Origin of the sequence: Vreelandella olivaria, from assembly GCF_023507745.1 — a bacterium.
GTDB lineage: Bacteria > Pseudomonadota > Gammaproteobacteria > Pseudomonadales > Halomonadaceae > Vreelandella > Vreelandella olivaria_A.
In genome coordinates this window covers 1-57,202 of the sequence record NZ_JALPZO010000123.1, presented here as the reverse complement: position 1 = coordinate 57,202, position 57,202 = coordinate 1, and the positions used below count along the sequence as shown (strand labels likewise).

Annotated in this window: 54 protein-coding genes (1 of these 54 cut by a window edge); 18 read left to right on the top strand and 36 right to left on the bottom strand. The window is 53.8% G+C overall.

Annotated features, from left to right (window positions below; all coding sequences use genetic code 11):
- From HP566_RS13355 to dctP, 4 genes are all read right to left on the bottom strand, one after another.
- Positions 1-669, bottom strand: the start of a protein-coding gene (locus tag HP566_RS13355; protein WP_249977761.1) for a malonyl-CoA decarboxylase. Its footprint begins 687 nt before the window's first position; 669 of the gene's 1,356 nt are visible here — the first part of the coding sequence; its start codon is at positions 667-669; the stop codon falls past the left edge of the window.
- 13 nt (positions 670-682) lie between these two features.
- Entirely contained in the window at positions 683-2,017 is a 1,335-nt protein-coding gene (locus HP566_RS13350) for a TRAP transporter large permease (protein WP_249977760.1), read from the bottom strand.
- Positions 2,018-2,019: 2 nt separating this feature from the next.
- Positions 2,020-2,538, bottom strand: a complete 519-nt coding sequence (locus HP566_RS13345; protein WP_249977759.1) for a TRAP transporter small permease subunit — start codon at positions 2,536-2,538, stop codon at positions 2,020-2,022.
- 83 nt (positions 2,539-2,621) lie between these two features.
- A complete protein-coding gene (gene dctP, locus HP566_RS13340; RefSeq protein ID WP_249977758.1) occupies positions 2,622-3,617 on the bottom strand; it encodes a TRAP transporter substrate-binding protein DctP in 996 nt (331 codons plus the stop codon).
- A 156-nt stretch (positions 3,618-3,773) separates the two neighbouring features.
- Between dctP and HP566_RS13335 the strand changes: the two genes are divergently transcribed.
- From HP566_RS13335 to HP566_RS13325, 3 genes are all read left to right on the top strand, one after another.
- The gene (locus tag HP566_RS13335; protein ID WP_249977757.1) at positions 3,774-4,457 is read left to right on the top strand and encodes a GntR family transcriptional regulator; all 684 of its coding nucleotides are present in this window, start codon (positions 3,774-3,776) and stop codon (positions 4,455-4,457) included.
- 115 nt (positions 4,458-4,572) lie between these two features.
- A complete protein-coding gene (locus HP566_RS13330) occupies positions 4,573-5,577 on the top strand; it encodes a GlxA family transcriptional regulator (protein WP_249977756.1) in 1,005 nt (334 codons plus the stop codon).
- Positions 5,568-6,737, top strand: coding sequence for an MFS transporter (locus tag HP566_RS13325; protein WP_249977755.1), 1,170 nt, complete (start codon positions 5,568-5,570; stop codon positions 6,735-6,737). The genes HP566_RS13330 and HP566_RS13325 overlap by 10 nt, the downstream gene beginning before the upstream one ends.
- A gap of 8 nt (positions 6,738-6,745) precedes the next feature.
- Here the strand turns inward: HP566_RS13325 and HP566_RS13320 are convergent, their stop codons facing one another.
- The 6 genes from HP566_RS13320 to rimO all read right to left on the bottom strand — a co-directional run bounded on the left by HP566_RS13320 (position 6,746) and on the right by rimO (position 13,540).
- Positions 6,746-7,192 carry an HAD family acid phosphatase gene (locus HP566_RS13320; RefSeq protein WP_249977754.1) on the bottom strand — a complete coding sequence of 149 codons (447 nt, stop codon included), beginning with the start codon at positions 7,190-7,192 and terminating at the stop codon, positions 6,746-6,748.
- Positions 7,189-8,265 carry an MBL fold metallo-hydrolase gene (locus tag HP566_RS13315; protein ID WP_249977753.1) on the bottom strand — a complete coding sequence of 359 codons (1,077 nt, stop codon included), beginning with the start codon at positions 8,263-8,265 and terminating at the stop codon, positions 7,189-7,191. The genes HP566_RS13320 and HP566_RS13315 overlap by 4 nt, the downstream gene beginning before the upstream one ends.
- Entirely contained in the window at positions 8,262-9,308 is a 1,047-nt protein-coding gene (locus tag HP566_RS13310; RefSeq protein ID WP_425348200.1) for an ABC transporter ATP-binding protein, read from the bottom strand. Before HP566_RS13310 ends, HP566_RS13315 begins: the two co-directional genes overlap by 4 nt.
- 32 nt (positions 9,309-9,340) lie before the next feature.
- Entirely contained in the window at positions 9,341-11,041 is a 1,701-nt protein-coding gene (locus HP566_RS13305; protein WP_249977751.1) for an ABC transporter permease, read from the bottom strand.
- Positions 11,042-11,043: 2 nt separating this feature from the next.
- The gene (locus HP566_RS13300; RefSeq protein ID WP_249977750.1) at positions 11,044-12,024 is read right to left on the bottom strand and encodes an ABC transporter substrate-binding protein; all 981 of its coding nucleotides are present in this window, start codon (positions 12,022-12,024) and stop codon (positions 11,044-11,046) included.
- Between the two features lie 160 nt (positions 12,025-12,184).
- Positions 12,185-13,540: a 30S ribosomal protein S12 methylthiotransferase RimO gene (gene rimO / locus HP566_RS13295; RefSeq protein ID WP_249977749.1), complete on the bottom strand. Its 1,356-nt coding sequence runs from the start codon at positions 13,538-13,540 to the stop codon at positions 12,185-12,187.
- 344 nt (positions 13,541-13,884) lie between these two features.
- Here rimO and mtnK point away from each other — a divergent pair, with 344 nt between their 5' ends.
- A complete protein-coding gene (gene mtnK / locus HP566_RS13290) occupies positions 13,885-15,147 on the top strand; it encodes an S-methyl-5-thioribose kinase (protein ID WP_249977748.1) in 1,263 nt (420 codons plus the stop codon).
- Between the two features lie 51 nt (positions 15,148-15,198).
- On the opposite strand, the gene HP566_RS13285 is transcribed toward mtnK, so the two are convergent.
- From HP566_RS13285 to HP566_RS13275, 3 genes are read right to left on the bottom strand one after another with little or no spacing between them, the layout of a single operon-like run.
- Positions 15,199-15,747 carry a 1,2-dihydroxy-3-keto-5-methylthiopentene dioxygenase gene (locus HP566_RS13285; RefSeq protein WP_249977747.1) on the bottom strand — a complete coding sequence of 183 codons (549 nt, stop codon included), beginning with the start codon at positions 15,745-15,747 and terminating at the stop codon, positions 15,199-15,201.
- 36 nt (positions 15,748-15,783) lie between these two features.
- On the bottom strand, positions 15,784-16,470 hold the full coding sequence (gene mtnC, locus HP566_RS13280) for an acireductone synthase (protein ID WP_249977746.1): 687 nt from the start codon (positions 16,468-16,470) through the stop codon (positions 15,784-15,786).
- Positions 16,467-17,057, bottom strand: a complete 591-nt coding sequence (locus tag HP566_RS13275; RefSeq protein ID WP_249977745.1) for a methylthioribulose 1-phosphate dehydratase — start codon at positions 17,055-17,057, stop codon at positions 16,467-16,469. The genes mtnC and HP566_RS13275 overlap by 4 nt, the downstream gene beginning before the upstream one ends.
- Before the next feature lie 122 nt (positions 17,058-17,179).
- Here HP566_RS13275 and mtnA point away from each other — a divergent pair, with 122 nt between their 5' ends.
- Positions 17,180-18,217, top strand: coding sequence for an S-methyl-5-thioribose-1-phosphate isomerase (mtnA, locus tag HP566_RS13270; protein ID WP_249977744.1), 1,038 nt, complete (start codon positions 17,180-17,182; stop codon positions 18,215-18,217).
- A gap of 112 nt (positions 18,218-18,329) precedes the next feature.
- Here the strand turns inward: mtnA and HP566_RS13265 are convergent, their stop codons facing one another.
- The gene (locus HP566_RS13265) at positions 18,330-19,283 is read right to left on the bottom strand and encodes a LysR family transcriptional regulator (RefSeq protein ID WP_249977743.1); all 954 of its coding nucleotides are present in this window, start codon (positions 19,281-19,283) and stop codon (positions 18,330-18,332) included.
- 107 nt (positions 19,284-19,390) lie between these two features.
- Between HP566_RS13265 and HP566_RS13260 the strand changes: the two genes are divergently transcribed.
- From HP566_RS13260 to HP566_RS13235, 6 genes are all read left to right on the top strand, one after another.
- A complete protein-coding gene (locus HP566_RS13260; RefSeq protein ID WP_249977742.1) occupies positions 19,391-20,500 on the top strand; it encodes an ABC transporter ATP-binding protein in 1,110 nt (369 codons plus the stop codon).
- A gap of 38 nt (positions 20,501-20,538) precedes the next feature.
- Positions 20,539-21,237, top strand: a complete 699-nt coding sequence (locus HP566_RS13255; protein WP_249977741.1) for an HAD-IA family hydrolase — start codon at positions 20,539-20,541, stop codon at positions 21,235-21,237.
- A gap of 1 nt (position 21,238) precedes the next feature.
- On the top strand, positions 21,239-22,546 hold the full coding sequence (locus HP566_RS13250) for an NAD(P)/FAD-dependent oxidoreductase (protein ID WP_249977740.1): 1,308 nt from the start codon (positions 21,239-21,241) through the stop codon (positions 22,544-22,546).
- 40 nt (positions 22,547-22,586) lie between these two features.
- A complete protein-coding gene (locus HP566_RS13245) occupies positions 22,587-23,642 on the top strand; it encodes an ABC transporter substrate-binding protein (protein ID WP_249977739.1) in 1,056 nt (351 codons plus the stop codon).
- Positions 23,643-23,714: 72 nt separating this feature from the next.
- Complete coding sequence (locus HP566_RS13240; RefSeq protein WP_249977738.1) at positions 23,715-24,617, top strand: ABC transporter permease; 903 nt, start codon at positions 23,715-23,717, stop codon at positions 24,615-24,617.
- Positions 24,617-25,408 (top strand): ABC transporter permease, encoded by a 792-nt coding sequence (locus HP566_RS13235; protein WP_249977737.1) that lies wholly within the window; start codon positions 24,617-24,619, stop codon positions 25,406-25,408. The genes HP566_RS13240 and HP566_RS13235 overlap by 1 nt, the downstream gene beginning before the upstream one ends.
- Before the next feature lie 172 nt (positions 25,409-25,580).
- Here the strand turns inward: HP566_RS13235 and HP566_RS13230 are convergent, their stop codons facing one another.
- From HP566_RS13230 to argH, 14 genes are all read right to left on the bottom strand, one after another.
- Positions 25,581-26,450 (bottom strand): carbohydrate ABC transporter permease, encoded by an 870-nt coding sequence (locus HP566_RS13230; RefSeq protein WP_249977736.1) that lies wholly within the window; start codon positions 26,448-26,450, stop codon positions 25,581-25,583.
- Positions 26,447-27,331, bottom strand: coding sequence for a carbohydrate ABC transporter permease (locus HP566_RS13225; protein WP_249977735.1), 885 nt, complete (start codon positions 27,329-27,331; stop codon positions 26,447-26,449). Before HP566_RS13225 ends, HP566_RS13230 begins: the two co-directional genes overlap by 4 nt.
- 63 nt (positions 27,332-27,394) lie before the next feature.
- Positions 27,395-28,678, bottom strand: coding sequence for an ABC transporter substrate-binding protein (locus HP566_RS13220; protein ID WP_249977734.1), 1,284 nt, complete (start codon positions 28,676-28,678; stop codon positions 27,395-27,397).
- A gap of 10 nt (positions 28,679-28,688) precedes the next feature.
- Complete coding sequence (locus HP566_RS13215) at positions 28,689-29,852, bottom strand: ABC transporter ATP-binding protein (protein ID WP_249977733.1); 1,164 nt, start codon at positions 29,850-29,852, stop codon at positions 28,689-28,691.
- Positions 29,853-29,952: 100 nt separating this feature from the next.
- Entirely contained in the window at positions 29,953-30,033 is an 81-nt protein-coding gene (locus HP566_RS21890; protein ID WP_425348199.1) for a hypothetical protein, read from the bottom strand.
- Positions 30,034-30,395: 362 nt separating this feature from the next.
- Positions 30,396-31,286, bottom strand: coding sequence for a polysaccharide deacetylase family protein (locus tag HP566_RS13210; protein WP_249977732.1), 891 nt, complete (start codon positions 31,284-31,286; stop codon positions 30,396-30,398).
- Entirely contained in the window at positions 31,276-32,133 is an 858-nt protein-coding gene (locus HP566_RS13205) for a polysaccharide deacetylase family protein (protein WP_249977731.1), read from the bottom strand. Before HP566_RS13205 ends, HP566_RS13210 begins: the two co-directional genes overlap by 11 nt.
- 68 nt (positions 32,134-32,201) lie before the next feature.
- Positions 32,202-33,131: a 2-hydroxyacid dehydrogenase gene (locus tag HP566_RS13200; protein ID WP_249977730.1), complete on the bottom strand. Its 930-nt coding sequence runs from the start codon at positions 33,129-33,131 to the stop codon at positions 32,202-32,204.
- Positions 33,128-33,913: a class II aldolase/adducin family protein gene (locus tag HP566_RS13195; RefSeq protein WP_249977729.1), complete on the bottom strand. Its 786-nt coding sequence runs from the start codon at positions 33,911-33,913 to the stop codon at positions 33,128-33,130. Before HP566_RS13195 ends, HP566_RS13200 begins: the two co-directional genes overlap by 4 nt.
- Positions 33,910-35,322, bottom strand: a complete 1,413-nt coding sequence (locus HP566_RS13190; protein WP_249977728.1) for an MmgE/PrpD family protein — start codon at positions 35,320-35,322, stop codon at positions 33,910-33,912. The genes HP566_RS13195 and HP566_RS13190 overlap by 4 nt, the downstream gene beginning before the upstream one ends.
- A gap of 152 nt (positions 35,323-35,474) precedes the next feature.
- Positions 35,475-36,260: an ABC transporter substrate-binding protein gene (locus tag HP566_RS13185; RefSeq protein ID WP_249977727.1), complete on the bottom strand. Its 786-nt coding sequence runs from the start codon at positions 36,258-36,260 to the stop codon at positions 35,475-35,477.
- Positions 36,261-36,358: 98 nt separating this feature from the next.
- Positions 36,359-37,123, bottom strand: a complete 765-nt coding sequence (locus HP566_RS13180; protein WP_284041459.1) for an amino acid ABC transporter ATP-binding protein — start codon at positions 37,121-37,123, stop codon at positions 36,359-36,361.
- A gap of 16 nt (positions 37,124-37,139) precedes the next feature.
- Complete coding sequence (locus HP566_RS13175; protein ID WP_249977726.1) at positions 37,140-38,018, bottom strand: amino acid ABC transporter permease; 879 nt, start codon at positions 38,016-38,018, stop codon at positions 37,140-37,142.
- A gap of 41 nt (positions 38,019-38,059) precedes the next feature.
- Positions 38,060-39,490, bottom strand: coding sequence for an argininosuccinate lyase (gene argH / locus HP566_RS13170; RefSeq protein ID WP_249977725.1), 1,431 nt, complete (start codon positions 39,488-39,490; stop codon positions 38,060-38,062).
- 182 nt (positions 39,491-39,672) lie between these two features.
- On the opposite strand from argH, the gene HP566_RS13165 reads away from it, so the two are divergent.
- Positions 39,673-40,668 carry a LysR family transcriptional regulator gene (locus tag HP566_RS13165; protein ID WP_249977724.1) on the top strand — a complete coding sequence of 332 codons (996 nt, stop codon included), beginning with the start codon at positions 39,673-39,675 and terminating at the stop codon, positions 40,666-40,668.
- Between the two features lie 11 nt (positions 40,669-40,679).
- Here HP566_RS13165 and HP566_RS13160 read toward each other — a convergent pair whose 3' ends face one another.
- Genes HP566_RS13160 through HP566_RS13130 form a run of 7 tightly spaced genes read right to left on the bottom strand, consistent with a single transcriptional unit; the run spans position 40,680 to position 47,311 of the window.
- Positions 40,680-41,492: an ABC transporter permease gene (locus HP566_RS13160; protein ID WP_249977723.1), complete on the bottom strand. Its 813-nt coding sequence runs from the start codon at positions 41,490-41,492 to the stop codon at positions 40,680-40,682.
- Positions 41,493-41,502: 10 nt separating this feature from the next.
- A complete protein-coding gene (locus HP566_RS13155; RefSeq protein ID WP_249977722.1) occupies positions 41,503-42,345 on the bottom strand; it encodes an ABC transporter permease in 843 nt (280 codons plus the stop codon).
- A gap of 12 nt (positions 42,346-42,357) precedes the next feature.
- A complete protein-coding gene (locus tag HP566_RS13150; RefSeq protein WP_249977721.1) occupies positions 42,358-43,467 on the bottom strand; it encodes an ABC transporter substrate-binding protein in 1,110 nt (369 codons plus the stop codon).
- A gap of 36 nt (positions 43,468-43,503) precedes the next feature.
- Complete coding sequence (locus HP566_RS13145; protein ID WP_249977720.1) at positions 43,504-44,643, bottom strand: ABC transporter ATP-binding protein; 1,140 nt, start codon at positions 44,641-44,643, stop codon at positions 43,504-43,506.
- Positions 44,644-44,682: 39 nt separating this feature from the next.
- Positions 44,683-45,459 carry a hypothetical protein gene (locus HP566_RS13140; protein WP_249977719.1) on the bottom strand — a complete coding sequence of 259 codons (777 nt, stop codon included), beginning with the start codon at positions 45,457-45,459 and terminating at the stop codon, positions 44,683-44,685.
- The gene (locus HP566_RS13135) at positions 45,456-46,484 is read right to left on the bottom strand and encodes an isopenicillin N synthase family dioxygenase (RefSeq protein WP_249977718.1); all 1,029 of its coding nucleotides are present in this window, start codon (positions 46,482-46,484) and stop codon (positions 45,456-45,458) included. Before HP566_RS13135 ends, HP566_RS13140 begins: the two co-directional genes overlap by 4 nt.
- The gene (locus tag HP566_RS13130) at positions 46,484-47,311 is read right to left on the bottom strand and encodes a phytanoyl-CoA dioxygenase family protein (protein WP_249977717.1); all 828 of its coding nucleotides are present in this window, start codon (positions 47,309-47,311) and stop codon (positions 46,484-46,486) included. The genes HP566_RS13135 and HP566_RS13130 overlap by 1 nt, the downstream gene beginning before the upstream one ends.
- 102 nt (positions 47,312-47,413) lie before the next feature.
- On the opposite strand from HP566_RS13130, the gene HP566_RS13125 reads away from it, so the two are divergent.
- Positions 47,414-48,319 carry a LysR substrate-binding domain-containing protein gene (locus HP566_RS13125; RefSeq protein WP_249977716.1) on the top strand — a complete coding sequence of 302 codons (906 nt, stop codon included), beginning with the start codon at positions 47,414-47,416 and terminating at the stop codon, positions 48,317-48,319.
- Between the two features lie 53 nt (positions 48,320-48,372).
- Here HP566_RS13125 and HP566_RS13120 read toward each other — a convergent pair whose 3' ends face one another.
- On the bottom strand, positions 48,373-49,827 hold the full coding sequence (locus tag HP566_RS13120) for a sigma-54 interaction domain-containing protein (protein ID WP_249977715.1): 1,455 nt from the start codon (positions 49,825-49,827) through the stop codon (positions 48,373-48,375).
- A 173-nt stretch (positions 49,828-50,000) separates the two neighbouring features.
- Between HP566_RS13120 and speB the strand changes: the two genes are divergently transcribed.
- The 5 genes from speB (at position 50,001) to HP566_RS13095 (ending at position 56,980) form a co-directional block, all read left to right on the top strand.
- On the top strand, positions 50,001-50,951 hold the full coding sequence (speB, locus tag HP566_RS13115) for an agmatinase (RefSeq protein WP_249977714.1): 951 nt from the start codon (positions 50,001-50,003) through the stop codon (positions 50,949-50,951).
- Between the two features lie 144 nt (positions 50,952-51,095).
- Complete coding sequence (locus HP566_RS13110) at positions 51,096-52,478, top strand: YjiH family protein (protein WP_249977713.1); 1,383 nt, start codon at positions 51,096-51,098, stop codon at positions 52,476-52,478.
- 10 nt (positions 52,479-52,488) lie between these two features.
- Positions 52,489-54,147: a 5-guanidino-2-oxopentanoate decarboxylase gene (locus tag HP566_RS13105; protein WP_249977712.1), complete on the top strand. Its 1,659-nt coding sequence runs from the start codon at positions 52,489-52,491 to the stop codon at positions 54,145-54,147.
- A complete protein-coding gene (locus HP566_RS13100; protein WP_249977711.1) occupies positions 54,137-55,447 on the top strand; it encodes a purine-cytosine permease family protein in 1,311 nt (436 codons plus the stop codon). Before HP566_RS13105 ends, HP566_RS13100 begins: the two co-directional genes overlap by 11 nt.
- Before the next feature lie 60 nt (positions 55,448-55,507).
- On the top strand, positions 55,508-56,980 hold the full coding sequence (locus HP566_RS13095; RefSeq protein WP_249977899.1) for an aldehyde dehydrogenase family protein: 1,473 nt from the start codon (positions 55,508-55,510) through the stop codon (positions 56,978-56,980).
- The last annotated feature ends 222 nt before the right edge of the window (positions 56,981-57,202 follow it).

Sequence of the window (57,202 nt, the reverse complement as noted above, 5' to 3'; positions counted from 1 at the left end):
CTCATCGCCAATGGCGGGATGAAAGAAGGCAAAACAGCGGCGATCCCTGGCATCCAGCCGACGACGTAGATCGTTCCAGTCCTGGATTTCATGAACCGCTTCATAGCGGATAATCTTTTCCAGAATGGAGGCGGGTGTATTCCAGTCAATACGCTTTAGCATCAAAAAGCCACGGTTAAACCATGAACTGAACAGGTGCGCAAAATCATCGTCGATAGGTGCTAAACCTGGCTCGTCCCGCAGTAACGTGAGCAGATCTTCGCGCATTTTTACCAGGTCATAGGTACCGCCGCTGGCCAGGTTTAAGCGCCGAAACAACTCCTGACGCCGCGGTTCACAGGCTTCAAACAGCGCTTGCAGAGTGTGGTTATTACGACTGGTTTGATAGGCTTGGTAGGTATCATCAATATGGTTGGGGTCAGCGGCAAAGTCTTCAGATAAGCGAGTAAAAAAACTGCGCTTTTCGGCGTCAGAAAGGCGTTGGTAGATTGCCAGTGCCCGACTGGCAAGCGCAATGCTGGAGGCTTCTCCATCACTGGCCAGCAGCGTCTGGCAGGCTTTTACCAACTGGCCATGGTCAGGTGTTTGCGTTTCCGGGTGCTTGCGCCTTAACAAGGCATCACGCTGGGTGATGTTGTTAAACAACTCCTGGAGAAAAGTCATGTTCATAAATAAGCCTCCTTTAGCCCATGATCAGGTTGGGTAGCCACAGCGCGATACCTGGGAAAAAGCACAGCAACAGAATGCCCAGCACCATGCAAAGGGCATAAGGCAGGCTGCCCATTAAAATATCCCTTAATGAGATATCCGGTGCGATACCTTTAATAATGAAGAGGTTGAGTCCAACAGGTGGGGTGATAAGGCCAATTTCAAGATTAATGGTTAGGATAACGGCGAACCAGTAGGGGTCAAAATCCGCAGCCAGAATAATGGGCAGCAAGATCGGAGCGGTCATGACGATGACAGCCACAGGCGGTAGAAAGAAACCTGCAACTAACAGAAAGAGATTGATGACACCCATCAGTACCCAGCGATTGACTTCCAGGTTGGCAATCGCGGCGGCTACTGTTTGGGTAATAAACATGGAGGAGAGGGCATACGCGAATACTTCAGCAGTGGCGATCACCAGCATGATCATCACGCTCTCTCGCAACGAGTCGCGCATAATCAGTTTCAGCGGGCCCAGTTTCCACATGCGATAAATCACAACCGCCAGCGCCAGACAAAGGAAGGCCCCCACACCGGCTGCTTCGGAGGGTGTTGCCACGCCGCCATAAAGGGCAAACAGAATGCCAGCGACCACCCCTAAAAAGGGCAATACCCGCACCAGCGCTTTGACGTTGGCGTCCACGTTTTGTTTGATGGTTTGTTTCATCTTCTCAGTGGAAGCGGCCAGGGGATTGTCATACCCACCAGCGAGTTTGCAGGCAATCATGGTCCATATCATAAACAGCCCGGCCAGCATAAACCCCGGAACGACGCCGGCAATAAACAGACGGCCAATAGAGGTTTCCGTAGAGATGCCGTAGATAATCATGGTGACCGATGGAGGAATCAGAATCCCCAGGGTGCCACCAGCAGCAATACAGCCGGCAGCAACGCCATCGGGATAGCCACGTCTGCGCATCTCGGGAATACCCATTTTACCGATAGCGGCACAGGTTGCTGGCGAGGAGCCAGAAAGCGCGGCGAATATGGAGCAGGCCCCGATATTGGATACCGCCAAGCCGCCCGGCAGCCGACCCATCCATAAATCCAGCGAACGGTACAGGTCTCGGCCCGTAGGGGAAGAGGCGACGGCAGCGCCCATAAGAATAAACATGGGGATTGCCACAAAACCGAATTCAGCAATGCGGTCAAAAAACGTTTCGCCAAAATAGATCAGTTCCGGCAGGCCGCGATCATAAAGCAGGGCCAGCAGAGAGATACCCCCCAGGGCAAAGGCGATAGGTGTACCAATGGCCATCAATACGATGAGGCCAATAGCTACGATAATACCGAGTGTGATCGGATCCATGATTAGCCCTCCCGCCGCAAAATTTCAGCAACGTACTGTAGGGATAAAAGCGTTGTTCCAACGGCCACCGGCATGAGAGCAGGCCATAGGGGAGGGTTCCAAACGGAGCCGGTCGTCCAGTTACCGTGTATGGCTTCCAGCACATATACCCAGGAGGCATAGGCCAGTGCGGCACAAAAACACAGCCCAAACAGCGAGGCCACAAGCCGCATGGCTTTTTGAGCGAAGCCTCCCAGCGAGTCCGGTAAAATGGTGATAGCAACGTGCCCGCCGGTCATGAGCACATAGGGGCTGCCCATCAGCATGGCGCCAGTGACAGAAAAAATGGTGAATTCGGTTTGCCAACTGGTACTCATGCCCATGGCATAGCGGATAAATACCATTTGGCAGATGACCAGAACCCCGGCCATAAACATGGCGCAGGCAAGGTAGGCCGATAGTCGGGAGAGCCTATCCATCAATAGGATATAGCCGCCGATTACCCCACCGCGTGCAGCAGGGTGAGTGGTTGGAGTTGTCATGATTCCCTCGTCAAGCTAAGCAAGCAGCGGACAAATGTGGCCACTCAGGAAGCAGAGGGGCCAAAGCGGTCATGGGGGAATACTTACTCGACGGCTAGCGCCGCATCGATGATGGCTTGGCCGTTAGGAACCTTATCGGCGAAGTTTTGGTAAGACGTCTCCCGGGCGATATCAAGCCAGGCGTTATACTCTTCTTCGCTCATGCGCACTACTTCGACGCCATTCTCACGGTAGATCGTCGCCATTTCTTCGTCGATGGCAGCGGCTTCCTCAGCAAAGAACGCTTCGGCGGCCTTGCCAGCTTCCAGAAGGGCGGCTTGTTGCTCTTCATTCAGCCGTTGCCACACCTGCTCCGAAATCAGGATGGGTTCGTACATAAACCACAAGGCAAAATCGCCCGGTTCAGTTAGGCACTCAACCTGTTCATAGAGTCGGAAAGAGATAAACGACATCGAGGAGGTATTTGCTGCATCCAGTACGCCAGTTTGCATGGCAGTATAAATCTCTGAGGAGGGCATGGACGCAATGGATGCCCCTGCGGCTTCGAGCATTTCTTCAAAGGCGGGGCCGGCCGCGCGGATATTTTGGCCTGCCACCGTATCCGGAGAGGTGATGCACTGTTCACTGGAGGCGAAACCGCCTGACAACCACGCGTCTGCCAGTACCCGTGCACCTCCTTCCAGGATGACCTCCTTAATCATCGTCATATAGTCGGAATCATTGAGGCGCTGGGCGTGCTCCTGGTTGCGCACCAGCCCAGGCATCAAGGTGGCGGAAAATTCCGGGTGGCGGCCGCTGGCGTAATCAAGAGGGAGCGAGGTGATATCCAGCCTGCCGCGGGATAACGCGCCCCACTGTTCACGCGCCCTGAATAACGATTGGCCGGGGTAAACTTCAATGGTCAGGCCAACATCGGCCTCCGCAACAGTACGGGCCATTAGCTGAACCATCTCGTCACGTATATCCCCCTGGCCGCCGGGGAACTGGTGCGAGGCACGTAGAACGGTATTGGCACTGGCATGAGAGGCAGCAATAGTAAGGCCCAGCGCAGTAATGGCAGGGAACAAATAGCGTTGCATGGGGCGTCTCCATCATTTGTTGTTGTGTGTTTGGATTTGCTTTTTGTATTCATCATGGCTGATGATATATATTTCAATAGTCTTTATATATGCTAGTGTCAAATTTATGTCATCATCAAAAGCCACCGGATGAGGCATAAATTTAGGAGATAAAGTATGGCTGACACCAAGCGTTCTAACGCGCAGCTGCTCAGGGACTCTCTGGAAGACGATATTATTAACGGTCGCCGTGCCCCGGGTGAACGGTTGGATCCTGAGGCGCTTGGGCGAGAATTCAATGTCTCCCGCACACCGGTACGGGAAGCCTTTCAACAATTGGTCGCCAGTGGGCTTGTTACTGTGTCGCCCAAAAAAGGTACTTTCGTTGCCAAAGTGGGTGTTGATCAACTGATTGAGATGTTCGAAGTAATGGCCGAATTGGAAGGGATGTGTGGCCGTTTGGCTGCACGCCGTATAAGCGAAGCGGAGTTGTCGGCGTTACGGGCAGCCCATGAGCGCTGCGAGGCCGCAGCTTTGGCAGGCGATACCGACGAGTATTACTACGAAAATGAGGTGTTCCACGACTGTATTTATACGGCTAGCCACAATACGTTTCTGGCCAGTGAAGCTCGTCAACTCAAGCAGCGGCTTAAACCCTACCGGCGCTTGCAGCTACAGGTTCGTCAGCGCATGCATAATTCGCTAAACGAGCATCAAGCCATTGTGGATGCGATCGAACAGGGTGCCCCTGCTCTGGCGCAACAGGCGCTTTGGGAGCATGTCATCATCCAGGGCGAGCGTTTTAGCGACTTCGTGGCTAGTGTTCGGAGGATGGATGCACCCTTGGAGAGAACGGGCTGATTCCGATCTGATATACCGCTCATTTAGACATATGTCTGTATCGGTGGGGTAATGGTCCTTGCCGACGCAGGGCGTAGCGCTGACACTCTCTCTATTCCATTAATGGAGAGAGATTGTGACTCGCCATGTTGCCCTGCTTGCCTATCCCGACTGCCAACTGCTGGATGTCAGCGGCCCTTGGCAGGTCTTTGCTAGTGCCAATGCGTTAAGCCCCCAACCCCTCTATCAATTAACGCTGGTCGCCGATGCCGTAGGCCCGGTGGCCACCAACGGCGGTTTAGCGGTACACGCTACTCATCACTACCACCAGCTCAATCGTTTACGGCCACTGGATACGCTGCTGGTGGCGGGCGGCAGTGGCGTGATGCAGCAGCGTGAAATAGCCACAGTGAAAGAAGTATTGTGTGAGGTTGCTCCTCAGGTTAGGCGCCTGGGATCTATCTGCTCTGGGGCGTTCTTATTAGCCGCTGCCGGTTTACTGGATGGGTGTCGTGTGACGACCCACTGGCGCCATGCCCAGACATTGGCTGATGAGTACCCGGCGCTCAGCGTCGAGCCCGACGCGCTATATATCGAAAGCAATGGCCGCTACACCAGCGCAGGCGTAACGGCGGGTATTGATCTGGCGCTGTCATTGGTAGAGGCAGACCACGGTGCTGGGCTGGCAGGGCGAGTAGCTCGTGAACTGGTGGTGTTTTTACAACGCCCAGGCGGTCAGTCGCAGTTTAGCGAGATACTGCGACGCCAGCAGACGGCTGGCCCGCTGCGTCGCTTACTGGATCAACTCCATGCTGATCCCAGCGCAGATCATGGGCTTGAGAGCATGGCTGACCTGATGGCTGTCTCAACTCGCCACCTTACCCGGCAGTTTAAGCGCCACTTAAACACAACACCAGGTGCTTACCTGACCCAGCTACGCCTTGAACAAGCACGCCTGGCGTTACTCAATGCGCGGGAGCCGGTATCTCTTGAGCGTCTGGCACAACGCTGGAGGCTGGGTGGGGCGGAACAATTGCGTCGTCAGTTTCAGCGCTACTACGGGGTGTCACCCTCGGTTTATCGTCAACGTTTTGCCTCCTCTCATGCTGATTCCACCATGGAGCATGTCTCATGCCTGTAACGGTCACCCTGTTATCGCTCTGTCAAGCGCTGTTGGTCACCGGTAACGTCTTGCTGATTGCGGTCTCGCCGCTGATTGGGGCCGCTTTGGCGCCCAGTGGTTCCTGGTCGACCGCGCCGGTCGCCACCCAGTGGCTAGGGCTGATGTGCGCCACTATTCCAGCCTCGTTAATTATGGCCAGGCTGGGCCGTAAGCGCGGCTTTATACTGGGTAATGTCGTGGGGCTGGCGGGCGCTTTGGTTGCTATGCAAGCACTGATGAGCCAACATTTTGGCTTGTTCTTATTGGCGACCTGGTTGATTGGTATCGGCATTGGCTTTGGCCAGCTATATCGCTTTGCCGCAGTGGAGGCGGCTCCCGCGCAACTGCGTGACCGGGCAATTGGTTTGGTGATGGGCGGCGGCGTGCTGGCTGCGTTTGCCGGGCCGTGGTTGGCCAGGGTGAGCCGTGAACTGGGCGAGGTGCCGTTTTTGGGTAGCTTTGCCGGTTTAGCTGCCCTCTACGCAGTGGCATTAGTGGTGCTGATGCTGACGCGATTACCACCGGCATCACGTACTCATGGCGAAGGCGTCGCTTTGCCGTTGGCTAAGATACTCCGCCAGCCAGGGTTTATTGTGGCGGTGAGCGCTGCGATGGTCGGTTACGGCGTCATGAACTTGGCCATGACCGCCACACCGCTCGCCATGGCGGGGGCAGGGCACCACTTTAACCACGTTTCAATGACCATTCAGTGGCATGTGGTAGCGATGTTTTTACCCTCCTTCTTTACTGGCCATTTGGCCGCCCGCTACGGTGCCAGGCAGGTCATCGTGGCGGGCTGCCTGCTACTGGTGGCGAGTGCTTTGGTTGCACAGCTGGGTATCGGTTTAGCGGGATTTAACGTCGCGCTTATTTTGCTGGGACTGGGCTGGAACTTCACCTTTTTACCCGCCACTGGGCTGCTTACCGAGAGCTACCGTCCGGTGGATAAAGCGCGCGCCCAGGCCGCCAACGAGTTTTTAGTGTTTGGTACTGCTGCCACCACCGCGTTGCTTGCCGGGCCTTTGGTCAGCAGCCTGGGGTGGGCAACCCTGAACCTACTGCTCATCCCGGTTGCGCTGGTGCCCTTGGCGGTGCTGGTGTGGCAGCAGCGCGCTAGGGTTGGTACGAAAAGTCGATGAGCAAAGGCTTAAAAATCCCCCGGCGCGCACTGCAAGCAGGTGAGGCCGAGCGCGCGCCACTGGGCAACAACAGCATTGCGATCATCCAGCACCAGCCAGGGAGTGAAGCCATCGTTGCGCATACGCGCTAAAAGCGCTGCTTTCACCACCTCGTCCTCCACATGATCATCGCCAGCAGGGCGCAGGTACATGGCATCAAAGGGGATCGTATGGCGCTCTAACCAACGCCGGGTATGTTCACGGTGGCTATCGGGGCGTCCGCTGCAAATCACGATCTGCTGGCCTTGGGCCTTCAGGATATTAACCAGCTTGGCCACCGCTTCAATGACGGGGGCTTCGGCCATGTGGGCAAAGAAGGGATCCCACTGTTTTTGGCTGCCTAATACCCAGTCACTGACCTGGTGAGGATGAAACTCGGCTAACGTGCCATCAACATCAACGATGACTGCGGTCATGCAAAACTCCCTAAAGAGGAATGGTTGGAAGAGTGAGCGGTAAACATTGGTGCCGTGCAGAGACGCGTACCTAGCAGCGTGCACCACTCGTTTAACGCCTGATCGTTGAGTGACGTAAACAGTGGTACCACCTGAGTAGCGCCCAACTGAACGGCAAGTGCCTGCAAGTGCGACGCGCGCAGGTGCACATTCCAGCGCTGCCAGCTTATTTCCCCCGCCGCCAGTTGGGCTTGGCGTACAGGCGTTAAGTAGCCGGTATGTAGCAACCGGTGGTCGGGCCACTGTTCCGGGGTGTCATCGCGATCATTGACGAGCCGTAGCGTGGCATTTTCATCGTTCCCTCGCGCCAGGGCGTGCGTAATGCAAGCATCAATACCTGGGCGGCGCAACGTGGCAGGCATTGCCAACAGGGTGGCAAGATTGGCGCGAATATCTGGATCAATGGCTAGCGTTAGCTCACGTGTTTCAGCTTCTTCTATCAACCACAGCGCCATTTCCAGCCCGCGCCCGGTGGCGGGTACCGGGAATGCCAGGGGTTGAGTAAAGTGCTTGCTAATCGCGTGGAGACACGCTGACTGCGGTTGGTCAAAGGTGCCATAGGAGGCGTCCAACAACGCTATGGCTGCTTTGGGTGGCGTATCAAATGGAAATACTAACGACTCAAAGCAGGCATCACCGCTATAAAATACCCCGTTGCCGACGGCTAAGTGTAGCCAAACCCCGCCTAGCGAGTGACCTGCTTGTCCGGTGGTAACGGTGATGCCTTCCACATCCAGCGTGCCGCGCTCCGGCAGGGGCCGCCATAACCTGTTTTTGGGCAACGAGTTAGCCACCAGCGGCGTGCAATAAAGTGGCAGGTTATCAGCTAGTTCGGCCACGCTGCCGATATGGTCAATATGGTCGTGGCTGATCAGCACTGCATCCACGTCTACCTGGTTTGCCCAGGTAATGGTATCGCCAGGGTGCAGCGCGCCGCCTGCATCTAACAGCAGGCGTTTCCCTTGTGTTTCTACCACTATGGCAGCAGGGCCCTTATCGCCTAAGCCACTGAGAATTTCGATGCGTACACTCATGCCCCAGGTTCCAGACACCAGCCTTGATCAAGGCTAACGGCGACGTAGCTGCCCGGCTCAGGTGCGGTGTGATGGTAAGCCAGCAGCGTCTCACCGCTGGGCAGGCGCAGGCTGAGTTCATAGCGTTCACCACGGAAAATAACGCTTTCCACCTGAGCGGTGAGTTGGCTTGAGCGAGAGGGCGCTGTGCTAACCTGAATATGCTCCGGGCGCACCAATACCGTTTGGGTTCGCTCAGACTCAATGGCATTGAGTCCGCGCATCAGGACAGCACTCTCCAGGTGCTTACCTGGGCTACCAGCGGCAACCCGTAGCTGGCTGCCCTGGCCAATAAAGCCTGCTACCCATGCGGTGCGTGGCTGCCGGTAAAGCGTTTCCGGGGCTCCCCACTGTACCAGTTGGCCCGCTTTCATTACGGCGATTTTGTCCGCCAGTGCCATGGCTTCGCTCTGGTCGTGGGTGACGTAAACCAGTGTGGCGCCGGTGCGGCGATGAAAGTCACGAAAGCTATGTTCCATGGTGGCGCGCAGGTGTCGGTCCAGGTTGGCTAATGGCTCATCCAGTAGCACCACCGATGGGTCGCTAACCAGACAGCGGGCAAGCGCGACGCGCTGGCGCTGACCACCGCTAAGGGCCTGGGGCATACGCTCGGCATAGGCCTCAAGCTCAACCAACGCCAGCGCTTGCCGAACCTTTTGCTGATACGCCGCCCCGCGCAGGCCGCGCAGTTTGACCGGGTAGCCGACATTGTCAGCAACGCTCATATGTGGCCACAGCGCATAGGATTGAAACACCATGGCCATATTGCGCTGCTCAGGGGGCACATGGGTTTCGCTGCTGGCCAGGATGCGGTTGCCTAGCTGAATACGGCCTTCGTTCACTGTCTCAAAACCCGCCAACATACGCAGCATGGTGGTTTTACCGCAGCCGCTCGGGCCGAGCAGGGCGACAAACTCCCCCGGTTGAATCTGAAGCGACAGCGAATCCACCGCGGTGTGCTCGCCGAAGCGCTTGGTCACACGCTCAATGGCTAGTCCTGCCATGCTTAGCCCTGAAATATCTAGCCCTGATATGCCTAGCTCTGCCATGGAATGACTCCTTTCGGTAAGCGCGGCGCCATCAGGCTGAGTGCCAGCATCAAGGCGGCAACCATGATCACCACCAGCACTGACAGGGCAGAGGCCAGCACGCTTTCGCCGCCTTGATCCAGGTTGAAAATCAGCACACCGAGAGTTTCGTTACCGGCGCTCCATAGCAGGGCGGAAACGGTGAGTTCGTTGACTGCCAGTAAGAACACCAGCAGCCCGCCTGCGAAAAGCGCGGGTGCCACCAGCGGTAGGATGATGCCGCCGAGCCGCCGCCAAGGGCCTGCTCCTGAAAGCTGAGCCGCCTCTTCAAGGGAGGAATCAAGCTGCGCCAGACTGGCTGAGACGGGCTTGACGCAGACCACTAGAAAGCGTGCCAGATAGGCGACAAAAATCAGTCCCAGAGTGCCGTAGAGCGCTACATTGATAATGGGCAGTGGGCGTACAAACAGCAGGATGCAGGCAATCGCCAACACCACACCGGGAAGCGCATAGGGAATCTCAATGGCGCTGAGTACCGCGCCGCGCCAACGCTCCGGTAAGCGTTGTAGCCGGTACGCCAGCGGCAGACTCAATAGCATCAGCACCACGGCTGCACTGCCGGCAAGCCATAGGCTGTTGCGCATGGCCCGCCAGGTTGCCACTTGGCGCCCAAGCACTTCGGTATACGCATTAAGCGTGGCGGTATTGGCGTTCAGTGGTACGCCCACGGCGGGCACTAGCGAGCTGACGATCAGCGCAAGTAGCGGTGCGACCAGGATAATCAGTAAGATACACACCAGCGTTGCGGTCGCCAGGTTGCGCCAACGACCTAGCGTAAAGTCATGAGAGCGCCCGCTGTGGCCACCCAATCCAAAGCGGCTGCGGCCCATCAAGTGTTGCTGCAGCGCTACCCCGGCTAGTGCCAATAAGCCAATCAGCAGCGACAGGGCCGCCATTTCGGCCAGTACGCCGGTGCCGAAGTTAGCCATACGCTGGTAGATCAGCGTGGGCAGCACAAAGTAGCCCGCCGGAATGCCCAGCATGGCGGGAATGCCGAAGTTACCCAGGCTTGAGATAAATGCCATCGCACCTCCGGCAATTAAGCCGCTGCGGGTCACCGGCAGAATGATATGGCCCCATACCTGGGCCTGTTTGGCGCCGCTAATACGGGCAGCTTCGATAAGCTCCCGGGGCAGCGACAGCAGGCTGGTACGCAGGGCCAGAAATACCAGCGGTGCGCTCTGAATGCCTAACAGTAGAGCAATGCCCTCTGCGGAGTAGAGCGGCTGTGGGCTGCCCAGCGGCGGTGCCATGCCAATGCTTTTTAATAGCGGGCTGGCTGGGCCGAATAGTTGCAGCCAGCTTAAAGCGGTGACCTGGGGAGGAATCATCATCGGCAGCATAAAGCAGAACACCAGCCACGATTTGCCGCGCACATTGGTGAGTGTGATGGCAAAGGCGAACAGGCTGCCCAGTACCAGTGCAATCAGCATTCCGAGTCCAGAGGTATACAGGCTATGCCATAGTGCCCGCCAGGTGCTTGCGCTGTTGAGCGTCTGCCACAGTGGTGATTGCCGCCCCTGGCCAAGGTCGCTCAACGCTTCCACCAGCAGGCGCACACTGGGTGCCAGGCTCAGCAATACAATGGCAATCAATAGGCCTGAAAGCAGCCAGCGGTGCTGGCTGCTATAGGTAAGGGCAGGTGTCATAGTTACCCGCCGAAGAGGTCGCTAAAACGCTGTTTAAGCTCGGCTTCCTGCGCGAGCGTCTGCTCAATATCGACTGGCATTAAGGCAATGCTATCGCGCTCCGGGAAGCCTTCAGGAGGCGTAATATCGCTGCGGGCGGGCAAGTAGCCCTGCTGGCTCACCAACTCCTGGCCCTGCTGTGAAATCACAAAGTCGACAAATTTCTGTGCGGCTTCCAGGTTCTCGGAGTCCTGCATGATGGCGACTGGCTCGGTGACGGCGCTGACGCCCTCTTCAGGGAATACAAATGCCACCGGCGAGCCTTTTGCCGCTTCACGAATCGGTAAAAAATCCACCACGATGCCGTAGGGCTTGGTACCTGCCGCAACGGCATTGAAGACGCCGCCATTACCCCCCTGTGCTTCGGTGCGATTGGTATGCAGTGCGTCATAGTAGTCGGTGCCCAGCTCGGGGTTGGCGCTAATCGCCGCCATGTGGATCAGTGCCGCACCGGAGTAGAGCGGGCTGGGCATGGTCACCATGCCTGCATAGTCAGGCCCCAGCAGGTCTTGCCAGCTTTGCGGCTGATGCTCGGCGCCGGTGTTATACACAATACCGGTGGTGATCAGCTTGGTACCGTAGTAGTAACCTTCAGGGTCATACAGGTCAGCGTCATACCCGTCGCGCTCGTCGCTTAAATAGGGCTGTAAGTGGCCCTCCTGCTTAAGCGACTCCATGGTCATGCTGTCGGCGATTAGCAGCACATCAGGATTGCTGACGCCAGCAGAAAGCTCAGAGCGCAGGCGTGTCATTAGCTGTGTCGTGCCGTCGCGTACCCACTCCACTTCGATATCTGGATAGGCTGCCTGAAAGGCATCAACGGTTTGCTGGGCATCGCTATTGGGCTGGCTGGTATATAACACCAGCTTTTCATTAGCGAATAGGGTTGACGATATGACGAGACCGGTCAGGGTAGCCGCAGTGCAGAGTGTGCGCATAAGCATCAGAGAAGCTCCAGTAGGTGGATGCTGGAGCATATTACTGCCATCGCTTTACAACATCGTGACACTCCTCTTTCATTTGAAAGCCGCACACACCCAGGCCAGCCTGGGGTTGGCCTGGGTGTGTGCTTGACTTGATGAGGTGGGGGATAAGCGGTAAGCCTTATCCAGCCTGTACGAAGTTCAGTGGCTGAGGGGTATCGACCACCTCCGCCCATAGGTCATATTCATCGGCATGGGTGACTTGCGCGCTTACCACGTCGCCCGGGCGCAACGCATGGCGGCTATCCAGGTAGACCATGCCATCGATTTCCGGTGCATCGGCTTCGCTGCGACCAATGGCACCCTCCTCGTCAACTTCATCCACCAGAACTTCAATCTGGCTACCAATCTTGGCCTGTAGACGCGCGGCAGAGATGGCCTGCTGGTGAGCCATAAAACGCTCCCAACGCTCCTGCTTCACATCATCAGGCAGCTGTTCCAGCCCCAAGTCGTTGGCGGGTGCTCCATCCACGGGGGAGTATTGAAAACAGCCCACGCGATCAAGCTGTGCTTCACTCAGCCAATCTAACAGATATTGGAAATCCTCTTCGGTTTCGCCTGGGAAGCCCACAATAAAGGTGGAACGGATCGTCAGTTCCGGGCATAGCTCGCGCCAGCGCTTGATGCGCTCCAACGTGCGGTCTTCGAAGGCTGGGCGTTTCATGGCCTTGAGCACTTTAGGACTGGCATGCTGGAAGGGAATATCCAGGTAAGGCAGGATTTTGCCCTCGACCATCAGTGGAATCAGCTCATCCACGTGGGGATAAGGGTAGACATAGTGCAGGCGTACACGAATGCCCAGCTCGGAGAGCGCGTCACACAACTCGGTTAGGCGGGTTTTTACCTGGCGGCCATGCCACTCGTTTTCGGCATAACGCATATCGACCCCGTAGGCGCTGGTATCCTGGGAGATCACCAGTAACTCCTTGACTCCCGCGCGGGCCAGCGCTTCTGCCTCACGCAATACGTCACCTACCGGGCGGCTGACCAGCTTGCCACGCATGGAAGGAATGATGCAGAAGCTACAGGTGTGGTTGCAGCCTTCCGAAATCTTCAGATAAGCGTAATGGCGAGGCGTCAGTTTGATACCTTGGGCAGGTACTAAATCAATACGATGATCGTACTCGCTGACAAAAGGGACGGCGCTGTGTACGGCATTAACTACCTGCTCATACTGCTGTGGCCCTGTGACGGCCAGCACATTGGGGTGTGTATCGCGTATCACTGACTCGTCCACGCCCATGCAGCCTGTCACGATTACTTTACCGTTTTCAGCGATGGCTTCGCCGATGGCATCCAGGGATTCCGCTTTAGCGCTGTCGATAAAACCACAGGTATTGACGACCACCACATCGGCATCGTCATAGGTAGGCACAATCTCATAACCATCAGTGCGAAGCTGGGTTAGGATGCGTTCAGAGTCGACCAGTGCCTTAGGACAGCCAAGTGAAACGAAACCGACCTTGGGTGTGGACATAGCGAGAGCCTCACAGGATAGCGCGAAGGGGCAGTAGCCTTGAGCAGAGGCCCCGTAAAGGAATGCTGGGCAGTGCCCGGAATGATGAAGGGCGGCATTTTAACGCCCTAAACCAATGCTGGAAACACCGTTGTACTGGCCATGCTGGGTTATTGTGTGATTTTCTACTTTTTATGAGCGCTGTTCGCTCTTCCCGTATGGTTGTCAGCCATAGGGTGTTTTGATTGGCTTCTCCCGATACGGCGAAGGCTGCAATAGTCAGTATGTTGATTATGTTTACCTATTTATTTACAACCGCATCGCGGTATGACATACAGGCAAACATTTTCCGCGAGGAGCTAACGGTGGCACACGAGCAGCCCTATCAGGCATTGGATGTGGATACTCTGGCCCAACGGCTAGGTGGTGTGAACGAAGTGGTAGACCGTGTGGGGGGCGACCCCTCCGTATGGGATATCCGTGAAGTTGGCGACGGTAATCTCAATCTGGTGTTTATCGTGACCGGCACCACGGGCAGCGTGGTGGTAAAGCAGGCACTGCCCTATGTTCGTATGGTGGGCGAGAGCTGGCCGTTGCCTTTGTATCGTGCCCACTTTGAATACTATGCGTTGGTGCGCCAGGCCAAACGGGCACCCGGTATTGCTCCTGAGGTCTACTACTTCGACAAACCCCAGGCGCTGTTTGTCATGGAGTATCTCCATCCGCATACGATTCTGCGCCGCAAACTGATCAATGGCGAGCAGGTTTCCCGGCTTGGCGAAACCATTGGTGAATTCTGCGCCCGCATGGCCTTTCGTGGTTCGGAGCTTTCCTTAAGCAGCCCGGAGAAAAAAGCGGATGTAGGGCTGTTTTCCGGTAATGTGGCGATTCCTGCTATCACTGAGTCACTGGTGTTTACTGACCCTTACTACGGGGCGGAAATGAACCGCCACACGCCGGAGCTTTCGCCGGTAGTGGATGAGCTGCGCCGCAATGCACGCTTAAAGGCAAAAGTACAGCGGTTGTTGATGAAGTTCACGGCCAATACCGAAACCATGCTGCACGGTGACTTGCACTCCGGCTCGATCATGGCCACTGAATCCAGTGTTCGGGTGATCGACCCTGAGTTCTCCCAGTATGGGCCGATGGCATTCGACCTGGGCATGGCCGTGGCGAACTTCTTTATGGCTTATTTCAGTCAGCCAGCCCATCGCAATCAAGAAGCGCTTGAAGAGTATCAAACATGGATTTTAGGTGTTATCGCAGCATGCTTTACCCGCTTTGATGCTGAGTTCCGCCACTTGTGGCAAACCGAGCGTACCGGCATTCTGTTCCCTAAGGCGCTGTTTGAAGAGCAGGGTAACAGTGCTGACGATGCCTGCGATGCGCTACTCGAAGAGATTCGCCTGGATGCGCTGGCCTACTGCGGTATTGAAATGCATCGCCGAGTGTTGTCGTTGGCCCACAACGCCGACTTTGAAGAGATCGAAGACACCGCGCTGCGTGCCAAGCTTGAAGCGCGCAATGTGCTGATGGGCCAGGCGCTGATTCTGGAGCCGGAAGCCTATCGTGATCTTACCGCACTGACGGAACTAGCTAAGGCGTATAACCAGCAAGAGGTGTTGTAAGCGATGCCACCGGTCGCGGGAATTGAACCCGCGGCCGTTTACTTGCTGTATTTACAGCTGATCCAGGCGATCAAACTTCCCGGCGATATCGCTTTCGGTCCAGTGTGGCACCCAACCTTCCACGTTGTCGAAGAAGCGCAGCGCAGTGAATTCAGGTTCAGGGCCCATATCGAACCAATGGGGAGTATTGGCCGGTACGCTGATCAGGTCATTACGGGTGCACAATACCTGATACACCTTGTCATCAATATGCAGACAGAACAGCCCCTGGCCTTTTACAAAAAAGCGTACTTCGTCTTCGTGATGGCGGTGCTCGTTGAGAAACTTTTGGCGCATCGCATCCTTATCCGGGTGCGTGGGCACCATATGCAGCACATCAACGGTCTGATAGCCTCCTTTGGCTTTCACACGGTCGATGTCGCCCTGATAGAGCGCCAAAATCTCTTCCTGGGTCGCCTCGTCGGCAATTTCCCCAGGGGTTGCCCAGCGTTCGAAAACCACGCCCACACGGTTCAGTTCGGCGGCAATCTGCTCGCCATCGGTGGTGTTGACGAGGGCATCATTCGGGTTTTGATCAGCAAATATTTTCAGTTGTGACATCTAGACTCTCCTTGTTGAAGGTGACTGACCGAAACGTTACAGGACAATCTCATCAAAGCGGGTCACACAAGCATGGGTAGTGCCTGCCTGAGTGCCTTCGCGTACCAACTGCAGGGTTTGCATACCCGCCTGGCTGGCGGCATCCAACTCTTCCTCCACATCGGATAAGAACAGCACCGCATCCGGGGATAGGTCAAGTGCTGCGATGATGCGCTGGTAGGAGGTGGCGTCACGTTTATGACCAATGTGGGTGTCGAAGTAGCCGCTAAACAGCGGAGTCAGGTCGCCCTCATCGCTGTGCCCGAACAGCAGTTTCTGTGCCTGTACGGAGCCCGATGAATACACATAAAGTGCTTTGCCTGACGCTTTCCACTGGCGCAGGACGGGCGCCACATCGTCATAGAGATGGCCGGTAAAGTCCCCGCGCTGGTAGCCATCGGCCCATACCATGCCCTGCAAGGCTTTTAGTGGCGTCACCTTTTGATCGGTCTCAATCCAGTGCAGCAATTGATCAATCACCACATCCAGTGCGGCATCAGGCGAACCCATTGCATGGCGCACGGCGTTAAGCTGTTCGGCAACGGCTGGGGTGCTGGCATTGGCGCGCAGAAAATCAGGCAGCTTGCTATGGGCGTAAGGAAACAACACCTTATGCACGAAGTTGATATCCGTGGTGGTACCTTCGATATCTGTCACAATGGCGCGAACAGTTGGGTTACTCATTTAGACCACCGACTCTCTTCCAGTACACAGGCAAGTAAAAACTCAATAGCTTCCAGGTGACGGCGGCAACTGGCAATACTGTCGCCCAGCGCGTAAATACCATGCCCCGCGACCAAAAAGCCCCAGGGCATCGGCCAGCCTCGATGAACGTGTTCGGCTAACTCCTTCATATCTTGGGAATTGGGCACCACAGGCAAATGGATGGTAGCGTCGTGAGTGACGTTACCCGCCAGCGCTTTTTGCATTTCAAAGCCGCTTAGCTCAATGCCCTCTGGAAAGCGCCGCGACAGCACCGTGCTGGCCACGGTGTGAGTGTGTAGCACGCAGTTAATGGTCGGGTCTAGCCGATAAAGCGCGGCGTGAAGATCGCTTTCCGCGCTAGGCTTGCCGTTGCCTTCAAGCACCTTGCCATCCAGGTCACACAGCAACAGGTCATCCGCCTGAATGCGGGTTTTATCCCGGCCAGAGGCGGTGACCAAATAGCCAGCTTCGGTACGAGAGGAAAAGTTACCGCCAGTGGCGGGTGTCCAGCCCCGCTGCGCCGCCCAGGAAATCGCGGCCAGCAGTTCAGTTTGTAGAGTCATCATCGGATCAGCGTCGCCTCTTCTGGTGGCAGCCATTCTATATGATAAGCTTTGCGCCTGATAAGCCGCGCTGTTGTGAAACTACCTCTATAGTGAAGCTGCCCAGGTGCGTAAGGAGTCCATTGATGCCTCATCTACAATCACGCAGTTTGCGGGTCTATGCCGACCATCTTGAGTACTTGGATCAAACCCAACTGCCGCAAACGGAGCAGTGGGTGCGCTGTGACTCTCCTTGGGCGTGGCAGAGTGCAGTAAAAGATCTGGCGATTCGTGGTGCACCATTGATTGGCCTGAGTGCTGCGTTTGTGCTGGCGCAGTATGCCGCGCGCCACCCTAATGAAGATTGGCAGCTGGTGAGCGATCGCTTACGTGCTACGCGCCCGACAGCCGTAAATCTAATGTACTGCCTGGATGCGATGGAAGCTTGCTTTGAAGAGGGTGCCAACGCCCTGGGCGAGCGTGCAGCGGCGCTGTTTGAAGAGGACCGCGCGCTGTGCCAGCGCATGGCCGAGCGAGGCGCTGACCTATTGAAACCGGGAGACCGTGTGCTCACCCATTGCAACACCGGCGCGCTGGCTACCGCGGGGGTAGGTACCGCGATTGGCGCGTTGGCGGTGGCCCGGCAGCGTGGCGTTGATCTACACGTGTATGTAGATGAAACCCGCCCGTTATTGCAAGGCGGCCGCTTAACCGCCTGGGAAATGGCAGATCTGGGCATTTCCTACCAACTGATAGCCGACAGTATGGCGGCAAGCCTGATGGCGGCAGGCAAGGTGGATAAAGTCATGGTGGGTGCCGACCGTATCTGCGCCAACGGTGATTTTGCCAACAAGGTGGGCACCTACATGCTTGCAGTGGTGGCCCATTACCACCAGATCCCTTTTTATGTGGTGGCGCCTTACACCACGGTAGACCCAGAGTGTGTCACCGGCGGGGATATTCCCATTGAACAGCGCGATGCTGCTGAAATACACGGTGCTGCCGGGGCGTTTGGTAAGGTGATGTGGGCGCCAGAGAACGCGCCCGTTTGGAACCCTGCGTTTGATGTTACGCCTGCTGAACTCGTGACTGCCTGGATATTGGATACCGGTGTGTTTGATGCCGCTGCCATTGCCAGGGGGGCACACTGCCAGGGGCGTAAGCCTACTCTTGGTGCTGTTTAAATCGCTATAGTACAGGTGTTATGGAGTTTTAAAACATAATGCTGAAAATAGTTTTTAGTAACTTTATTAAACTCTGTAAGTGCTCAATAAAATAAAATCAGGCCAGCGGTTATTATGCTCGAATTAGGTGCTCTATATTTAATTCTGGGTAGTGTTTGGTAACTTTATCGATATCCTGCCGGGTTTCTTCGACAATCCAGTCACGCACTTCGCCAGCCGCTGAGCTGAGAGGTTTTTTACGCGTATGAATCAGGTGGCAGAGCCGCCCAGTAGTGACTGCAGGGAAGGCGGCAGGAACCAAAGAGCCGCTGTTCAGCCAGTGGCAAACCACATTTAGCCACCCCATGGCGATACCTTGGCCGAGTAAAGCAGCCTGTAATACTACAGCGTAATCTGAAAATATCAGTGAGTGAGCATCTGACCGCGTTTCATTCTGTAGATTCGGAAAGTGTTTAAACCAATCCACCTGACTGTCGCTAAGGCCAATTAAGGTGTTTTCATGTGAGTTTTTAGAGCTGCTTAGAATGTCTTTGAAATAAGTGGGGCTGCACACTGGCAATAGTGTTTCTGGTAAAACAAGTGTTGCCTGGTGATGAAGATCTTCACCTGATACAAAGCGTACTCCTAAATCAACATCTTCCACTGAGCCTTTAACTGATCCTGAAATTAACTGGAAGCGTAGATCCAGAGAGGGAAATTGTGCATGTAAGCGGTGCATTTTTGGCATCAGCCAATGGGTAGTAAACGCCGTGGAAACCGACAGCGTTACGGTTTCCATGCCTGTTCTGCGAGCACGTATTTCCTGAATGGAGGCTTCAATATGACGAAAGCCATCCGTCACTCCCTGGTAAAGGATCTCACCGTTTTCTGTCAGCACAGTACCACTGGGGGTTCGCAAGAACAGTTTGGCTTCTAAATACTCTTCCAGCTGCGACAACATACGGCTGACCGCCGGCTGGGTAACACCCAGCTCGGCGGCGGCTTTAGTGAAATTACCACAGCGGGCAGCCGCTTCGAAAACGAAGAGAGCATTAGCGCTGGGCAGTTGACGACGTAGTTTTGGCATAACTTTAAGTTATGTCAGATCCAAGAATTTCGCAATTGCTGTGTTGTAAAGCTTCTGTTGTACTGAATCGTAAATAACGGCATGGAAATAATAAGGCGAGAAATCTTATGGATAAAAACGATAGTGTCGGGGTTTCCATTCGTTCAGTAAGTAAACGCTATGGTAATACGATGGCGCTTGACGATATAACCTTAGATATTGAGCCTGGAGAGTTTGTTTCACTATTAGGGCCATCAGGTTCGGGAAAAACTACGTTACTTGGAGCATTAGGTGGTTTTGTAACGCCGACATCTGGAGCGGTATGGGTGGGTAGTCAGGACATGACTTATATGCCTCCCCATAAACGAAATATAGGGATCGTGTTTCAGAGTTATGCACTGTTTCCTCATATGAGTGTTGGTGAAAATGTAGCGTTTCCCCTGCGTGCGCGTCGTTTACCGAAAGCGACGTGGCCAGAACGGGTAAGTAAAGCGCTGGCGATGGTTGAACTTGAGGGATATCAGGATCGTGGTATTTCCCAGTTATCGGGTGGGCAGCGCCAACGGGTCGCTTTGGCCAGGGCGATGGTGTTTGATCCTAAATTAATTCTCATGGATGAACCCTTATCTGCACTGGACAAGCAACTGCGGGAAACCATGCAGATTGAATTGCGGCAACTGCATCGCAAACTTGGAGCCACCATTATCTATGTGACTCATGACCAGCGTGAAGCGCTGACCATGAGTGACCGGGTTGCCATTCTAAAAGATGGCAAACTGGTGCAGATCGACACACCTGAAGTACTGAGTAGCGATCCCAAAGACTCCTTTGTTGCTAGCTTTATCGGTGACTCTACGCTACTGCCTGTCGTTCGCTCTGATACTTATAGCGTAAAACTTGGGGATGTCATTCTTCACTCAACCAGGCCTGTACCAACCCACCCAGATTTACTGTTAGCCATCCAGATCGAAAAATTACTCGTCCATGACGAGCGGCATGACCCCGATATGAACCGGCTCCATTGTCGGGTGCGTGAGGTCGTCTATCAGGGGGATAGCATAAGAGTATTTTTAGACATGGAGGATGGGGCCACGATTAGTTTACGCCAGCCCAGCCATCATCTGGCATATCAGAAAATCCCACCTATTGGCGAAAACCTGACTGTGGCCCTGCATCCAGAAGACACCATTATTGTGCCCAATACTGGCTGTCGAGAACCCGCGACCAACGTCGCTTAACACTACCTTAGAGAGCACGTAACAGGAGTTATGCACGGATGGAACTTTCCAGCTTCAAAGTGCTGACGTTCGACGTCGTAGGCACACTGATTGATTTTGAGAAGGGCGTACTTGACGGTGTTCGCCGCATCGGGGGCAGTAAGGCCCAGGATCTCAGCGATACGGTCATTTTCGAAGCTTACAAGCGTGGGCGTGAGCGCTTTCCCGGGCGTTCGAGCAGTGCCATGGCCGATGTCTATCTAGCGCTAGCGGAAGAGCTTTCGCTAATAACTGATAAAGCCTCTGCGGATGCCTTTCAAATGGCGGTACTCCGCTGGCCAGCATTCGAGGATTCGGTGGCTGCACTCAAGCGGCTTCGCAGGCACTACCGGCTGGTTGCCATGACAAATGCCGATCGCACCGCCTTTTCCTGTTATTCACATACGCTCCAGGAGCCGTTTGATGACAGTGTAACCTGCGATGACACGGGAGTTGCGAAACCAGACCCACAGTTTTTTGCCTACAACCGGGGCAGACAAGCCGCCCATGGTTATAAGTACTCAGAGATTCTGCATGTTGCGCAAAGCCAGTATCACGATATAGGGGTTGCCACGGAGCTGGGTTACACCACCTGCTGGATTGAACGTCGCCAAGGGCTCCCCGGCTTTGGTGGTACTCCTGAACCAAAACAAGTGGTTAAGCCTGCTTTCCACTTTCCTACCCTGAAAGCACTGGCAGATGCGGTGGAGGGTAGCTGAGATGAACATGCCGCAAGCCGAAGGTGCCACCGCGACACTTTGGAAGGCCATGTCTGGAGATGCCACACGTTTTCCCCAGCTGGATGCTGATCGAAAAGCGGATGTGGTTATTATTGGCGGTGGTTATACCGGCTTGGCGGCAGCTCATAGCGTGGCAAGGCGTGGGCTTCAACCCCTTGTTGTTGAAGCCAATACCATAGGGTGGGGTGCTAGTGGCCGTAATGGTGGGGTCGTGTCGGCCAAGTATCGTATTGCATACTCGCAGATGGCCCGTGAGCATGGCATTCAGGTAGCGAAGGCAATGTATCGGCTCAGCCATGAGGCTGTGGCATTTGTGCAGGAACTCATCCTCGACTATGGACTTGTCGAGGCTGAGTTAACACTCAATGGAGGTATCCGCTGTGCTCATAACGGCCGTGCTTACGCAGCACTTAAGGAGGAGCTGGCCTGGATGCGTCAGGAGCTTGGTGAGGATGCCGGGCGCTTGCTGGATGCCCACGAAGTCGCTATTGAAACAGGCTCCCGCTCCTTTGTAGGTGGTGTTATATCGCCAGGGGTAGGTACGTTGTTGCCATATCAATTTGTGTGTGGCCTGGCTCGGGAGATCAATAAACGTTATCCAGACACCCTCTTTGAGCGAACACCCGCGTTACGTGTAGAGCAGCGTAACCACAAGATTTGTGTATATACCCCATATGGCAAGATTCAAGCTGACCAACTGATTTTGGCGACCAACGCCTATTCCGGTATCAGCCCGGTGAGCCAAAAGATCAAACGCCGCGTGATTCCCTTCCGCAGCTCCATTATTGCAACAGAACCGCTTGCTGAGTCACTGCAACAACGACTGTTGGTAAATGACCGGCATTACGGTGAAACACGCCGCATGATGCGCTGGTTCCGTAAGGCAGATCGTCGTTTCGTCTTCGGAGGACGTGGTGCTTTTGGAAAGCATGATTCAGCGGCGGCATTTAATGCCTTACAGCGGGCCATGGTGGAGATGTTTCCTGAGTTGGCTGATACCCGTATTGATTATCGCTGGTCTGGTCATGTGGCCATGACACTGGATGCATTGCCTCATGTTGGTCGCCTGAATGAACGGGTCAGCTTTGCTGCTGGCTATAACGGGGCGGGCGTGGCGATGTCCACGTTAATGGGCCAATTAGCAGCTGATTTTGCGTTAGGTAGTAACCCAGATGTGGCTCTGCTTGAGGGGGGACGTTTCAGACCTGTACCTCTATACCCTCTGCGCGAAGCTGGCATTCGGGTGGTGGCGGGGTGGTATCAATTTCTTGATGCCATTGGGCGCTGATACAGCGCTAATCAAATTGACACAGCAGAGGAGAAGCAGAATGAAACAGTACTGTCGTCTCAAAACCCTTCTTGGAACCACATTAACAGCCGTCAGTGCGCTGGGTATTAATCAGGTGCTTGCGAATGGTCAGATCACTTTCGTTTCTCAGGGCGGAGCCTATCAGGAGGCCCAGACTGCGGCAATTCTAGACCCCGTGGCCGAAGCGTTGGGGATTACCATCCATCAGGACAGTGCGCCTGATGCCTGGCCGATGATTCGTACCCAGGGCACAACCGGACAAGCAGTCTGGGATGTCATCGATACCCCACCCCTGAACTGTGTTCGTGGAGGTAATCAAGGCCTGATAGAACCTCTTGATTTCAGCCGAGTTCCGAACGCAGAGTCCATGCCCGATGAGTATAAAACCCCGTACTCAGTTGCCTATGAGTTTTATTCCAGCGTGTTGGCGTATAACCCTGAGGTATTTGACGATAATCCCCCCCAAAGCTGGGCGGATTTCTGGGATGTTGACGCGTTTCCCGGCAACCGTTCATTGCGTAATCACCCGTTAGGAACCCTGGAGGCGGCGTTATTGGCGGATGGCGTCGCACCGGAAGCGCTTTATCCACTGGATGTTGATCGCGCTTTTAACAAGCTGGAAGAGATCAAGCCGCATATCACTACCTGGTGGACGTCCGGAGGGCAGTCTGCCCAGCTTCTCTATGATGGAGAAGTCGATATGTTGATGATGTGGAATGGTCGGGTGAGCGCCATCATGAATGAAGGTGCGCGCGCTGATTTCACCTATAACGAGGGAATTCTGCAAAACACCCACCTGTGTATTATCAAGGGCTCGCGTAACCTGGATACCGCGACTGATTTCATTAATGCCGCTATTGATCCTGAATATCAGGCGAATTTGCCGCTTTATATTGATTATGGGCCGGGTAATCCCGCTGCCTTTGACACTGGCAAGATATCTGAGGAGCGGTCCAGAGAACTACCCAGTTTTCCTGATAATGCTGAGCGTCAGGTACTGATGTCTTACGAGTGGTGGTCGTCGTCTGCTGGAGAGGATGCTGAACGACGTTGGTTGGATTTCATGCAGCAATGATAGCTCGATTGCCGCCCACCTGGTTGGGCGGCATGGCGCTTTTCCTATCCAGTGGTTGCCAGGAGAACAGACGTGAAATCAACCGCACTAGCTGAGCATAACGCTTTGGGCAATAGCCGGGATGCCTCTTTACGCTATCGACGCCGCGAACATATGTTGATGTTTATCTTAATGTCTCCTGCCGTGTTGATTGTTTTCCTTTTACTAATAGTGCCTTTAGCCTGGTTAATCATTCAATCTTTTTATGTTGGCGATGGTGTCAGTCTAGAGCACTACCGGCGGATTTTTACGGAAAGAGTGTATTGGAATACGTTTTTACTTACTTTTCGTATCAGCTTTGTTGTTACGTTATTAGCATTCTTAATGGGTTATCCCCTTGCTTATGCCGCGACGGTATTACCGAAGCGCTGGGCAATTGTGATACTGGCAATCGTGATTCTGCCGTTTTGGACAAGTGTATTGGTGAGGGCCTATGCGTGGTTAATCTTACTTCAGCGCTCAGGTGTCGTTAACGAGGCACTCATGGGAGTTGGCTTAACCAGTGCGCCACTCTCTCTGGTACATAATGAGCTGGGGACTATCATAGCAACTGTGCATATTTTACTGCCTTTCATGGTGTTGCCACTCTATGCCACCATGCAAAAGATTCCGCGTGATCTTCTAATGGCGGGTGCCAGTCTGGGAGCCAGCCCTCTACATGTATTCCGGTGGGTTTTCTTTCCTTTGTCTCTTAGTGGTGTGCTGGCGGGTGTAACGCTGGTCTTCGTATTGTGTCTGGGCTTTTATATTACTCCCGAGTTGATGGGCGGAGGCCGTACCGTGATGGCTTCCATGTTAGTGAGTCGGAATATTCAGCTATATAGCGACTGGGGGGCGGCGAGTGCGGTAAGCGTTGTGTTATTGATGTGTGTACTGGTGATTTTCTATGTCGTCAGTCGACTGATCTCGCTTGAGAGAATATTAGGGACGAAATGATGACATATAAACTCTCTCTCAGCCGTGCTCTGTTTATCAGTTATGTCGTACTGGTATTGCTGTTTCTGATTGTGCCGGTGTTGATTGTTATTCCCATGTCTTTCTCGGATAGTCGTTTTTTGTCGTTCCCTCCCACTGGCTATTCGATACGTTGGTACGATGCTTTTTTCAACAATCCAGCCTGGATGTCAGCAGCCAGGACAAGCCTGACCGTCGCATTGGCGACCATGTTGATTGCAACGCCTGTGGGCGTTGCCGCAGCCTATGCCATTCACTGTTCATCCCACTGGAGTATGCGTTATCTGAAAATCGTCCTGCTGCTGCCGTTAATAGTGCCCATCATTATCGTGGCCGCAGGGGTGTTTTTTATATATGCCTTCGCAGGCATGCTACACACTATTCCGGGATTGGTGATGGCCGATGTGATGCTGGCACTGCCCTATGTGGTGACGGCGGTGACGGCGGGATTACATGGCTTTGACCAAACCCAGGAAATGGTAGCTAGAAGCTTGGGTATGAACCGTTTTCGTAGTTTTATGCTGGTAACCATGCCGCAGATTAAGCCGAGCATCGTGACGGGGGCAATCTTTGCGTTTATTCAGGCGCTGGATGAAACCATGGTGGCACTATTTATTGCCGGAGGACAGAACCAGACCCTTACGGTACGCATGTTCACCGCTCTGCGTGATGAAATCGACCCGACAATTGCCGCGATAAGCACCTTACTGACAGCCGCCTCCTTTGCCCTGGTGATGCTGATGACGATGGTCCGGCAACGGCCTTATGCCTAAGTGAAGCGCTGGGGTGATAACCGGGAGACGTGATATGCGGTTTATTTAAAAGGGTGCTTGAAGATATTGAACGGCATCGTGCAGGGCCGAAAATGGTAGGGGAGGTTGACTGTTAACGTAGTGATTAGGTTAACGGCAGCGACCATCCCCAGGTGGTTGCTGCTGGTTAACGTTACCGAATCCCTGCCCGTAAAAACGACTGCACAAACTGGCGCTGGAAAAGCAGAAAGGCGATCAGCAGTGGGGCGATGCTTAACAGTGTCGCTGCGCTAACGGTTGCCCAGTTCACACCGGTTTCCGGTGCAGAGAATATCCCCAGCCCAACGGTTAACGGTCGGCTTTCTACCGAGTTGGTAACCACCAGTGGCCAAAGGAAGTTGTTCCAATGATGGCTGATTGAGACCAGCCCATAGGCAAGATAGGTGGGCTTGGCCAGCGGCACGTAGACCCTCCAGAGAATTTCCAGCCAGTTGCAGCCCTCAATCCGGGCCGCATCTTCCAATTCCCGTGGAATGGTTTTGAAGGTCTGGCGGAGCAGGAAAATACCGAACGCACTGGCGACATAGGGCAGCCCGATACCGGTAATGGTGTTGATCAAACCCAGCTCGCTGGCGATACGGTAGTTTTCGACGATCAGTACTTCGGGAAACACAAACAGCTGAATCAGCACCAGCATAAACAGCACGTTTTTACCTGGGATAGGAAAGCGGGCAAAGGCAAAGGCTGCCAAGGTGCAGACCACGAACTGGGCGAACACAACGCCAGTTACCAGAGCAAAGGTGTTCAGGTAGTAACGGGCAAAGGGTGCCTGTGCCCAGGCGGTAGCAAAATTATCCAGCGTGAGGGGGGCAAACAACTCAAAGCGCACCATATAGGCGGGGGGATGAAACGCTGCCCAGAGCGCGTAGAGCAACGGGAAAATCCAGATCAAAGCCAGTAACCAGGCGGCTATCGTTTCCAGTGACGGTACGGCGAAGTAACGAGAGCGGGGCGTATACGGTGCTGCGTTCCTGGCAGGTGAGTGTGCTGTGTTTAAGCTCATTGGTAGTGCGTCCTGCGGTCAAGAATCGTGAACTTCAGCGTGGCGACCACCGCTAATACCAGCAGAATCACAACGGTAATGGTCGCGGCCATGGTGCGGTCGAAGAACGAAAACGCATTTTCATAGACGTAATACAACAGCAGGTTGGTTGCATTATTGGGGCCGCCTTTGGTCAGAATAAACAAGTGATCCACTACCCGAACGGCATTGATCAAGGCGTTGATAAGTACGAACAGCGTGGTGGGCATCAGCAGCGGGAAGGTGACCCGCCAAAAGAAACTCCAACGGCTGGTGCCTTCAAGGTCTGACGCTTCCTTAAGCTCTGGTGGGATGCCCTGCAGAGCGGCCAGATAAAAGATCATAAAGAAACCGGCTTCCTTCCATACCGACATCACAATGACCGACCCTAATGCCACGCTGGGGTCGCCCAGCCAGTTAATGCCAGAGAGCCCCAGCGCGCCAAGCAGCTTGTTAAACAAACCAATCTGGGGCGCGTAAAAAAACATCCAGATATTGGCCGCAGCAATCATCGGCAGAATGGTCGGCGTGAAATACGCCATGCGTACAAAGCCGCGCCCACGTAGTTTTCCATTCACAAACAGCGCCATGACCAATGCCAACGCGATAGAGGTAGGGATCGTGCCCAGCGCATAGATCAGGTTGTTGCGGGCTACCTTCCAAAACGTCGGGTCATCGAATAGCACCTGATAGTTTTCAACTCCCACAAACTCGGCTGGCGCGCCGCGAAAACCAGGCAAAAACAGGCTGTTGATCACCGTAGTAATGGTTGGCAGGTAGGCAAAGGTGGTCAGCAGTATCGCTGCGGGAAGCAATAGCAGCGTGCCATAAAGCTGCATTTTGCGGTGGGCTGTTAGGGTCATGGATACATACCGCAGGTTGGAAAAGCCGGGGCGAGCCCCGGCAAACTTTGCAAGTGCTAACGGTTAACGAGCATAGCGGCGTAGCACGCCTTCCGCCTCCCGCTGGGCTTGTGTAAGAGCTTCTTCCGGTGACAATTGCCCCGTTAGCGCGGCTTGCACCGCGTTATCCAGCGCACGACGTACGCGTCCCCCCTGGTAGGTGGAGAGCTCAGCAGTACCGTGCTCAAGTTGATCGCGGGCCACTGCCGCAGGTGCGAACTCCTCAACATAGCTTTGTAGCGCGTCGGTTTCATAAGCAGCAGGGCTGACCCCCATATAGCCGGTTTTAATCGACCAGGCTGCCGCGCGTTCGGGGTCGGTCATCCAGCGGATAAAGGTCATGGCGGCGCGCTGCTCCTCTTCGCTCGTATCATCGAAGATATAGAAGTTGCCGCCGCCAGTGGGGCTGCCTCGTTGGGTGTTCATCGGCAGCATGGCAACACCAAACTCAAAATCCGCCTCATTACGCACGGCGGTCAGATTGCCGGTGGTATGCCACATCATGGCAGTGGACTGCTCGATGAAGTTCTGGCGCAGCGTACCCCACTCAATGGTGCCATCCGGCATGGCGTTATGTTCTGCGGTGAGTGATACCCAGTATTCGAGTGCTTCGATAGCGGCGGGGTCATCAAAATAAACCTCTGTGCCATCTTCGCTCATCAGGCGGTGGCCATTCTGGAAGGCGAAGGCCTGGAACATCCAGTAGGGATAACCGGTAGAGGGCACCATCACGCCCCACTGATCGCCGCCGGAAACTTCCCGCACGGTGGCGGCCATTTCCGCCATCTCCTGCCAGTTTTCTGGTGGTGTTTCGGGGTCTAACCCTGCGGCTGCAAAGGCGTCTTTATTCCAAAACAGTACGATGGTGGAGCGCTGGAAGGGGATACCATAGGTTTTGCCATCCAGTTGCCCGTTTTCCATCAGGCCAGGATAAAAGCTGTCCAGCCACTCGCGCTCTTCATCGGTTTCAATAATATCGTCAAACGCCACAATGGCGTTTTGCTCTATTAACTCGTAGAGATCGATGGAAAACAGTACCGACAGCTGAGGCGTATCACCGGCCTCAATCGCCGACATGGCCCGCACCCGCGTGTCATCGTAGTTACCGGCGTAGATCGCTTCCACCGCAATATCCGGATGCTCACTCTCGAATTCATTAACCAACTGATCGATCACGTCGGTTAGCGCGCCACCTACCGACACCGGGTAGTACATGGTTAGCTCGACAGGATCGCTGGCAGAGGCATAACCTGCACTCAGCAGGCCCGCAGCCAGTGCGGAAAGGGAAAACGGAATGCGAACACGCATGGGAAACTCCTCAATGTTGGGGGTAGAGCTGGGGGGCAAGCAGGGAAGTTTGAGACGAACCTGACAGCGGAGAACTTAGCTGGGATTCTGCACCGGGGAGATCCAGGGAGTACGGAGTCAGGTCGTCACGGCGCCGTCCGTTGGCATCGAACAGGTGGGCGGCCTTAGTGGGCCAGCCGATACGGCACTGCTGGCCTGCCAGCGCATGTTTGCCCGTTAAGCGTGCCCGCAGGGTATGTTCGCCGATGGCTAAGTGCACGATAGTGTCGGCCCCCAGGTACTCCTCACTAAGAACGCGAGCCAAGACACCAAATGCAGATGCGGGGCGAAGTTCAATATCTTCCGGGCGAACACCCAGCTGCCCTCCGGCAGCATTGAGTGGCGCTACGGGGGGCGTTGGCTCCCCCTGAATAACCGCTCCCTGTTCGCCCGCTGCCAAGGGCAGCAGGTTCATCGCGGGGCTGCCGATAAAACTCGCGGCAAAGGCACTGGCCGGACGGTTATACAGCTCATCGGGTGTGCCGTCCTGAACGATAGTGCCGTGCTGCATCAGGATGACGCGGTCGCCCATGCTCATGGCTTCCACCTGGTCGTGGGTAACATAGACCACTGTCATGTTCAGGCGGCTTTGCAGAGCTTTGATTTCCCGCCGCATATCGCTGCGTAGCCGCGCATCCAGATTGGAAAGCGGTTCATCCATCAAGCAGATAGGGTGTTCGGAAATAACGGCACGGGCCAGGGCCACCCGTTGGCGCTGACCACCGGAAAGCTGGGCAGGCTTGCGGTCCAGATAGGCGGTGAGGTCAACCAATTCGGCCACCTTGGCTAACCGTTGGCGTTGTTCCTGCCTGGGCACCTTTCGGCTGCGTAAACCGAACACAATGTTGTCGGCAACACTAAGGTGTGGAAACAGCGCATAGGACTGAAACACCATGCTCAGCCCACGATCGCCGGGCGGCAGGCGCGTGACATCGCGCCCACCAATATGGATTTGCCCGCTGGTCGCCTCTTCCAAACCTGCGATCATGCGCAGCGTGGTGGATTTACCACAACCTGAGGGCCCTAGCAGAATGACAAACTGGCCGGGGGTTACGTCGAAGGAGATATCATCGACAGCCATGGTCGCGTCCCAACGTTTGGTGACGCGTTCCAGGCGGATACGCGATTGGCTCATAACACTCATCACCGGCTGTTGGTTGTTATTGGGTCAGCTTGCGTTGAAGGTGTTGCCGTTGTATGACACTTATGTGGCGATTCTGTGTCAAGCGAAAAATTTACACGGTGATTTTAATCCCATAACGCTGTAGCCTGCGTACCACGCTGGATTGGCTGATGCCCAGTCGCTTGGCAACCATTTTCAGGTAGTGCATGTTGCTGCCCGGTTTTCTTCAAGTTGGTGAACAGCAGTGGATGATACTCAGGTATACCAGCCGGGCTTGAGCGTATTGTTTCCCGGGTCGGTAATGAACGGTAGCTAGTCAAATAGCTGCTGCCAAATCTAGCATTGCCTGACAGGCCAGTTGAGTCATGTTTTATTCACTCTCCGAGTTGAATTTTATTTTATACTGGAATTCATGGGCTGAGACAGTGAAACTATTATCGCTGATATTAGTCCTGTTATAGTGGCCAGGCTATGTCGCTTGATTGCTTTCATCTTTTTATCCAGAAGTGGTTATGTAATATGTGTTTTTGAGATAAGCTAGGAGTGTTGTTGGATTTAAAAGTGGTTGTGACTGTGTTTCTTAACATATTTAAAGTAAATATTGGCAGGATGGTCTTGAGTGTTTGAAGGCTGGGTTTGCCACCAGCGAGCAATATCCGATGCTGTTGTTATCCAGACGCCAGATTTTGACTGAATGAAATCAATCAGTGATGATAATAGCTGGATTCGACCAGCGGTACCAATAATTTCGGGGTGAAGCCTCAATACATAGCATAGCCCAAGTCGATAGAATCCCTCAAAGTCGAGCTTCATGTTTTCCAGTGTTTCAGAGTATGAAGCAATTCGTGATTGTCCAACTGGAACAGCAGGGCTAAGATTAAATGCAAAGTAAGGAGCATCTTCAAGTTCATAATGTAAGGGGGTTTCTATAATGGGCTTTTCTACATGGAAGAACGGAATGTCATCTCCTCTCCATGAAGAAGACCATGTTATTCCCTCATCATGTAATGCATTGACAAAGCCTTGCTGCCAATGTCCTGCTGGTATACGAAAACCTTCAGGCCTTCTCCCCATGATGTTAGTTAGCTCTTTTACTCCTGTCTGTAAATTTGCAATCTGCCCTTTGAGTGATAAGTTTGAATAGTCTTCATGCTTAGCACCGGAGCAGGCGACTTCATGTCCACTCTCAATTAGGTGGTAAATATGGTTAGAGTGTTTCTTTGCAACACTGGAGGGAATACACCAAGTCGATTTGATATCTTTTTCATTAAGTAGATTTAATAGCCTGTCGACACCCCTTAGGGAACCGTAACGCCAGACGGAAAGGGATTTTTCTCTTCCCTTTAATTGAGGGTATTGCGTGAGAGCACCTTCAATATCATGATAGTCTACGGTGATAATGACAGCGCATTTTTTTTTGTAGGGCCAAAAGGATTTACCTTTCATTGTTATATCCTCTTGCCTTGAGAACCCACTCTGCTACATTTTTTCCTTTGGCGAACCATACGTCATTTCTACCGCATATATGCTCAAAGTACTTTTCAAGAATGATAAGTCGGCCAGGTTTTCCAATGATTTTAGGGTGGAATAGGGTGGTTAGAAATAGCCCTTCATCCATTGCACCATCAAACTCAAAACACCAGTTCTCTAGCGTCAGCCTGTAACTGGCAGTTCTATCCAAACCCGCAGGGAAGTTGGGGTTTCGGGTATAGGCAATGGATGAATAATCATCGAGCTCCCATTTCCCAGGTAATTCCACTAATGGATGGTTGTTATTGAGATGAATGAGATATGGCCTATCATCCCCACGCATGCTACTTGAGTAAATTACACCAAAGTCAGATAAGATAGATAATGTGTCTTTGTGCCAGTCTCCCGATGGTGTTCTAAACCCTTTTGCTTGCTGACCAAGATATTTCCAAAAGATGTGTTGTGATTTCTCCATGACTCTGAACTGCTGTTCTCGATCAAGGGTGAAAAATGATTCATGCTTATAGCCGTGATAGCCGATCTCGTGGCCTCTTTCAACAATCTCTTTGCACTGGTTTGGCCAAGTCTTAATGACCCATGCCGGAACAAAAAAAGTTGCAGGAAGGGTGAAGTCATCGAGTAGATCGAGTAATCGGCCAAGTGCTCTGAAGGGGCCGTAGCCCCCAAAGGAAAAATATTCTGGATTACACCATATTGAGTGATTAAGCATGGCGTCCCCTGTAGGGCCATCGAGATCAAAAGCGAGAGCCATACAACCTTTCTTACTATTGGGCCACAGAGGCTCAAGACGTTCAATTCTCATATTCACATACTCTAGTTATACACTTCAATCAGAGCATCTTTTACTCGTTGTCATGCGCTAGATATTCGTTAATACCCCTGATGATTGATCGTATGGCGTAGTGGGCGACCCTGCATCAGTCGTTGAATATTGTCGATGACCTGCTTGGCGATAGCGTTGCTACTGGATGATGAAGCCATATGGGGAGTAATCAGCACGCGTTTGTCGCTCCATAGTGGATCGCCTGTGGGAAGCGGTTCGGTGTCAAAGACATCCAGCAAGGCCCCTCGCAGTTGACCCGAATCGAGTGCTGTAGTCAGGTCGGGTCGCACCAAGTGCTCGCCACGGCCCAGGTTGATGAGTACTGCCTGCTGTGCGAGCTGCGACATAACTGCAGTATTGAGGATTCCATGAGTATCTGGTGTAAGTGGTAGCAGGCAGATCAGGATATCCAGCCCTTCAAGAAACTCGTTGAGTTCTGTCATGCCGACAAAGCACTCCACACCTGCGAGATGCTTTGGAGTGCGTGCCCAGCCACGTACACTGAAGCCATGACTTGCCAAGCGCTCGGCTACACAGGTGCCTAAAGCGCCGAGCCCCATTACTCCTACGCGGCAGGCACTGGTTGCGGCCTGTAGCGGAGTGAACCAGTGATGCCGGGTACGTTGTGCTATTACCTGATCCATTCGCCGGTGGTAATGAAGTACCGCCCAGAGTGCAAATTCGGCCATTCCCTGTTGCTGCCCGCCGTCTACTATCCGGCAGACTGGTATTTCGGGAGGGAGTGAGGTATCGGCCAGGATGTGGTCGCAGCCGGCGGCGATCGAATGGACGAGGCGTAGCTTCGGTAGTCTTGCGAAGCTGCCTTGGGGTGGGTGCCAGCAGATAGCCACTTCAGCGTTGTCGCAGGTCTTGCCATGGGCGATGCGCACCACTTCGAATGCGGGGGCCAAGTCGGGTAGCTGAGCCTGGAGAATATCTAGCGTTTTGCCGTGGCCGACCAAGGCTATCCGGGTCATGAGCAGTATGCCTCGCGTTGATCCTCGATAAGTGCCAGGGCGGCGAGCCATGCCAGAGTGGTGATTTCCTGCTCGTCATCGGCATCGAACTGGACTGCCGTGCGCTGACGTACGCTCTCGCTAGGTAAATGCAGTGGTTGCCCACCGGATAAGGCTTGCACTTGGGCCTGACAGGCCCGCTCGAGAAAATAGATGTTCATGAAGGCTTCTGCGACGCTGCTTCCAGCAGCGAGCAGGCCGTGGTTACGTAGGATCATCGCCTTGTGCGGACCCAGGTCGCGAATCAGTCTCTCCCGCTCATCAATATCCAGGGCAATACCTTCATATTCATGGTAAGCGAGGCGGCCGTGGAACTTCAGCGCATGTTGAGTCAGCGGTAACAAGCCTGCTGCTTGAGCGGCAACCGCCATACCAGCGGCGGTATGGGTGTGGATGATGCAATGGCAGTCGTCGCGAGCCATGTGCACTGCGGAATGGATAACGAAACCGGCAACGTTGACTCGGGCGTCGGGGTTGAGGCGGTCGATGACGTGACCGGCATGATCGATGAGCACCAGATCTGAAGCGCGAGTGTGTTCGAACGGGGTGCCATATCGATTGATCAGGAATTGGTCCCGGTTACCCGGTACGCGCAGGCTCAAATGCGTATCGATCAGATCCGTCATCCTGTAATACGCGATGAGACGATAGAGGGCAGCAAGCTCGCAGCGTGTCTCCCACTCGACATGTCCGACTTTTTCTCTCAGCTTTCCGGCCTGTTCGTTGAATGAAGAATAATTCATTGATGGGTGACTCCTTGTATTTCGCATGTTGTGTCGTCAGGGGAAGCAGAGCGGCATGATAGTGCGGCCTCGAACAGGGACAGGTCGTCGAGTGCATCAAGCTTCATACAATTTCGCATGACAATATCTACGGAGGATGTGGGAAGTATTCGGTTTGCCAAGGTATAAAATTTATTGGCCAGTGCGTGATGGCTTAGCTGATTGCCAGGGCTCCCCAGTGCGATGTCCACGCGCTTGGTGATACGGCTTCCTTTTCGGGTGGTCAGCATCACGCTTGGTTCTGTATCTGCAGTTAGCTGCCCGTCGACGACCAGGGTGATGAGGGACATCAGTTCATGTATCTCGGCGCTGCTTCGACAAGCATCAGAGTAGGCATCAAGATCTACTCTGCCGAACAGCATACGGGCGGCTAGCGCGTAGGGCAGGCTCATCTGCGCGCTGGCTAGGCTATCGATATCTCGGGTACCACACATCTTCGCCAGGAAAGGTGAAAGACGAACTTCGATGCTCTCAATCTCGCGGGCCTCAAGCGCGTTGTCATCGATAATCAGGCCTAGTGCATCAATTGAAGTATGCGTACCACGACATGAGGCATAGGGCTTGATGGAACAACGCTCGATTTTCCACAACTTCCCGAGCTCGTCCGTCAGTGCAGAGGGCCGAGCCTGGTCGCCTGCCAAGGTAGATAGGAATCCACCCCAGACCTCATCGAACACGTACTGGGGGCCACTGATGCCGGATTGGGCAGACAGTGCTGCTAGTAACCCACCTTCGGCAGCTCGGGCGGCGTGCAGCTTCTTGCTTTGCGACCCATCGTGGATGAAAGCCCAAAGGCCACCACTGAAACTGGCAGACAGGCCAAGTGCAGAAGCGGTAGCGTTGTTATTGAGGTCGAGCAGGGAGGCGCAGCCTGCTGCTGCACCGAATACTCCGCATGTGCCTGTCGAGTGCCAGCCTGCTCCATTATGCGAGGAGTACCCCCCGCAGGCCTCCAGTACCCGCCGGGCAACGTCATATCCGATCACCATGGCGGTGAGTAGCTCGTTCCCCGAGGGTTTACACTCACATAGGGGGAGAGTGGCTAACAGGGCAGGTATTACCACAGCACCTGAATGGTCGCAGCCTCCAGTGTCATCAAGTTCAAAGGCATGTGCAGCGACGCCGTTGGCAAAAGCCGCAGAGCGTGGGGAAAGTCGTGAGTCCGTGCCCCAAACGGTGGCACATCCTTCCTTTTCGCTGCGTTTCAGCAGGTGCAGTGTACGACGTGCTTCAGTAGAGGTGCTTCCCACAAGTGCTGCTCCGAGTGTATCCAGAAGGTGCCACTTTGCTTGTTGGATAACCCGATCGGGAAGGGCGTTGATATCAGTCTCGACGATGAAGCTGGAGAGCTGTTCGAGAGTATTTTTCATGGCTGACTTCCTAAGCTAGTGATGCATAGTCTCCATGGCTGTACGGGGGTCTAACAGCACTCTTATGTCTCCATCGATGGTTATATGGAGCGGCGTGCAATATTCAGACAAGGCGGAAAAGGGCATGGATGCGAACACCCATGCCCGGAGGGTCAACTGCCAGCGTTGATCATGACTTCCTCGACGGCGGAATCCTCCAGTCCCCATTTTTCGATGATATCGCCATAGACGCCGTTTTGAATCAGCTCATCCAGGGCATTGCTCAGGGCATCAATGAGTTCGATGTTATCTTTAGCAGTTGCGATGCCTGTATACTGATAAGCTAGAGGTTCACCGACAATCTTGTAGGCGCCTGGCTCCATCGATTGAATATATGGCAGGGTTTCGCCACCCTGTACGGCGGCATCAAGGCGCCGTTGACGCAACTGCGCGCGCGCATCAGCAGAACCCTCGGTACCGATGACTTCTATCGCGGGGAGACCCTCTGCCACGCAGTTGGCTTCGCTCCATGTCTCAATCTCTCGCGGGAAGTTGGTCCTTCTGCTGGTTCCTACCCGCTTGCCACAAAGGTCGGTTGCGACGTCTGTATCAGAGTTGTCGGCAAGCGTATAAAATTGCGGACCGGAGCGCAGATAGTTGATGAAGCTGACCACTTGCTGCCGTTCGGCAGTGTCGGTCATCCCCGACAGCACAATGTCAGAGCGCCCTGTCGTCAATCCGCTAATCATTTGCTCGAAGGCACTTTCCTGCCAGCGCATCTCGATGCCGAGGTGCTCAACCAGCGCCATGCCAAGGTCATAGTCGAACCCTGTCAGTTGATTGGTCTCGGGGTCCTTGAATTCGAGTGGCGGATAGTTGGGAACGATGGCTGCGGTGAGGTATCCCTTGGCGGTGATGTCATCGGGAAGCTCCTGCGATTGAGCCTGTGAGACCATCATACCGCTCAGTATAAGGGTTGTAGTTACTGTAGCCGTTCTTAACATGGTTATTTCCCTTTCAGTTGCGTGTCAGAGGTGGTTTTCGTTGAACGTTATGCTCAATTCAGGACCGCGGAAATAAACGCTTGGGTGCGTTCATTGCTAGGGTTTGTGAGGATTGCTTTTGGCTCCCCACTTTCAATGATTTGTCCTCCATCCATGAAGATCACACGGTTGGCGACTTCTCTTGCGAAACCAAGCTCGTGCGTCACGACGATCATGGACATGCCGCTTTTAGCAAGGTTGCGCATCACGGTTAGCACTTCACCCACAAGCTCTGGGTCGAGAGCGGAAGTTGGTTCATCGAACAGCATCAGCCTGGGGCGCATAGCAAGTGCACGGGCGATCGCTACACGCTGCTGCTGTCCCCCGGACAGTTCTATTGGATAAGAGTCGGCCTTGTGGGCGAGTCCAACCTGATCCAGAAGCTGCATGGCGTGTTCGCGTGTCTCTTTGGGGGAATGTTTCAAGACCTGGATGGGGCCTTCGATCACATTCTCCAATGTCGTCATATGAGGAAAGAGGTTGAAACGTTGGAACACCATGCCTGTGGCAAGACGCTGCTTGGCTATCTGGTTTTCATTCAACTCGTGTAGTTTTTCGCCATCAATTCTGTAACCAACGAGCTCTTGATCTACCCAAAGGCCGCCACTATCAATCTTTTCCAATTGGTTAATACACCGTAGCAGTGTGCTTTTGCCTGACCCTGACGGGCCAATGATGCAGAGTACTTCACCCTCTTCTACGTTGAGGTCAATGTCTTTGAGGGCATGAAACTCCCCAAAGTACTTATTGATGCCCTTACCTTCCACGATGCTTTGCATGAAGCTTCCCCTGTTGTTATTTGGTGTGATTGGAGCCACGGGCGAAGTGGAGCTCAAGACGACTCTGACCAATCGACAGCACGGTCACTATTGCGACGTACCAAATCCCAGCAACGATGAGGAGCTCCATGACACGGGCATTTGCGTAGTAGATATTCTGAGCATTGTGTAGGAGTTCAGAGTATTGGATGACACTGGCCAGACTGGTCATCTTAATCATGCTGATAAACTCATTACCGATCGGTGGGATGATGACCCTCATCGCCTGGGGGAGTACGACACGCCGGAGGCTTTGCAGGCGCGTCATTCCAATCGATTTTGCTGCCTCATACTGACCCGTGTCGACAGATATTAGCCCCGCCCTGACAACCTCGGCCGTATAGGCACCCTGGTTGATCCCAAGGCCCAGCAAAGCCGCCAAGAAGGGGGTCATCACATCGACGGTACTGAGTTCAAGGACCCCTGGGATACCCAGAGTGGGAAATACCAGTGCTAAGTTGAACCAGAGCAGCAACTGAAGAATCAAGGGGGTGCCACGAAAGAACCAGATATATCCCTTTGCAACGTATCTCAGGATAGGGTTACTGGACATGCGCATGATGGCGAACACTACGCCCAGCACTGTTCCAAGTGCCATGGCAAGAATGGACATGTAGATAGTGTTCCATGCACCCCAGAGTATTGCCTTTGATGTCAGGAATCGTCCAACGAACTCCCACTCGATGTTGCCATTGGCGAAGGCATGAAGCAGTGCTAATACGAAAGCCAGAATGACGATTGATGCAATAAATTTTCCGTAATGCTTTTGACGTATGACGTTATAAGAAGATAAGTCTCTATTCTGCAGGGTAGGCCCGTCTGCCCCCTTGCCGTGAGGTATATGTGTTGACTGCATGGTGGTAGTCCTGCTGTTGTTCGTGGTCAGATGTTTTGGCGCTACAATACTCTTGGGCCTGTATAGTGCTTGCACCACTGGTGTTGCTCTTCCAGAGCAAGTTCCAGGCGTTGTAGCTGCTCTTCGACTCTTTCCACGGCCGTACCACCGTAACCACTCCGAGCTTCAATGGCCGCCTCAAGCGTGAGGCACTGGAGAACCTCCGCTGACAGGTGGTTATCCACTTCCTTAAGCATCTCCTGTGTTAGCCCATCAAGTTCGATACCATGCTGCTCGCAGAGTCTGACGGCTGCGCCGGTGATTTCATGAGCGTGGTTGAATGGTACCCCCTGCTTGGCGAGCCAGTCGGCCATTTCAGTTGCCAATGTGAATCCCAACGGGGCTTGGCGGCGTAGTTCGCTTTCATCCACGACCATGGTGGAGATCATGCCAGCCATCGCTGGTAGCACCAGTTCGAGTGTCTCTACGGCATCGATGATCTGATGTTTGTCTTCGCCGAGATCGCGGTTGTAAGCGAGGGGCTGGGCTTTGAGGGTGGTCAGCATTCCCGTGAGATTGCCGATCAGGCGGCCAGACTTTCCACGTGTCAGTTCCGCGATATCAGGATTTTTCTTTTGTGGCATGATGGAACTTCCCGTCGCATACCCGTCGTCCAGTTTTACCCAACGAAACTGCTGTGACGTCCATAAACATATCTCTTCACTCAGACGAGATAGATTGACGCCTAACATACTGACAATAAAAAGAAATTCTGCAATATGGTCGCGGCTTGCTACGGCATCTATCGAATTTTCACATGGAGCGTTATAGCCCATCTCTCTGGCTGATTTTTCCATGCTGTTTGTTATTGCAGAACCAGAGAGTGCAGCCGCACCCAATGGGGAGGTAGAGAAGCGCCGGTCCCAATCGGTGAGACGTTGAACATCGCGCAGGAACGCCTGTGAATGCGCCAGTAAATGGTGCCCGAAGATGACGGGCTGGGCCTGCTGGAGGTGTGTAAAGCCTGGGGAAATAGTGTATTTGTGCCGTTTGGACTGCTCAATAATAGCGTGTTGAAGTTCCAGCACCATTATGCCTATGCGGCGGACTTGATCGCGTAGAAAAAGCCGTGAGTCATTGGCTGACTGGTCGTTTCTTGAACGTCCAGCACGCAGCTTGCCACCCAGGGAACCGAGACGCTCGATCAGCACTCTCTCGACAAAGGTATGGATATCTTCGTCGTTTTCATTGGGATGAAGCTCGCCGTTGGAAAAGTCAGTCTGGATGCCCTTTAATGCGAGGGTGATAGCTTGGTGTTCCTCATCGCTTAGGAGCCCTGCCCTCAATAATTCGCTGCAGTGCGCCATGGATCCTGCGATGTCGTATGGGGTCAGGCGAAAGTAAGTCCGTGGTGAGCGCGACAGCTTGACCATGGCATTGGCAGGGCCATTGCTGAAACGAGCACCCCAGAGTCGGTCAGAGGAGGTAGTCATTTGTAAAGTCTCCTGATGAGTATCTTAGTGTTTTAGTTTTAGTGTTTTTCGGCTAGTTCTGGTTTTACAGGCGATTACTTAGGCATTTTGTTCTTGGTGTTGTGTTTCAGTGGTAGGTGTTTTATTTAATCGTCCCTCTTGTGCATTCTATTTTTCACATCCCTTAGATGAGGGGAATACCTATGATGGAAAGTGAACTTTACGGTTTGGAAAGCCAATATGCACCACGCTTTAAGCGATTGCCCTCTTTTGGTGCGATGGAGTTTAAGCTGCTGAAAGTATTTAAAATTGTAGTGGAGTCTGGAGGGTTTTCTGCGGCTCAAAGCCATCTTAATGTCAGCTTGGCCTCAATTAGCAAGCAGATATCCGATCTGGAGATACGACTTGGCATGCGACTTTGCTCTCGAGGTCGAGAGGGTTTTGAACTGACAGCAGAGGGGCAGATGGTTTATGAAAACTGCTTGGAATTGTTTAGAGCGCTAGATGATTTTCGTGATCGTATCTACACGGCTCACGGGGAAGTTATTGGCGAACTCAATATAGGGGTAATCGACAATACGGTCACGGATGAAGGCTCCCCTCTTATTGAGGTTCTTTCGAGAGTCATGGAGCGTGAAAGTAAAATTAGACTATCCCTGCATGCTGTATCGTTGACGGATATCGAGAACGGTTTGGAAAGTGGGCGATTTTCATGCGGGGTAGTGCCGAGATATGAGCGGCACATCCAACTTGACTCCTTGAGCCTCTATAGTGAGAAATCGGGGCTTTATTGCGGTAGTAGCCACCCGATATTTTCATTTGACAGAGAACAATCGCTAAATGATCTCAAAGGCTACAAGTTTATCACTCATAGTTATGTCGGCGGAGAACAGCGCCGCAAACTTTCTTCGAGCTTTGAGGAAAAGTCGCTGGCGACTCAAGTGGAAGCTGTCGCCATACTAGTACTCACGGGGCACTATATTGGAGTGCTACCGCATCATTATGCTCGGCAGTTTGTTGATATGGGACGAATGAAGTGCTTGGCGCGGGACAAGTGCGTGGTGGAGACGCCCATGGAACTAGTCTGGTCAAAAAAGACGCCTCCCTCTTCCGCAACTCAGTATTTCATTGATTTGCTGAAGGACTATGCCACAACAAATACTCGTGACTATGAACATAATACCCAGGCACCCAGGTAATGGCATCCTAGTCATGGATGCTGCCGGGCACGCCAGCTATATACTGCCATGCGCACCAGAAGCAGTGTTAGAGTGAGGGTAATCAACAGGGTGGAAATGGCGGCTACCACCGGATCGACGTTGTCCCGAAGCCCGCTCCATATTTGACGCGGCAGCGTAATGACCTCCCAACTGGTGATGAATAATGTGACGGCAATCTCTTCCCAGGAGAGTATGAAGCAGAGCAGAAAGGTCGTCAGCATGGAGAGACGTAGGTTAGGGAGCAGTACCATCCAGGTGGTTTGCCATAGACCAGCTCCCAGATTGCGCGCCGCGAGTTCAATACGTCGGTCAATCCGACTGATAGCCACTAACATGTTAATGACTCCAAAAGGAACAATTAGGAGAGTATGGGAGAGAATAACACCGGGCAGGGAGTCATAGCCGAGGCTTGGAGCGATACGGGAAACGTTAGTCGTCATGAAGTAGAGCACCATGGCTGAGACGACAGGCGGTATAATCAGTGGCAACATGCAGAGTCCGATCAACCAGCGTGTCCACTGGTTACTGCGATACCAAACAGCGATGACAAAGGTGGTGGATAACAGGGTAGCCAGCAGTGCAGCGGATATAGCGATGGCCGTACTGTTCAGGATGCTATTGATCCATTCAGATGAGTTGAACAGTGCAATATAGTGACGTAGAGACCAGTCCCCCTCGGGCATTGAGAGATAGCGCTTATCGGTGAAGGACACGGGTATCACCGCCGCAAGGGGGAGCATTAAAAATCCCATGGTGATAAGCGCTAGGAGTTTGGCCAGCCAGCCGACTCGATAGATATTCATAGCGTTCTCCTCAACCGACTAGCCGCTCGACCCGTGAAAACCGCATCAATAGCCACACCAGCATGGAGACTAATACCAGCATCAGTACGCACAATGCGGCTCCGATCCCCCAGTTATAGGTCTGAAACATCTGCAAGAAAACGTATTCCGCAGCCATCAATGTGCTACCTCCCCCCAGAATGGCGGGAATAATGAAAAAACCCAGACAGAATACGAAGACCATGATGAAAGCGCCCAGCAAGCCGGGCAGGGTCTGGGGTAGAAATACCGAGATGAATACCCGAGTACGTGAGGCTCCCAGCCCTCGAGCGGCCAACAGCACCCGGTCATCAATTTGCCGCATCGAAGAAAGGAGCGGGAAGAAGGCAAAGGGCACCATGAAGTGAACCATGGCAATGATTACCCCGAGAGTATTACGGGTTAGCGCTAATGGAGAGTCGATCAGTCCTAAATCCTGTAACCAACCGTTGACGAGTCCATTGTTTCGCAGCGCTACTAGCCATCCGAACGTGCGTACCAGTACCGATATAAAGAAAGGTAGGAAGATGCACAACTCTACCCAGCGTTGCCATCGGGATGAGCTGTAAAGCCAGCAGTAGGCCATCAAAAAGGCCAGCAGCAGTGCGCAGATACCTACAATGGCGCATAGATAGAGGGTGCGCCATAGCACGGCATGTATTGAAGGATCGTTTGCCAAGCGTACATAGTTATCCACTCCCAGCTCCGGAAGCGTCACGCTCCAGGTGATAATGCCGGCGAAAGGAACCACATAGCAAAGCAGCAGTAGAACCGGCAGCGGCCACAACAGCAAACGGTACTGCCAATGCTCGGGAAGGCGGGTAATCATTTTCATGCCCTCATAAGATCAGGCACCAGTGCGCGATAGAAACTGATCTAGTACGCTGCCGTAGTGATCAGCGTACCATTCGATGTCGAGCTTGAACTGGCGGGCGAGATTCTCGACTGAGCCACAGTTGAGTTCGATAAGTTCCTCGGGAATCAATGCTTCGGCAGCTGGATTCGATGGACCATTACCCAACAACCTGAGTAGTTCGACCTGACCTTCTGGCTCTAGTGCATGATCAATAAAGCGCATGGCGGGCTCTGCACCTGCTGGATTGTCTCCAAGGACTGCCCAGCTACTCGGAGTAACGCAAGCATTGTCGTAGTGCCAGCCGACTCGTCCGTCGGTATCGCGGTCAAGCACAATGGCTCGAGTATTCCATATCTGCCCGATACTGACTTCCCTATCGAGGAACAACTGCTGACTTTCGGCTCCAGAACCCCAGTAAGCCAGAATGTGAGGGCGCAGCTCATCAAGTTTGTCGAGTGCTCGTGCTATGTCGAGGGGATAGAGATCCTCGAACGCAACACCATCGGCCAGCAGGGCTGCTTCGAGTACGCCATTCATCCATTTGTACATGGTGCGCTTGCCGGGGAAACGCTCAACATCCCAAAAGTCCGCCCAGGTTTGTGGGGCCGCATCGAAACGTTCCTTATCCCAGGCGATAACATAGCTGTACAGGTAGCCCGCCACACCGAACTCTGTGGCAAACGCTTCATTCACTTTGCTGCGTTCAATGGTATTGAAGTCAAGCGGCCGCATGAGTCCTTCGCGACCCAGAGTCAGGGAAGTAAAGGGCTCTGCATCCACTACGTCCCAACTGGGGCGGCCAGAGGCAAGCTGGGCGCGGATCGCCCCTTCCGTAGGGCCACTGCCATCAATGCGCACTGGAATGCCTGTTTCTCGGGTAAAGCTTTCGGTCCAGGCTTGTCTATATGCATCGATAGCATCACCTCCCCAGTTAACGATAACGACAGGGCGATCTTGTGCCCATCCAATGCCGCTGCGCATGGCTAGTGGCAATGCCGCTAGCAGACCAGCTGCCTTGAGAAAGTTGCGACGATCTATCTGGCCAATTCGCGCCTTTTCAACAAGTAGTTCGATACAGTCCTGCTGGTGTGTCTGATGCATGGTGATTACTCCGGTTGGACTATCTAATGGAAATATTCAAGCCTCGATTATGATGCCGACGTCAATCGGCCAGTACAGCCATAAAGGGGAACCTGGAGTCGCGCTGGCAACTGGATGAGTATTGGGGATGCTAGTAGTCAATACATGGCCTTTGGAGGTGGCGAGGGTTAGATCCATGCTATGTCCCTGATAGGTGCGCTCCTGAAGAGTGACAGCAAGGCAATTAGTGCTTTCATCGGTAGCTTCTTTATAGTTGAGCGTAATCCTTAGTTGTTCGGGGCGTATCCCTAATATCAGGTTATTGTGAGGAATGTGGCGTAAGTTAGTCGCTGTTAAGATGGTGTCTTCGAAATGACCACTGACACGCTGCCCAGAACGCCTCAGATGGGTTAGTGGCAATAAGTTCATACGCCCCAGAAATTCGGCAATGAAGCGATTGTGAGGGTGGTTGTAAAGTCTTTCGGGGGTATCTAGTTGAGCCAGACGGCCTTGGTTGAAAATAGCAATACGGGAAGACAGTGCAAGAGCCTCGCTTTGGTCATGCGTTACGAAGACAAAGGTAGTGCCCGTTTCTTTATGTATGCGCTTCATCTCATCTTGCAGCTGGCTACGCAGATTCTTATCGAGAGCCGAAAATGGTTCATCAAGCAATAACATCTCTGGTTCGAAGACCAATGCCCTAGCCAGCGCTACACGCTGTTGCTGACCACCGGAGAGGGTGTGAGGTTTTTTATGGGCATGTTCACTAAGTCCCACAGTTTCAAGCATTTGCCTCACGCGCTGACTGCGGCTGGCGACAGGCACACCACGAATACGTAATGGAAAGGCTACATTCTCTGCAACGCTCATATGTGGAAATAGCGCGTAGCCTTGAAATACCATACCGAAGTTACGCTTTTCGGCTGGACGCTGGGTGAAGTCACGCCCCTCCCAGGTCAAACGTCCGGCAGTGGGTGTGCTGAAACCCGCCAGTATCATAAGTAAGGTTGTTTTGCCTGACCCCGAGGGACCAAGCAGTGTGAGAAACTCCCCGCGTTGAACGTCAATGAAAACATCGTCAAGAGCTAGAAAGTTTCCATAACGTTTTTGAATACCCTGAATGCTGATTTGTACAACACTGTGTCGAGCCTTATCGATCACTGGCTCATACGTATGTGCCTTGGAAGGGCTGGACATGACGGCTCCTGAGCGGTTCAAAGGGGTAACGTTCATGCTTTAACCTGCAAAGCCCGTACCATTATTGGGCGATAACCCAAGGGTGGGGGGCGAAGTAGCCGGTTGGCGCATAGAGCGGCTTGAATGGTGCTCCTCTAATCGCCAGCCGCGGACTGATATCTCGCCTTGCATATTGCCTAGGTCAAGAGGTTGCCCTTCACGCCAGGGGAGGGTTGAGTCACAAATCATAAAAGTGTTGCCAGAACCCCGCCCCGCGTAGGAAATCTCGCAGCCAAGTAGTCGCTGAGGGTCTTGTGATGATTTGTACAGTATTTCGTGTAAAGGCTGTGACGGTAGGGGTATTGAGCGGCGCTCAATCAGCATGGCAAAATCATCTATGACCAGCAGCCGCATGTGTCCGTCTTCTCGCAGCCAAACATGTATATCCGGGTCTGTTGGCGTCAAACGAAGCCATTCCTCCTCATAAGCGCCAGATGGAGCACGTTCGATCATGCGATTGCCATGCAATTCCATTTCACCTGGCTCTGGAAAGTCGACGATTGGTTGATAGCCCCATTCACGCTTCCAAATCGCCCGTCCATTATGATAATGACAGTGTCCAGTAGCGCCCTGCTGTCGCGCGAGCGCCAGGTCATGGACATGGGAAGCACCAAACCTAGGCACTAGAGGCCGGTTTATCGGTATACGCAGGTCTCCATAGCAGCTTAACCCTTGTAACCAAAACACCCTGCTCGAGGTGTCACTGGTGCCATCGGCATAGTCGATACGCTGGCGCTGCCATACGCCTCTAAGCCAGTCTGGCACGGTTGCTTTCATACCCCTGCGCCACTGGTTTTTTGGCGATGGGCATTGGTAGCATCAAGGCGCCCAACTAAATGTTCACCGGCAATTGTATCGGGATAATGGGGTGGATTATCGGCGCTTGAGCAGTGAGGCAAGCAACTGACCAGGGTGTGATAATTGCAGCCACAGAAAAAAGGCATTGAGTAGCGTTCATTGCTTGAACGGTTATAGACACGATGCACGGTCGACGCAAAGCGATCATTGGTCCAACGCGCCATCATGTCGCCAATATTGACTACGAAAGTCCCCTCAATCGGAGGTACCGCTATCCAATCTCCAGCGGCATTGCGAGCCTCAAGACCTCCATTGTTATCCTGAGCAAGGAGCGTCAGGCATTCGTAATCGCTATGGGCACCGATACCCACCCGAGGCTCACCTTCGTGTGCGGGATAGCGGATCAGGTTAAGCTGAGCCATAGGCTTGTCGATTTTGTCATCGAAAAAGAGTTCGTCAATGCCGATAGCAAGGGCGAACAGGCGGAAAAGCTCCTTCGATAACGCTGTCATTTCCTGATAATAACGGTAAATCGTTTCTCGAAATCCAGGCAGGTCGCGGGGCCAAGTATTAGGGCCGTACATGATGATGCCATTAATGAAATCTGGATCATCAGGCGGTAGCTCAAGCCCGATTTTGAACACTTCTTTACTGTCTGCAGCATAGGCATCGAGTGTCTCTTCACCAATACCCAGGTATCCTCGGTGGTTGGGTAGCTTGCTGATATGAATCTCATTTTTGCGTTCTAGCGGTAGCGCAAAAAAACGTTTTGCCTCTGCCCATGCTGCTGAGATCTGCTGGCTGTTGATGCCATGGTTGGCAACATAGAAAAAGCCTATTTTTTCGCAGGCAAGCCCAATTTCGTCAGCCACCGCTTGTCGTGATATGGATGTGGCATCAGGGCCAATAGCGGGGGCAAGATCAATAACAGGCACCTCAGTAAAGTTGCGGCCTTTTTCTCGAGCCAAACGATCAGGGTTGGGTGTGTGTATCGAAGTGGGCATTAAAGAATCCTCGGGAAAGTTGAACAAGCAAGTGGTGCGCCGGGTAACAAACCCTCGCCTTTAATGGGGGGAGCAAGATCACTCGCTATTTCAATGTAATGAGCATCATCACCCGCCCAGCATGTCGACAGTACTCGGCGAGGGTGGGGCAGTGGGTTGCCAGGCGCGCGATGGAGGGTGCGTGCGTGGAATACTAAGCAATCACCAGGTTGTAGGGACCAGCTGGCGATATCCTCTTCATTGCAGTAGTTGGCGAGATTAGGCACTGCTGGACGTCCGTCGCGACTACCATCAAAAGCGCTTTCGGGAGCAAAAGGGACCGCAGCATAGAGAGTATTCCAGCGATGGGAGCCACGTACGAATTCGAGAGTGTTGGCAGAGCTGACAGAATCCAGTGGCGCCCAGATTGTTAATACTTGGTTACCGCCCACACACCAGTAAGATTGATCTTGATGCCAAGGAGTCGGTTGGGTTGAGCCTGCATCTTTAACCAGTAGAAAGTCGTGATAGAAGGTCACACCATGAGAATTCATTAAGCGCCTGGCAAGACTAGCCAGAGGGCCTTCAAATACAAACTCGCGGAAATGCTGCCAGCGTTGCCAAAGCATCACATCACCGAAGAAAAAACCGGGAGCATTGGGTGAGCCGAAACGGAAGTGGTGTGGGCCACCTTGTTCGATAGCTTCACCGACTCCTTCTTCAAGCCGAGCAAGCCAGCTCGAGTCAATCACATCACGCAAGCAAACAACGCCGTCTCGAGAAAACTGCTCAATAATAAGTGGGTCATTAAGCGTGACACTATGTTCATAGCAATTGCTCGCTCGCATAGCTCCCCCTCTCCATTTGCCATGTGCAGGACTTTCAGTTTTGCAAAAGGGCGTTGATAATAAAATTCATATTTTTTGTCTTTTGATGTGAGAAAAATTTACATGAGGCGCTCATTACCCCCTTTAAATGCATTACGTGCTTTTGAGGCTGTGGCTCGTCTACAGAGCCTCAAACAGGCTGCTGAAGAACTACACGTCACTCATGGAGCAGTGAGCCATCAGTTGAAGATTCTTGAGGAGTCTTTGGGAATGGTGCTGTTTCACCGCGATCGCCGACAACTGAGGCTTAATCAGGCGGGACTGGTCTACTCTCGCCAAGTGCGGGAGGCTTTACGCCTTATTGCGGAAAGCACCATGAAGCTCGGGCTACCCAGTGTTGAGGGCAGACTGCAGGTTGTTTGCGCTCCCACCTTGGCCACCAAGTGGTTGGCTCACCAGTTGAAGGGCTTTCGCAGCGCTTTTCCTGATATTGATCTGACTGTTGTGCCCCAGAACCTTGATGATGAAGGGGTAGCGACCCACGATTATGATGTGGCGGTGGTGTATGGCCATGGTGAGTGGGATCGTAAGTACGTAAAGCTTCTTGCTAATTTCAATATGACGCCGGTATGTCATCCACTCTTTTTTACCACCAGTGATCAGCCACATCAGATAGGTGAGCTGAGGGGGAGTTGGCTGCTACATGAAGATGATGGTGGTAACTGGAAGCGGTGGTTGGCAAGAGTAGGGGCGGATATTCATGATATGGAACGCGGTACCCAGCTATGGGGAGCACATATGTCTCTGGAGTCTGCCGCTGCGGGTTTTGGTGTGGCTCTGGGGGATCGGATCGTTTGTGCTCAAGACTTTGCTCGTGGACACCTTATGCGCCTATTTGATGCCGAAGTGCCAGCACCGCACGCCTATTATCTAGTATGTGCGGCACATCGGGTGGATGAGCCGAGGATTATGCTATTTTGTGACTGGATACAAGCATGTATCGAACGCACTCTAGCGGGGAAAAAGTGAGTCAAGTGTAATTCTGAACTATTAACCTCTAGCAGAGTAGTGGGCTGGATGTGTCAGACACTCTGCTGCTTTGGAGCATTCAAACCATAACGCTGTAGCCTGCGTACCACGCTGGATTGGCTGATTCCCAGTCGCCTGGCGATGGCGTAGGTGCTGGGCAGAGTGTCGCTGAGTTGCTCAAGGGTGTCTCGCTCCAGCCGGGCAAGGTACTGCTTTAGGGTTTCGTGCTCCATCATTGGGTTTGCTGCAGAGGGAGTACTCATGGGCTGGACGCTGGCGGGGGATAACTGTGCCGGGGGATGAGCGGCGAGTACCTCAATTTGGTCGGTAGGGCTTGAGAGCCAGGCTCTTTCCAACCAGTTTTCCAACTCACGCACATTGCCCGGCCATTCACTTCCCATAAGCGTTGACCATACCTGGTTGCCAAGAATTTTTTGCCGCCCGTAGCGTTGGTTAAGGCGCTTCAGACAAGCCTCCACCAGGCCGGGTATATCTTCGCGGCGATCGCGGAGGGGCGGCAGAGTGACAGGAATCACATTCAAACGGTAGTAAAGATCCAGCCGGAAGTTACCAGCCTCTACCTGCTTGCCCAAGTCCTGATTGGTGGCGACAACCAAACGAAAATCAACCCGGCGCGGGCGGGTATCCCCTAATCGGGTCAGGCTGCCATCCTGAATGACTTTCAGCAGCTTGGTTTGCATTAGCAGCGGCAACTCGCCAATCTCATCCAAAAATAGCGTGCCGCCTTCAGCCTGCTCTAACAAACCTGCTTTACCTTGCCGTGCCGCACCGCTGAAGGCACCTGGCTGGTAGCCAAACATTTCAGACTCAAACAGGTTTTCAGGAATGGCGGCACAGTTAACCTCGATAAAGGGGCCGCCGCGGCGTTCGCTCCAGCGGTGCAGTTGTTTGGCAAAAGCGGTTTTACCCACGCCGGATTCACCCAACATCAGTACATTGGCGTCCGAAGATGCCACCCGCTTTAGCAGTAGCGCAATTTCACGCATAACGTGGCTGCGAACCTGGAGATTATCCAGGGCGTCATCCAGTGCCTGCTCGTCGGCATCAGGGGTGGCATGGCTGCGTATTAAGTGTTCGCTAAAGCGTTTCTGCAATAGCGCATACTCATCTTGCAAAAGCTGCAGGTCGGTTAAGTCCCGCGAGCGACTGATAATTCGCTCCAGCTTTCCATTGACGAATACCGGGTAGGCTTCAGCAATAACACGTCGCCCCGTTCCCGTTACCTGCATGAGCTGGGCTGGCCGTTGAGTACGCATCACCTCCAGGGTAATTGATGGCTTGAGCACGCCCGCCTGCTGCAACTGCTGGACGCTACTGGAAAGCAACTCATCACGCGGGACACCATAAACCGCCTCGGCCCCAGGGCTGATATCCAGCACCCGTCCATCGCCACCGACGATAAAGAAGTGGTCGTTGGCGGTTTCCACAATGGTTTGCAGCACACAGCGGTCGATTTCGCTCACCAGAGACTCCTGTGGTTGATTCATTTATGAATCATTGATGCGATTTTGCATTGATTATGCATGTTTTTAATTCATTTATGAATCATTGAGACGCGTAAGCCGCCTATTTAGGCGCCCGTTAACTTGGCATGCTCTGTGCAATATCTCCCTTAACCGCGTTTGGCGGCGCTATCACGTTAAAAGCCCAGGAGGTGTATATGACCGCGTTTAATCAGCCATTGGGAGGCAACAGTGTGCCGCGCTTTGGTGGTCCCGCCACAATGATGCGCTTACCCACTCAAGAGAGTGCTGCCGGATTAGATGCTGCCTTTATCGGCATTCCCATGGATATTGGTACCTCGAACCGTCCTGGCACACGCCTTGGGCCACGCCAGATTCGGGATGAGTCGCGCATGCTGCGCCCCTACAATATGGCAACTCGCGCAGCACCTTTCGAAAGCCTCCAGGTAGCTGATATCGGTGATGTACCGATCAATACCTTTCACCTGCCGAAAAGCGTCGACATCATCACCGCCTTCTACGATGACGTGCTTAAGCATGACTGCATTCCGCTGACTCTGGGGGGCGAACATACCCTGACGCTACCGATCCTGCGTGCGATGGCCAAAAAGCATGGCCCGGTAGGGTTGATTCATATTGATGCCCACGCCGATGTGAACGAACACATGTTCGGTGAGCCGATAGCCCATGGCACGCCTTTTCGTCGTGCCCAGGAAGAAGGGCTACTGGCTCATCGCAAGGTGGTGCAAATCGGCTTGAGAGGAACAGGCTATGCGGCTGAGGACTTCGACTGGTGCAGAGAACAGGGTTTTCGCGTTGTGCCTGCTGAAGAGTGTTGGTACCGCTCGCTGGCGCCGTTGATGCAGGAAGTGCGCGAGCAGATGGGCGATACACCGGTGTACATCAGCTTCGATATCGATGGCCTGGACCCCTCGGTTGCCCCTGGCACCGGCACGGTTGAAATGGGGGGGCTGACCTCTACCCAAGGGCTGGAAATTGTGCGCGGCGCGGCCGGCTTAAATATTGTGGGCGGCGACCTGGTGGAAGTCTCTCCACCTTTCGACCCCAGCGGCAACACCGCGCTGATGGGGGCAACGCTGCTGTATGAAATGTTGTGTGTGTTGCCCGGCGTAAAACGCAGCGATTAACCATGGCACCCAGGTTTTTCAGGCGCCGGGCTAACAAGGCGCCATGCATAAAAAAACAGTGAGTACCCAGGAGGGAAGTATCGCTTTCCTCCACCCAGGACGCCGCCAGCCACCTCCAATAATCACACTCAATAGGTGAACCGTATGTCGTACTCCCAAGTGAAATCGGAAGCGCCCACATCGTTGGCACCGATATCCCCAGACCATTTACTGAAATTTCTAATTCCGTCACTCATTGGCATCCTGTTGTTTTTAGTTCCTTTTCAGGTGGGTGGAACGGTCAATATTGGCATGGGGTTGATGGCTGATGGGTTACAAACCCTGCTTGGTTCAGCCTTGCCGGCCATTGCTATGCTGGTGCTCTGCCTCTCGGTGGTGGTAACGCTCTATGTAAAAGCAGCTAAACCCGCCTGGGCACAACAGGGCCCCTTCCACGACATGTTCGATGTGGGAGCCATCTGGATCGCCATGCGTATTTTGGGCGCTATCTTTGTGGTGATGACGTTTTTCCAGTTTGGGCCTGAGTTCGTGACTGCATCGTTTACCGGTGGGGTGATGCTGAATGACCTTGCACCGGTACTGCTGACGTTCTTTTTCTTCGCCGCCCTGCTGCTCCCTTTCCTGGTTGAGTTCGGCTTTATGGAGTTCATTGGCACCCTGGTGCGCAAGCCGTTTCGGTTGGTTTTTAACCTGCCGGGACGAAGTGCCATTGACGCCACGGCCTCTTGGATGGGCTCGGGGACGGTGGGGGTGCTGATCACCGCCCAACAGTATGAGCAGGGCTATTACAATGGGCGTGAAGCCTCTGTTATAGCGACCAACTTCTCCGTTGCCTCTATCGCTTTTAGCCTGCTGATTACTAATTTTGTCGATATTAACCACCTCTTCGTACCGTTCTACTTTACGGTGGTGGTATCGGGCTTAATCGCGGCGGTGATTGTGGCGCGTATTCCACCGCTGTCCCGCAAATCCAATGACTACTACGAGCCGGTCGGCTGCCAGCTGAGTGAAGAACGTACTGAACATGTTGGCCTGTTTCGTTACAGCCTGCTTCAGGCCACCCGCCGGGCGGCAGGGGCACCGGGGCCTAAAGCGCTTGGGCGTTTGGCGCTGCTGAATGTGATCGATATCTTCCTGACGCTGTTGCCGCTGGTATTTGCCATCGGCACGGTGGCACTGATCCTGGCAGAGTTTACACCGCTGTTTACATGGCTTTCCTATCCCATGGTGCCGGTGCTGGAGCTACTGCGTATTCCAGAAGCGCAAGCCGCTGCCCCGGCAACCCTGGTGGGGTTTGCCGATATGTTCCTGCCCGCCGTACTGGCCACTAACATCGAAAGCGAACTAACCCGCTTTGTGATTGCCTGCCTATCCATGACGCAGCTGGTTTATATGTCGGAAATTGGTGCGCTGTTGCTCAAATCGAAAATTCCCATCAAGTTCTGGGAGCTGGCCGTGGTCTTCCTGCTGCGTACCGCGATTACGCTGCCGATCATCGCCTTTATGGCCCATACGTTTTTCTTTTAAGGGGCCTGCAATGAACGGTGATGCAACGAGCAATCAAGCGACTATGAGCTGTGCCGAACTGCTGATACGCCTGCTGCGCGACACTTACGGTGTGCGCACGTTGTTTGGTATCCCTGGGGTACATACCGTCGAACTCTATCGCGGGTTGGAAGGCAGTGAGGTACAGCATATAACGCCGCGCCATGAACAGGGCGCCGGGTTTATGGCCGATGGCTATGCGCGCGCCAGCGGCCAGCCCGGTGTTTGCCTGATCATCACAGGACCTGGGATGACCAATATTGCCACTGCCATGGGCCAGGCCCTGGCGGACTCTATCCCCATGCTGGTCATTTCCAGCGTGAATCGCCGCGATACCCTGGGCCTTGGCCAGGGGCGACTGCATGAACTCCCCAGCCAGCAGCAAATGATCAGCGGTGTGGCGCGGTTTAGCCACACACTTCTGGATGCCAACACACTGCCCGATGTGTTGGCGCGTGCCTTTGTGGTATTTAATGGCGCGCGCCCAGGTCCGGTACATATTGAAATCCCGATTGATCTGTTTCATTCACCGGTTAAGGTGCCGGACAGTTGGCAGGCGCCACAGCTCTATCGCGCGGCCCCCGACCCGGAAGGGCTGTGCGAGGCAGCCCGCATGTTAAAAGCGGCGAAGCAGCCCTTAGTGCTATTGGGCGGCGGCTGTGTAGCAGCACCGCAAGCAGCACGGGCACTGGTAGCACAGCTTGATGCGCCTACGGTGACCACGATCAACGCCAAAGGGTTGCTTGGCCGTAACCACCCGCTGGATTTGGGTGCCAACGCCGCACTACCTGCGGTACGCACGCTTGTCGCCAACGCTGATGTGATTCTGGCGATTGGCACCGAACTGGGAGAGACTGATTACGATGTGGTGTTTGATGATGGCTTTCATCTTAACGGTGCACTGATCCGTATCGATCTAGACCCTGAACAACTGGTGCGTAACCAGCGCACCACACTTGGCTTAGTAGGCGATGCTGGACGTAGCCTTGAGCTTCTTTTTGCCCACTTCCCCGACCCATTGCAGCGCGGCGGTGCCCAACGAACGGCGGCGGCATTGAGCGCGCTGAATCTGGTAAACCACCCCGCCTTTAGCGATTTCGTGCCACTTTATAACACCCTGGCCGAATACCTTCCCGAGGCGATTCTGGTGGGAGATTCCACCGCGCCGGTATATGCAGGCAACCATCTGGTAAGCCAGCCAGCGCCTCGGCGGTATTTCAATGCCTCGACAGGCTACGGCACCTTGGGGTATGGGCTTCCCGCTGCACTTGGCGCCCAGTTGGCCAAGCCGGAACTGCCTGTGGTGGCGCTGGTAGGTGATGGCGGCGTGATGTTTACCCTTGCTGAAATAGCCACAGCAGTAGAAGCGTGCTTGCCGGTGGTTATTGTGCTGTGGCACAACGCAGGCTATGAAGAGATCCGTCGTTATATGGATGCTAACGGCGTCGCCCGCCTGGGGGTCGATATCCAAGCACCGAACTTTCTTACTCTGGCTGAAGGGTTTGGTTGCCCCGGCGTATTGGTGGGAAGCCCCGCTGAGCTGGCCAGAGCGCTTGCCAGCCGTGTCCCTACCGGCCCCTTACTGATCGAAATAGACGCCGCTGCCTGGCAGAAAACGCTAGTAAAACCAGGTGATGATAATGAAAAATAATCGCATACTAGGGCAGGATACTCTCTCGGCGGATCATGTTGAGCACAGCCTTGGGTTGCCTGGAACCTTTGCGCTGTGGCTCGGTGCCAATGTGGTCGTTACCACTATTTTAACCGGTATGTTTTTGGTTCCTGATCTCACCTTTCAGCATGCGATGCTGTTAATTCTGCTGGGTTCGGCGGTGGGGATCATTCCGTTGGTATTGATCGGGGCCATGGGGCAGCAAACCGGTATGACGACGATGGTGCTGGCACGGGGTACCTTCGGTAGAAAAGGGGCTAATTTCCCCGCCTGGGTTAATTTACTTGCGCTGATTGCCTGGAGTTGGATTCAGGCGCTACTGGCAGGTATGAGTCTGGATTACGCGGTTGAAAGTCTGACCGGTTACTCCAATGTTGCACTCTTCACGGTCTTGTGTGAGTCGCTGGTCGTACTCATTGCCTTGCGCGGCCATTTGGGTATCGAGAAAGTCGAGAAAATAGCGGCACTGCTGATGCTGGGGTTGTCGGCGGTGGTGCTGTTTGCGCTGAATCGCCACTACGATTTGCCCAGTATTACCCAACTGGAGCCCGAAGGAGTGCTGGGGGGCGGAGTGGTGTTTGATATTGTTGTAGCAACCGCTTTTTCCTGGATTCCATTAGCCGCAGATTACAATCGCCACTGTCGCTCGCTAAAAGCTGCCGTTGTGGGCACCTGGGGTGGCTATGTGATGGCGACGTTGGTTGCCATGGGGTTGGGGGCTACAGTATCGGCGCTGTCGATTAGCGTTGGTATGGAACCCACTTATGACCCGACAACCCTGCTCAGTGGGTTCGGTTTCGGCCTGCCTGCGGCCTTGGTTATTTTCTTTTCGGTTCTGACAACTAACGTGATGTGTGTCTACAGCGCGACGCTTTCGTTTATGAGCGTGCGGCCAACGGTGCCTTTCTGGAAGCCAGCCCTTCTGATTGGGGTGATATCCATTGTCGGTGCGTTAATCCCCGGTATTCTGGATCAGTTTCAAACATTTTTACTGATTATTGGCAGTGTCTTCATTCCAGCTTTTTCACTGATCATCGTGGATTACTACCTGTTGGGCCGCCAGCGCTATACCTCGGCACAGCTTATCCAGGCTGAACACAGCCTGCCCTCCTTTAACTGGCTGGCGTTGGGCAGCTATGGGGTGGGCGCACTACTGGCCTATTACTGGAACTGGGTCGCGCCATTGGAGTTTGGTGCATCGCTGCCTGTTTTTGTCATCACGGGTGTGCTTTATTTTGTGGCCAGTAAGGTAATGCTTTTTAAGCGGGTAACCATATGAACCTGCAACCAATCAGCGCACAGCACCAACACGACCTTTAAAGGAGCCATGATAGTGTCTATGACTTCCCAGATAGAGCACATTCCGTTACTCAATAAGCAGTTTATCAATAGTCGGTGGGTCGCATCGGCAGGTTCCCGTGTGCTTGATGTGATGAACCCATATAGCGAAGAGCGCATTGCCCAAGTTACCGCCGGGGATGCAGCAGATGTAGACGCTGCCGTAAAAGCTGCGCAACAGGCCCAGCCTGACTGGCAGGCGTTAGGCGGCGCTGCGCGGGCAGTCTACCTCGATGGGTTTGCCGATAGCCTGAAAGCCCGTTGCAAGGAGCTCATTACGCTGTCGGCAACCAACAATGGGAAACCACTGGCAGAAGCCGGGATCGACCTGGACGACGCCATTGCCTGCTACCGTTACTATGCGAAGCAGGCCAAGGCGCTGGATGCCCGCCAGGGGGAGTTAGTGAGTGTTGAGATGGAAGGCATTGAGGCGCGCTGCTATCACGACCCTGTCGGAGTGGTGGGGCTGATCACACCATGGAATTTTCCGCTGGTGACCAGTGCATGGAAGCTGGCACCTGCCTTGGCAGCAGGCTGTAGTGTAGTGCTTAAACCTTCAGAGGTGACCCCGCTGCCTGAACAGGTACTGGCAGAGATTGCCCTTGAAATAGCGTTGCCTGCTGGCGTACTGAACCTGCTTAACGGTGATGGGGAAGGGATCGGAGCACCGCTGACCCATCATCCCGGTGTGGATAAAATTTCTTTTACGGGCAGTAACCGGGTAGGAGAGGCGGTGATGCAGGCAGCGGCTACCCGCACCGCCAGCGTGTCCCTGGAGCTGGGTGGTAAATCACCGATTCTGGTCATGGACGATGCCGACCCTGCACAGGCTGCCGACTGGGTGATGGCGGGTATCTACTTTAATGCCGGGCAGATTTGCTCCGCGACCTCACGTCTACTGGTTCATAAAGACGTAGCGGAGGCGCTCTATGCTGCGCTTGCCGAACGTATGGATGCGTTAACTCTGGGAGATCCGTTAGCAGAAGGGACCGACCTGGGGCCTCTCACCAGCGCCAGACAGCGCGACGTGGTACAGCGCTACCTGGATATTGCCAAGCAGGAAGGGCTGGCGGTAGTACGCGATGCGCAACATCGTACCCTGCCCACTCAAGGCTACTTCCTGGCGCCCACCCTTTACCGGGATGTACCGGTAGAAAGTCGCTTATGGCAAGAGGAGATTTTTGGCCCGGTGCTTTGCGGGCGTAGTGTTGCAAGTGAAGAGGAAGCGATCAAACTTGCAAACGATAGCGCCTATGGCCTGGCGGCGACGGTGATTAGCGGTGACCCCGAACGCGCCAGGCGCATTGGTCGCCAGCTTAAAGCTGGCAGCATCTGGTACAACAGCGAGCAACTGGTGCTACCTGAAACCGCCTGGGGTGGCTTCAAGCGCAGCGGTATTGGCCGTGAGCTAGGCCCTTGGGGGCTAAGCGCCTATCTGGAAGTGAAACATCTGGTGGGACCGGAAGAGGTTTAACTCCCAGGAATGCGAGTGATATACGCCACAAGTGATCAAGGATTGCGATATTTGTAAGGCATCTCTTAAAATTTTGTACGATATCTCTTACATTTTTGTAAGACATCGCTGACACCTGCCCTTAAGGGGTTGTGCTTGGCTCCTGGCTCGTTATTATCACTGTTTCTCATTAACAGTTGATGATTCCAGGAGGGAGCATGGCACTTAGCATGGCGCTCAGCA

What these genes read in the sequence shown, in the direction of transcription:
- HP566_RS13350 (WP_249977760.1), bottom strand. Translation starts at nt 2,017, where the DNA reads ATGGATCCGATCACACTCGGTATTATCGTAGCTATTGGCCTCATCGTA.
- HP566_RS13345 (WP_249977759.1), bottom strand. Translation starts at nt 2,538, where the DNA reads ATGACAACTCCAACCACTCACCCTGCTGCACGCGGTGGGGTAATCGGC.
- dctP (WP_249977758.1), bottom strand. Translation starts at nt 3,617, where the DNA reads ATGCAACGCTATTTGTTCCCTGCCATTACTGCGCTGGGCCTTACTATT.
- HP566_RS13335 (WP_249977757.1), top strand. Translation starts at nt 3,774, where the DNA reads ATGGCTGACACCAAGCGTTCTAACGCGCAGCTGCTCAGGGACTCTCTG.
- HP566_RS13325 (WP_249977755.1), top strand. Translation starts at nt 5,568, where the DNA reads ATGCCTGTAACGGTCACCCTGTTATCGCTCTGTCAAGCGCTGTTGGTC.
- HP566_RS13320 (WP_249977754.1), bottom strand. Translation starts at nt 7,192, where the DNA reads ATGACCGCAGTCATCGTTGATGTTGATGGCACGTTAGCCGAGTTTCAT.
- HP566_RS13315 (WP_249977753.1), bottom strand. Translation starts at nt 8,265, where the DNA reads ATGAGTGTACGCATCGAAATTCTCAGTGGCTTAGGCGATAAGGGCCCT.
- HP566_RS13310 (WP_425348200.1), bottom strand. Translation starts at nt 9,308, where the DNA reads ATGGCAGGACTAGCCATTGAGCGTGTGACCAAGCGCTTCGGCGAGCAC.
- HP566_RS13305 (WP_249977751.1), bottom strand. Translation starts at nt 11,041, where the DNA reads ATGACACCTGCCCTTACCTATAGCAGCCAGCACCGCTGGCTGCTTTCA.
- HP566_RS13300 (WP_249977750.1), bottom strand. Translation starts at nt 12,024, where the DNA reads ATGCTTATGCGCACACTCTGCACTGCGGCTACCCTGACCGGTCTCGTC.
- rimO (WP_249977749.1), bottom strand. Translation starts at nt 13,540, where the DNA reads ATGTCCACACCCAAGGTCGGTTTCGTTTCACTTGGCTGTCCTAAGGCA.
- HP566_RS13285 (WP_249977747.1), bottom strand. Translation starts at nt 15,747, where the DNA reads ATGTCACAACTGAAAATATTTGCTGATCAAAACCCGAATGATGCCCTC.
- mtnC (WP_249977746.1), bottom strand. Translation starts at nt 16,470, where the DNA reads ATGAGTAACCCAACTGTTCGCGCCATTGTGACAGATATCGAAGGTACC.
- HP566_RS13275 (WP_249977745.1), bottom strand. Translation starts at nt 17,057, where the DNA reads ATGATGACTCTACAAACTGAACTGCTGGCCGCGATTTCCTGGGCGGCG.
- mtnA (WP_249977744.1), top strand. Translation starts at nt 17,180, where the DNA reads ATGCCTCATCTACAATCACGCAGTTTGCGGGTCTATGCCGACCATCTT.
- HP566_RS13265 (WP_249977743.1), bottom strand. Translation starts at nt 19,283, where the DNA reads ATGCCAAAACTACGTCGTCAACTGCCCAGCGCTAATGCTCTCTTCGTT.
- HP566_RS13260 (WP_249977742.1), top strand. Translation starts at nt 19,391, where the DNA reads ATGGATAAAAACGATAGTGTCGGGGTTTCCATTCGTTCAGTAAGTAAA.
- HP566_RS13255 (WP_249977741.1), top strand. Translation starts at nt 20,539, where the DNA reads ATGGAACTTTCCAGCTTCAAAGTGCTGACGTTCGACGTCGTAGGCACA.
- HP566_RS13250 (WP_249977740.1), top strand. Translation starts at nt 21,239, where the DNA reads ATGAACATGCCGCAAGCCGAAGGTGCCACCGCGACACTTTGGAAGGCC.
- HP566_RS13245 (WP_249977739.1), top strand. Translation starts at nt 22,587, where the DNA reads ATGAAACAGTACTGTCGTCTCAAAACCCTTCTTGGAACCACATTAACA.
- HP566_RS13235 (WP_249977737.1), top strand. Translation starts at nt 24,617, where the DNA reads ATGACATATAAACTCTCTCTCAGCCGTGCTCTGTTTATCAGTTATGTC.
- HP566_RS13230 (WP_249977736.1), bottom strand. Translation starts at nt 26,450, where the DNA reads ATGAGCTTAAACACAGCACACTCACCTGCCAGGAACGCAGCACCGTAT.
- HP566_RS13225 (WP_249977735.1), bottom strand. Translation starts at nt 27,331, where the DNA reads ATGACCCTAACAGCCCACCGCAAAATGCAGCTTTATGGCACGCTGCTA.
- HP566_RS13220 (WP_249977734.1), bottom strand. Translation starts at nt 28,678, where the DNA reads ATGCGTGTTCGCATTCCGTTTTCCCTTTCCGCACTGGCTGCGGGCCTG.
- HP566_RS13215 (WP_249977733.1), bottom strand. Translation starts at nt 29,852, where the DNA reads ATGAGCCAATCGCGTATCCGCCTGGAACGCGTCACCAAACGTTGGGAC.
- HP566_RS21890 (WP_425348199.1), bottom strand. Translation starts at nt 30,033, where the DNA reads ATGGTTGCCAAGCGACTGGGCATCAGCCAATCCAGCGTGGTACGCAGG.
- HP566_RS13210 (WP_249977732.1), bottom strand. Translation starts at nt 31,286, where the DNA reads ATGAAAGGTAAATCCTTTTGGCCCTACAAAAAAAAATGCGCTGTCATT.
- HP566_RS13205 (WP_249977731.1), bottom strand. Translation starts at nt 32,133, where the DNA reads ATGAGAATTGAACGTCTTGAGCCTCTGTGGCCCAATAGTAAGAAAGGT.
- HP566_RS13200 (WP_249977730.1), bottom strand. Translation starts at nt 33,131, where the DNA reads ATGACCCGGATAGCCTTGGTCGGCCACGGCAAAACGCTAGATATTCTC.
- HP566_RS13195 (WP_249977729.1), bottom strand. Translation starts at nt 33,913, where the DNA reads ATGAATTATTCTTCATTCAACGAACAGGCCGGAAAGCTGAGAGAAAAA.
- HP566_RS13190 (WP_249977728.1), bottom strand. Translation starts at nt 35,322, where the DNA reads ATGAAAAATACTCTCGAACAGCTCTCCAGCTTCATCGTCGAGACTGAT.
- HP566_RS13185 (WP_249977727.1), bottom strand. Translation starts at nt 36,260, where the DNA reads ATGATGGTCTCACAGGCTCAATCGCAGGAGCTTCCCGATGACATCACC.
- HP566_RS13180 (WP_284041459.1), bottom strand. Translation starts at nt 37,123, where the DNA reads ATGCAAAGCATCGTGGAAGGTAAGGGCATCAATAAGTACTTTGGGGAG.
- HP566_RS13175 (WP_249977726.1), bottom strand. Translation starts at nt 38,018, where the DNA reads ATGCAGTCAACACATATACCTCACGGCAAGGGGGCAGACGGGCCTACC.
- argH (WP_249977725.1), bottom strand. Translation starts at nt 39,490, where the DNA reads ATGACTACCTCCTCTGACCGACTCTGGGGTGCTCGTTTCAGCAATGGC.
- HP566_RS13165 (WP_249977724.1), top strand. Translation starts at nt 39,673, where the DNA reads ATGATGGAAAGTGAACTTTACGGTTTGGAAAGCCAATATGCACCACGC.
- HP566_RS13160 (WP_249977723.1), bottom strand. Translation starts at nt 41,492, where the DNA reads ATGAATATCTATCGAGTCGGCTGGCTGGCCAAACTCCTAGCGCTTATC.
- HP566_RS13155 (WP_249977722.1), bottom strand. Translation starts at nt 42,345, where the DNA reads ATGAAAATGATTACCCGCCTTCCCGAGCATTGGCAGTACCGTTTGCTG.
- HP566_RS13150 (WP_249977721.1), bottom strand. Translation starts at nt 43,467, where the DNA reads ATGCATCAGACACACCAGCAGGACTGTATCGAACTACTTGTTGAAAAG.
- HP566_RS13145 (WP_249977720.1), bottom strand. Translation starts at nt 44,643, where the DNA reads ATGTCCAGCCCTTCCAAGGCACATACGTATGAGCCAGTGATCGATAAG.
- HP566_RS13140 (WP_249977719.1), bottom strand. Translation starts at nt 45,459, where the DNA reads ATGAAAGCAACCGTGCCAGACTGGCTTAGAGGCGTATGGCAGCGCCAG.
- HP566_RS13135 (WP_249977718.1), bottom strand. Translation starts at nt 46,484, where the DNA reads ATGCCCACTTCGATACACACACCCAACCCTGATCGTTTGGCTCGAGAA.
- HP566_RS13130 (WP_249977717.1), bottom strand. Translation starts at nt 47,311, where the DNA reads ATGCGAGCGAGCAATTGCTATGAACATAGTGTCACGCTTAATGACCCA.
- HP566_RS13125 (WP_249977716.1), top strand. Translation starts at nt 47,414, where the DNA reads ATGAGGCGCTCATTACCCCCTTTAAATGCATTACGTGCTTTTGAGGCT.
- HP566_RS13120 (WP_249977715.1), bottom strand. Translation starts at nt 49,827, where the DNA reads ATGAATCAACCACAGGAGTCTCTGGTGAGCGAAATCGACCGCTGTGTG.
- speB (WP_249977714.1), top strand. Translation starts at nt 50,001, where the DNA reads ATGACCGCGTTTAATCAGCCATTGGGAGGCAACAGTGTGCCGCGCTTT.
- HP566_RS13110 (WP_249977713.1), top strand. Translation starts at nt 51,096, where the DNA reads ATGTCGTACTCCCAAGTGAAATCGGAAGCGCCCACATCGTTGGCACCG.
- HP566_RS13105 (WP_249977712.1), top strand. Translation starts at nt 52,489, where the DNA reads ATGAACGGTGATGCAACGAGCAATCAAGCGACTATGAGCTGTGCCGAA.
- HP566_RS13100 (WP_249977711.1), top strand. Translation starts at nt 54,137, where the DNA reads ATGAAAAATAATCGCATACTAGGGCAGGATACTCTCTCGGCGGATCAT.
- HP566_RS13095 (WP_249977899.1), top strand. Translation starts at nt 55,508, where the DNA reads ATGACTTCCCAGATAGAGCACATTCCGTTACTCAATAAGCAGTTTATC.